The organism is Kitasatospora sp. NPDC001540 (genome assembly GCF_042894345.1).
Taxonomy (GTDB): Bacteria; Actinomycetota; Actinomycetes; order Streptomycetales; family Streptomycetaceae; genus Kitasatospora; species Kitasatospora phosalacinea_C.
In genome coordinates this window covers 1-56760 of record NZ_JBIAVO010000045.1, presented here as the reverse complement: position 1 = coordinate 56760, position 56760 = coordinate 1, and the positions used below count along the sequence as shown (strand labels likewise).

The window sequence follows — 56760 nt, the reverse complement described above, 5'->3', positions numbered from 1 at the left end:
ACCTCGACGGGGGCGGCGCCGGCGAGGTGGTGGCGCAGGGCCGCGGCGAGGTCGGCGCGTTCGGCGGCCGTGATCACCTCGGCGGTGGTGTCGGCCACCATCTCGACGGTGGAGTGCAGGGTGCCGGTCATCAGGTTGATCGGGAAGGGCGCCATGGCCCGGTGGCACTCGGCGACCAGCCGGGCGAGTTCGGGGTTGGCGTCGAGGTCCGGCACGGCGTAGACGTGCAGCGCGCGGGCGCCGCTGCCGGGCCCGCTGCGGTCGGGCCAGTCCTGGCCCTGGAACTTCGGGGTGAACTTCTCCATCTCGCCTCTTCGTGGTGGGAAGGGATGCGCCGCCGGGCGGCGGCACGGAGGTGTCCACCGACCGGCCGCGGCGGGACCGATCGGTGAAGGTGGAACGGGCGCCGGGCCGGGTGCGGCAGGGGTGCGCTGTTCAGCGGTGCGGGTCGAAGGAGAGCAGGGCCACGGCCTTGTCGTCGGAGATCTTGTAGCGCGGGTGCTTGACGCCGTCGGGGTCGTCGGTGTGTTCGTACGCCTGGATGCGCTCGACGGCTCGTTGCGGCCCGAAGCCCGTGTCGGCGCATGCCTCGACGAGGGGCCCCCAGGCCCACAGGCCGTAGGATTCCACGCCGGCCTGGACGCCGTCGGTCGCCACCAGCACGCGCCGTAGCTGCGCCTGCGGCCAGGACCGGACCACCGCGTGGCGGGCGGCGGCCGGAACCGCTTCGGCCACCCAGTACGCGTACGGGTCGCCGTGGCGGTTGATGTGCTGCAACTGGTGCTGGCGCAGCCGCCCGAGCATCTCGCGGTGGGCGGGTGAGGAGAAGCCGTGCCCGGCGCGCAGGTGCTCGCGCAGCCGCTCCATGTCGGGGTGCGGGCGCACCAGGTCCTCCAGCCGGTCGTCGCGCAGGGCTTCCACGCTGCCGTCGTGCTGCTGGGCGAGCACGATCGTGTCGCACAGGACCAGGGCGTCGACCATGCGGTCGTCGGGGCGGTGGCGCACGATCGCGACGGTGGCCGCCGGCGATGCGCCGGGGGTCAGGGCGTGGGTGCCGGACACCGCGGTGAGGGCTTCGTGGAGGGTGTCGCGCAGGTCGAGTCGCGGGGTGCGGCGGTGGGCGGTGAGGATCTCCTCGCCGAGGGTCTGCGCGTACCAGCCGCCGCGGGGCGTGTCGTCGCTGAGGGTGGAGACGTCGTCGAGGACGACCACCAGGTCGCGGTCGTCGCTGACGAGGACGCGGTCCTCGGAGGGGCGGCTGCCGCCGGGGAGTTCACCGGTGATGACGTGCATGGGGTCCTTCCGCGGGTGTCGAAGCTCCGGTGCGAAGGGGGTGCTCCCGGCCGCGGGGAGGGCCAACGCGGCCGGGCAGGGCGGCGGGGTCGACGTCGACGACGACCGGCAGGTGGTCGGAGGCGTTGCGCGCGGCCTCGCTGCGGTGGATGCGGTAGCCGGCCACGGCGCCGACGACGGGCCGGGTCGCCAGCACCAGGTCGATCCTGCGTTCCCCCCACGGGTCCGGGTCGCCTCGGCCGTCCTCCCAGTACCCGACCGTCGCCTCCCAGGGCACGCCCAGGTGCGCGGCGGCGTCCACGGTGAAGCCGCCGCGCAGCAGGACCTCGGTCGGCCTGCGGTCGGCCAGGTTCGTGGTGCCGAGCGTGCCTTCGAGGACCTGGTACTCGAGGTCGTCGTGCGTCTGGTGGGTGTACGGCTCCGCGTCGTAGTAGAGCGCCGGGCCGCCGTCACGGGAGTGGGTGGCGGCGGAGATCGAGTTGGCGTCGCAGCAGACGAATCCAGGCTGCGCTCCGCCGGTGCGGCGCAGCAGGCCCTTGAGCCGCAGCGCCTCGTCGAGGCGGTGGCGGGGCCGGAACGGGTCGCCGTGGTAGGAGCAGATCGTGACCGGCTCCCGCGCACCCAGGTCGAGGCGGACGCTCGTCAGGCCGTGCCAGAAGTCGGGCGCGCCGATGGGCCGGAACCCGCCCGGGACGGGCCCGGCGGCGGTCGGGTTCCACAGCACCGCGGTGAACCAGCCCCGGTGCACGTTGTTGGCCATCGCGACGCCGCCGTAGGTCCGGTCGGAGCGCAGGGTCGAACTGCTCAGTCCGCAGTCGCCCGCGAGGTGCTGGACGACCGTCTCGGCTTCCGCGCGCCAGCGCGCGTCGCGGTCGGAGAAGCTCTCCCCGCTGCGCGGTTCCTCGTCGGCGACGATCTCCTGGAGGCACAGCACGTCCGGGCGGATCTCGCGGATCGTGGCGACCAGGGCGCGCCAGCGGTCCGTGCCCACCAGGTGCGGGCCCAGTTTGTAGGCGTTGAGGTTCGCCACCCGTATCACGGTGCTTCGTTCCTTCCGGTCAGCGGCGGTGCCCAGCGGACAGGCACGCTCCGGCCGGTGTCCGGCCTCGCGGGGTGCCGGGTGCCGCTCATCGGTTGGCCTGCCGGATCCGATCGGCTGGTGCCGCGTCAGGACCGACGGCCTGGAATGCCAGCCGCCCGCCCGGCTTGTCGATGACGGGGCCGGTCGGAAGCCCCGCGTCCGGGGCCGTGGCGGGGTGGACGGTCAGGCGGGGGTAGCCGCGACCGCGCAGGTGCCGGTCCCAGTGGCGGACGGCGGCGGCCAGCCGCCCGGCCAGGGCGGGGCCGCGGGCGCCGACGGCGTGGACGGTCAACTCGGCCCCGTCTTCGGCGGGTTCGGGGACGAGGTAGGCGAGCGAGCCGTCGGCGGTGAGCGCCGGTGCGGTGCGGTCGCCGGGCAGCCGGGTCAGGCCGGAGGGCTCCTGGTCCTGGAACAGGGTGCACCCGCCGTTCCCGTGGAGGGCCGTCAGCAGGTGCAGGTGCAGCGAGTCGTACGGCTCGCCGAGTGCGACCCGTACGCCGGTGCGCCGCTCGTGTCCGGTTCCGCGCAGGGCCTGCGGCAGGCCGTCGGTGGCCGGGACGGGCCCGTCGGCGTGCCACAGCAGGACGTCATCGGCGAGGCGGGTGTGCGGGGTGGGGCCGGCGGTGGTGTCGGGGACGAAACCGCAGCTGATCCAGCGGCCGGTGCTGACCAGGGTGTCGCCGCGGCGCCGCAGGGCGACGGACCAGGTGAAGGTGTGGAGGTCGAGCGGCAGGACCAGGCGGCCGCCGTCGGCGAGCTGTTCCCACCAGGCGGGGGCGAGGTCGCGGGCGGCGTGGGTGACGACGATCGCGTCGAACCCGCCGCGCGGCACCAGGTGGGCGGGCGCCCCGCGGTGGCCGTCGCCCAGCAGGGCGGTGACGCCGGTGGTGCCGGTCTCGGCGAGGGCGCGGCGGGTGCGGCGGACGACCTGCGGGTCGAGGTCGACGGTGACGACGTGGCCGGACGGTCCGGCGAGGTGGGCGAGGTAGGCGGCGTTGCAGCCGCCGCTGCCGATCTCCAGCACCCGCGCGCCGGGGGTGACGGCGGCCTGGTCGAGCATCAGGGCCTGCATGTCGGCTGCCGAGACGGAGCTGGTCGCCTGCCCGTGCGCGCCGCGGCGGGTGACGTACGCGCGGTCGGGGGCGTAGGCGACGTCGAGGCCGGCCTCGGGCAGGAAGCGGTGCCGCTCGACGGTACGCAGCGCGACGAGGACCTCGGCGGGCAGGTGCGGGTGGGCGGCGGCGACCTGTTCGGCCATCGCGGCACGGCGCCGGGCGGCCTCGGGGCTGTCGCCCGGTACGGCCGGGGCCGGGGCGTCGTGCGGGTAGGACGAGACCTCCGGGAGGCGGTTCACGGTGCCGGGCCAGATCGCGTTCAGAGCTTGCGCGGCGGGCGTGAACACCGGTCCGAGGCAGTCCAACGCGTCGAGGTCCATCCACTCCCAGCGCACGAACTTCTCCGGCTCCCGCACCTCCGGGGTGCCGGTGGCGGCAGCGACGCGCACCACCGCGGTGATCCGCGGTACCCGTTGGGCGTGGTCGACCAGGATGGTGACGACCGTGGCGCCGACGGCCAGCAGCCCGCTCTCCTCGGCGAGTTCGCGCACTGCGGCCTCCTCCAGGCTCTCTGCCCGCGTCTCGCCGTCGCCGTCCGCCACCGTGTCGATCTTGCCGCCGGGCAGTTCCCACATGCGCCTGGTCGACCAGCCGAGCAGGACCCGGCCGCGGTCGTCGGTGACCACGGCCAGCGCGCCGGCGACCGCGACGTTGCCGGTGGCCGGCGCGCTGCGCTCGGTCGCGACGGTGTCCCGGCAGGGACCGCGCAGCACCAGCACGGCGAGGTCGCCTGCGTCGAGGCGCCGCACGTCCTCCCAGCCGGAGGTCAGGGCGGCGATCTCGTCCTCGTCGAGGGCGATGCGTCGGTGCCCGGCGGGGGTGGTGGCGGCGAGCGGGGTGGTGATCAGCAGGGTGCCGCCGGGGGCCAGCAGTCGGCCGAGCCGGTGCAGGGTGGTGGTCCGGTCGGCCAGGAAGGCCACGGACAGGCGCACCGTGATCACCAGGTACGGATCGTCGCCGAGGAGTTGCTGCAGGTCGGCGTCCTCGACGTCCGCCTCCAGCCACCGCACCGCGGCCTCCGGGTGGGCGGCGCGGGCGCGCTCCAGGGCGGCCGCGGACAGGTCGAGGGCGTCCACCGCGTAGCCGGAGGCGGCGAGGTGCGCGGCCAGGTCGCCCAGACCGCAGCCCACGTCCAGGGCCCGGCCGCCGCCCTCGGGAGCGGGCGCGTGCTCGGCGAGCGCGGCGACCTCCTGCGGGCGCAGCGCGCTGAAGGCGATGCCGTCGGTGTAGCTCTGGTTCCAGTGTTCGGCGGTGAGAGCGGGTGCGGTCACGTCGGTCCTCGGATCGGATGTGTGCTGGGTGGCGGGGTTCAGGCAGTGCCGTACGCGGGTGGTCAGAACAGGGCGTGCTGCTGCGGCTCGGGGCCGTGGGGAGTGGGGTGCTTGGGCGGCAGTCCGGCGGCAGCGTCCAGGTCCAGCAGGGTGCGCCACCGGTTGGTGGCGCACCCGTCGGTGAGCAGGCGCTCCAGGAGTCGGGCGGTGACGGTGACGTCGGGCATCGCCCGGTGCCGGTCGGCCGGCCGGGCGATCGCGTGGTGGGCCAGGAGGTGGTCCAGGCGGTAGGAGCCGAGGCCGGGCAGGAGCGCCTTGGCGAGGCGGATCGTGTCGAGCAGGGGTGTGGCGGCCAGCCGGGGGCAGTGCGCGGCCTGACGGGCGATCATCCCGGCCTCGGTGGGGGCGTGGTGGGCGACCAGCCGGTAGGGCGGTGCGGTCAGGTGCGCGTCCAGGCGGGCCATGACCACGGCGGCCGGGGCTGCGGCGGCGAGCATCTGCGCGGTGATGCCGCTCAGCCCGGCGCTGCGGGCGGTGACCGGAACGTCGTCGGGAGGCCGGATCAGGGATTCGAACCGGCCGACCTCCACCAGGCGTCCGCGCTCGGGCCGCAGCGCGAGCGCGGCGACCTCGGTCGGCTCCTGCGGCCGACCGGGCGGGGTCAGGCCCTCGAAGTCCACGACGACCAGGGTCAGGGCGGCGAAGCCCGGATCGTCGAACAGGCCCCTCACACCGTGTCCTTCCGCCCGGCTGCCAGCCGGTCGGCTGCGGTGCGGAGCCGGGTGAGGGTGCGCAGGCCGCGTTCCAGGAGTTCGGGATCGCCGCAGGCGGCGCCGTACTGGACGCCGGAGACCGCGTCCAGGGCCTCCAGCACGGCCAGGTACTCGAGTTCGGCGGCGGTGAAGGGGCGGCCGTAGCCGTCGGCCAGCGCCTCCAGCAGGTCCGGGCGGTGCGCCCAGAGGTCGGCGAGGCGGACGAAGTCGCGGAGGGCGGGGCCCGGTTGGGCGCGCTCGAAGTCGATCACGTAGAGCTCGCCCGCCTCGCCGAGCAGCAGGTTCCGCAGTTGCAGGTCGCCGTGGGTGAACACCGGCTCGGGCTGCGGCAGCAGGTCGGCACGGGCGGCCAGGGCGCGGACGGCCTCCTCGTCGCCGGGCGCCAGGTGGGCGCGGGCGCCGTCCAACTGCCGCTCCAGCTTCCCCAGCGCGGCCCGCAGGGTCTCGTCGGGCCCGGCGGCGGGGGCCGGACGGTGGATCGCGGCGGCGAGCGCCCCGATCCGGCGGAAGATCTCGCGCTGCTGCCCGGGCGGGTGGACGGCGCCGTGCAGGGAGGTGCCGGGCAACGCGGTGACGACGACCGCGAGGAGGTCGGCGTCGGCGGCCACCAGGCGGGGCGCGGCCGCCCCGAGTCCGGGCACCCAGGTGCGGTACGCAGCCACCTCCCGGCCGTGGAAGCGCGGGTTCTGATGGATCTTCACGTACCAGCGGCCGCCCCCGGCGCCGTCCACCCGCCACACCCGGCTGCCCGGCCGGGCCCAGGACACGTCGGTCCAGGAGGAGAGGCGGCCGACGGCCCGTTCGGTGAACTCCCGCACCGCCCGGCCCGGACCCTCCTCCCCAGTGCCGGCGGAGGAGAAGGCGCGCAGCCGGTCGGTGTGCGGGTCGTAGGCGACCGTGTCGCCCGGCTCCTGGAAGTGGACGGCGAAGCGGTGCCCCGCGCGGTAGGCGTCCAGGGCGGCCCGGCAGTAGGCCACCATTCCCGCGGGAAGGTCGGCGAGCGGGTACCAGCCCATGGCGTCGCACAGGTCGGGCTCCCTGATGGCCGGCTCCCCGTTCCAGCGGAGCACCTCGAAAACCAGGCCCACCCGTGAGTCGCCGCCCGGTCCCCGGTGGTGGACGGTGACGGCGTGCCGGACGTCGTCCGGGTCGACGACGACACCGGTCTCCTCGCGGGCCTCGCGGATCAGGGCCTGCACGGCGTCCTCGTGGGACCCGTCGATGTGTCCCGACGGCAGGTGCTCGAGTCCGGTGGCGTAGACGGCTCCGGCCCGGCGTGTCAGCAGGACCTCGGGGCCCGCCGCGCCGTCGCGGCGCAGGAGCAGGTGGACGTCGACGGGCTCCCGGTGACGGGCCTGCACCGGCACGGGTCCGGCCGCGGCGGCGGAGGGCCCCGGGGCCGGGGGAAGGGCGAGGACGGCGCGCAGCCGTCCGGCGATCCGGGCCGTCTCCTCGGGCGGCACGTCGAGCAGTCCGGCGCTCTCCCACGCGAGGGCGGCCGTCTGCTGCTGCTCGTAGGGCACGCCGGGCGGGAGGGCGGCCACGTGGACGTGGACGTGGCTGTTGCCGCTGTGGGAGCCGAGGCTCTGCAGGTAGATCCGCTCGGTCGGCACGACCTGCCGCAGTGCGGCCCCGGCACGGTGGACGGTGTGCCACAGCGCGGCGGACCGCGCCGCGGTGAAGTCGCCGATCACGTCCTGCCGGTGCGCGACGGGGGCGACGAGGAGCTTGCCGAGCAGGGTCGGGTACCGGTCCAGGAACACGACGTGCTGCTCGTCCCGGTGGACGATCTCGTGCCGGAACTCCTCGTCGCCGGCCAGCAGGCGGCAGATGAAGCACGGCCCGCTCCGGGACCGCCGCGCGTACGCCTGCTCGTCGAACTCGATCCGCTTCACCACTGCTCCTCCTGGCCGAGTTGACCGGTGATCGACTGTTCCAGGTCCGCCATGGTGGCGGTGAAGGCGGATTCGAGGTCGACGCCGTACAGCCGGGCGATCACGGCGACGGACCACAGGCAGTCCGCCAGTTCGTGGCCGAGGTCGCGCCCTGCGGGCGCGGGGCGGATCCCGTCGGCGGCCTGGGCGAGTTTCGCCAGGTCACCGACGTCCCCGGCGAAGCCGAGGACGAAGTCCTGCCGGGTCCAGGTGCAGCCGCGCTGCGCCGCGTTCAGCCGGTCGTACAGGGCGTGGACGCGCATCGCCCGCTCGGTGATCTCGCCGAGTTCCACCGTTCACTCTCCGATCAGGGGAAGGTAGCGCTGCACGTACGGCGGCACCGCGGCGGTCGACGTGCCGGTCGACGTGCCGGTTTCGGCGGGCGGGACGTGCTGGTCGACCGTGCTTCTGCCGGGTGCGAGGGCCAGGTCGTCGCCGTGGCGCCTCCTGTGCGGGGCCACGGTAGGCGCGAAGCCCGGGCCGGGTTCGGTGCGCACCCGGCCCTCGCGGGCAGGGGTCGGGCTGGTGGCCGCGGTCGTCGGCGTGCTGCTGTTCACGGGCGTCTCCGGGGAGTCGGCGTGTCGCGGTGTCAGGGGCGGCGGGCGAGCAGGACGGTGAACACGGTGTCCTCGGTCAGGGGGCCGTCCGCCGCGTGGCGGCCGAGCAGGTTCAGCGCCTCGGTCTCGAAGGCGGTGTGCCGCTCGCCGAACAGGGCGGGTGCGGCGAAGCTGGTGCTGGCGAGGTAGCCGAGGACCTGCCGCGGTGTCCACTGCCGGGACACGGGCCAGGCGTGCTCCTCGACGCGGGAGAACGGCGAGTCGGCGAGGACCTCCTCGTAGCGGCGGCGCGGCCGGGTGTAGGTGCCCCGCGTGCCGGCGCGGCGCTCCTGGCCGAGGTAGCTCTGGATGAGCGCGCGCAGGGCATCGGTCCAGGGCGAGCGGGCGGTCCACAGGCTGCCGTCGCCCATGACGGCGACGGCCGCGTCCGGTGCGGTGAGCCGGTCGAGCAGCCGCAGGACCTCCTCCTGGTCCATCCAGTGGAACGCTCGGGCGATCGTGACCAGGTGCGCCCGGTAGCCGGGGGAGGGGGCGGTGAACCCCTCGGCCGGGCAGCGGTGCACCCCCAGGGGCTTGTCGCCCAGGAGGGGGCGGAGGACCGCGCTCGCCTCGTCGATCATCTGTTGATCGGGTTCGACGATGTCGATCCGCGCGAACGCCTGGTGCAGGGCGGCCGGGACCTGTCCGGTGCCGGTGCCCAGGTCGAGCAGCACCGGGTGGGGCGTGCCGCGCACGATGTCGGTCAGCAGCGTGACGGCAGCCGCGGGCAGGCCCGGCCGGAAGGTGCGGTAGGCGCCGGCGGCGCCGGGGAAGAGGGACAAGTCGGTGGCTCCAGGTCGGTTCGGGCCGGTCGGCGCGTGCTCCGGTGGGCAGGGTGGACAACTGCGGTGGCGGGCGGCGGGCCACCGCCGGAGCGGCGGCCCGTAGGGCGAAGGCGTGCGCGGGCAGCAGCGCGGCGGCCAGTACCGTCTCGCCGCCGACGATCGCGATCCCCTGCCCCGGGCGGCAGGGGCGGAAGTCCGGCGGCCGCCACCGCGCACCCGGGCGGCCCGGCCCGCGGGCGCGGTCACCGGCCGGCCCGGATCAGGTCGAGGATCTCGGCCGTGGAGCGCACGTCGCCGAAGGAGCGGTACAGGGTCCGCAGGGTCGCGTTGTGGACCTCGTCGCTGCCCGCGGCCGTGCCGTCCGCCGCCACGATCACCCGCAGGCCCAGGGTGAAGGCGTCGCGCGCCGTCCCGGCCACGCACACGTCGGTGACGACCCCGCACACCAGCACGGTGTCGACGCCGCGCTCGGCCAGCAGACCGGGCAGCGGACTCAGGCCGGGGAAGAACGCGGAGGCCGCCTCCTTCTCCACGAGCAGGTCGCGGTCCTCGTCGACGGTGAACTGCGGCCACAGACGCCCCGCGAGCGGACCGCTGCCGCCCGAGGTGCGGAAGAGCTCCGTGACCTCGGGGCCGTAGAACTCCTCGCGGACCGGGCTCGGCCGGCCGGAGCCCGGCATCACCCACGCCACCAGGCCGCCGGCCCGGCGCAGGCCGACGGCCAGCGCCTCGACCTGCGGGATGATCCCGCGCGCGTACGGCCCGTCGAAGAACGGCACCATGTCGACCACCACCAGCGCGGTGCGGGCCGGATCGAGGCGGGTGTAGGCGTGCCGCCGCCCCCGGCGCTGCTCCTGACGGGCGTACTCCCGCTCCGGGATCGTCCAGGCGTGCACCCGGGCCGGCACCTGCGCCGCCGGTGGGGTGCTCACGCGCGCCCCGCCGCGTCCAGGGCCCGGGCGGCCATCAGGACGGACATCACGGCCCCGGACAGCAGGAGCCGGCCGTCCATCGCGGCGGCGACCGCGTCCTCGAGCGGCCACCACTCCACGGTCATGCCCGTCTCGGTGCCGGTCGGCTCCTGCCGACCGAGCGTCAGGTCCCGGGCGAGGAACATGTGCAGGCGGGCGGTGGACCTGGTCATCAACGCGGTCTCACCGAGCGGGCGCCACGAGGCGGCCGTGATGCCGGACTCCTCCTTGAGCTCGCGGCGGGCGCCCTCCAGCGGGTCCTCGCCCGGCTCCAGGCCCCCGCCGGGCGGGGTGAGGACCTCGCCGTGGACGTAGGAGCGGTAGCGGACCATGGCGATCCGGCCCCGGTCGTCCACCGCGACCGTCAGGGCTCCGTCGACGCGGGCCTGGTGGAACTCGAAGGCCCCTTCGGTGCCGTCGGGCCGGGTCACCCTGTCGCGGTGGATCAGGTAGGAGGGGGTGTCCAGCAGGATCGTGCGGTCGTGCTGGTGCCACGGCGCCGGCGCGGCCGGCTGGCGGGTGACGGGCGGTGCGGTGTTCACGGGCGGTGCGGTGTTCACGGGCGGGCTCCTTCGGGCCGGCTGCTGGTGAGCAGCGGGAGGTTGGGCGGGGTGCGGAGGCCGGGACGGGGCGGCACCGTCGAAGGCGCGCCTCTCACCGACACCGGGCGGTCGCCGTCGGCGCGGGTGCAGATCACGGTGACGGGCGGTCAGCGGGTTCCTCCTCCCGGGGCGCTGTCGGCCCGTCCGGGGACGGGGGACGCACCGTCCGGTCAGTGGGTTGGTGCGGCAGTAGGCCGGTGGTGCGGTGCGCGGTGAGCAGGACGGCCGCGAGGGTGCCGGCCTCGGTGATCCGGCCGTCGGCGCACATCGCCACCGCCTCGGCCAGCGGGACCCAGCGCAGTTCCATGTCGGCCTCGCTGGGCTCGCGCTGGTGCTCGCCGACGGTCAGGCCCGTGGCGAGGTAGAGGTGTTCGCGGGTCCGCGCACCGGCGGGCATCCGCCACACCGTGGTGAGCGGTTCGATCCGGGCGGCGCGGATGCCGGCCTCCTCCAGCAGTTCGCGCAGCGCGGCTGCCGCCGGGTCCTCGTCCACTCCGCACCCGCCGCCGGGGCACATCAGCAGCCGCAGGCCGCACACGTAGACGTCCTCCTCCACCAGGGCGACGCGGCCGCGGTCGTCGAGGGCCAGGACGCGCACCCCGTCGACCGCCTCGGTGTACTCGTAGGTGCCCGGGCTGCCGTCGGCCCGCCGGATCTCGTCGCGGCGCACCACCATCCGCGGTCCGCGGTAGACCTCGGTCGAGGATTGCGTGGTCCAGCCTTCGATCATGTCGTCCGCTCCGTCTTCTTCCGGTCGGGTGGCAGGAGTGGGGGGGGGTTGTGCGGGCGGGGGGCACGGGGGCAGCGGTGGCAGCGGTGGCGATGGCGGGTCCAGGCGTTCGAGGTGGCGCTCGCAACGGCCCTCCGGTCGGTGCACGGCCCGGTAGGCGTAGGGGAGGGCGCTGCCGTCGAAGACGACCACGCCCTCCTCCACTTCCACGACGGGCCGTCCGGTGCCGACGGCGGACGGTGACGGCCCGTCACCGTCCGCCTGCCTCTGGGCCGCCCGTCGCGAGGAGCTCCAGCACCCGGTCGGCGACCTGGCGCGGCGTGCGGCCGGTGGTGTCGACCACCTCGGCGTCGGCGGCGAGCCAGGAGGCGAACGCCTGGGTGTAGGAGGGGAGTTGCCGTCGGCGGAACGCGCGGACCTTCGCGCTGCGCGCCTCGTCGCCGGGGTACTCCGTGGCGGCGTCGATGCGGGCGGCGACCGTGTCCGGGTCGGCGTGGAGCAGCAGGTGGCGCAGCGGGATCCCGGCGGCGCGGACGGCGTCGTGGATCTCGGCGGCGTAGCCGCGCCGCAGCAGCGTCATCGGGACGAGTACCGGGCGGCCGTCGTTCTCGCGGTGGCAGTGGACGACGAGTTGGGCGGTCAGGGGGCGCCACGCCGGGTTGTCCTGGAAGTCGCGGTACTTGCCGGGGAAGACCTGGCGCAGGAGGAAGCCGATCTCCTCCGGGTCGGCGACGACGGCGCCGGGCAACTCGTCGCGGAGAGTGGAGGCGAGGGTGGTCTTGCCGCCGCCGAAGGGGCCGTTGATCCAGACGATCACCGCAGGCTCCCTTCGCCGCGGGTAGCAGGGGAGGACGGTTCGGGGCGCGGGCCGGGCAGCCGGGTGGCGGTGGCGTACTGCCGGGCCTGCAGGAGGTGGGCGGCGCGGTAGCTGCCGACACCGGGCCGGCTCCCGTCGAGGTCGGCTTCGGCGGCCATGAGCTCCTCGTGGGTGCCCTGCTCGACGAGGCGGCCGTCCTCGAGGACGTAGATGAGGTCCGCGGAGGCCGAGGCGGCCAGGCGGTGGGTGATCAGCAGCACGGTCGCCCCCTGCTCCGCGAGGCGGCGCAGGTTGTCGAAGGCACGCACCTCCGCGGCCGGATCGAGCGCGCTGGTCGGCTCGTCGGCGACGACCAGGAACGGGCGCCGGCCGTCGGTGCCCGCGGTGGTGGTGCGCAGGTAGGTGCGGGCGGTGCCGATCCGCTGCCACTGGCCGCCGGAGAAGTCGACCCCGCCTTCGAACCCTGCCAGCACCCGCTCGTCGTACGACCCGGGTGTGCCGGGCTCTTGGGCGACGACGGCGGGGAAGGCGGCCAGCGCCTGCCGGGCGAGGTGCCCGGTGTCGGCGGCCGGGCGGCTGGGCGCGCTCACTGGGCATCCCCCCGTGCCGGGTCCGCGAGCGAGGCGGTGTCGGCATGCTCCAGGACTTCGACGGTGCCGTGCTCCAGGGCGCGCAGCGCGGCGGCCAGCCGGACGGCCAGGACGTGCGGCAGCTGGTCGAGGGCTTCGTGCGGTGGCAGCCACCGGGCGGAGCGCACCTCCTTCGGGTCGAGCACCAGCGCGGCGACCTCGTCGGCGCTCAGCGGCGGCAGGTCGAAGACGTGGACGACCAGGGCACGCCCGTAGCTGGTCAGGCGGGCCGGGACGTTGTCGACGACCAGCAGTCGCCCGGGCCGACGGCGCAGTCCGAGCTCCTCGGCGCCCTCGCGCTCAGCGGCCTCGACGGGCACCTCGTCGGCCTCGACCATGCCGCCGACCAGTTCGAGGTGCGCCTTGTAGGTGGGCTCCAGCACCAGGACCCGGCCCTCGTCGTCGCGGACCAGCACGGTGGCGGCCATCATCGGCGAGGGCAGCTGCCGGTAGTAGTCCCGCTTGGACGGCGTCACCAGTTCGCCGTCGTCGAGCAGCGCGGTGTGCGAGCCCTTCTCGGCGCCGAGCGCGGCCCGCAGGCGCGCCGCCGCGGCCGGCCCCAGCAGTTCGAGTGCCCGCGCCTCGCCGACCCAGCGGATGCCTGTGGGTCCCGTCGCCCCCGGGTCCGCAGCGGCGGTGACGTGTGCGGCGAAGAGGAGGTCCAGCAGCGGTCGGCCGCGCCGGTCGGCGGGCGCGGTGTCCACGACCAGCAGCCGTCCGGTTCCAGCCTCGACGCCGACGGCTTCGCGCAGGTGACGGGCGAGCGCGTCAGCGGGCAACTCGTTGCCGGTCGGACCGCCGGGCAGGTCCCAGCCGCCCTCCCTGCCGCGGTCGACGACCAACAGCAGCCCCGCGGCGTCGCGCAGCAGGGCGTGGGCGCCGAGCAGCGGGGCCGCGTGGGCCTCCAGCAGCTCCCGGACCTCGGCGCTCGCGCCGTGCCCGGCCCGCTGCTCGGCGGGTGGGGCGGGGTGTTCGTCGGTGGTGGACACCGGTCTCCTCCTCGAAGGCGGACGGGGTGGTGGAAGTGCCGGCGGTGCGGGTCAGGAGCAGGCGGGTTGGGCGGCCATGCGGCCGAGGGCGAGGTGGCCGCGCTCCTGCAGGTCCGCTCGGCCCTCGCGCAGGCCGGTGCACAGGTAGGAGGCGCCGAGGCGCACCGTCAGCAGCAACAGCAGCCGCTCCTCGGCCGGTTCGAGCGGGCGGCCGTAGCCGGTGAAGAAGGCCTCGCGCAGATCGGGACGCTCGGGCCACAGAGCCCCCAGCAGCCAGACGAACTCCTCGACCACCAGGCCGTAGCGGGCCTGCTCGAAGTCGATCAGGGCGTGCCGACCGGTGGCGGCGTCGATGAGCCAGTTGCGGGTCGCGTAGTCGCCGTGCAGGAACAGCGGCGGCAGCCGGTCGGCCAGGCCGGGGATCTCGACGGCCGCGGCCTCGACGAGGGCGAGCACGTCGCCCGGCACCCGCCCCGCCAAGGCATCCCGGCACTCGGCGGCCTCCCGCGCGTACGCGCCCATCGCCTCGCGAACCTGCGCCCGGTGGGCGGCGGAACCGGTGTCCGAGCGGTCGTGCCAGCGCCACAGCAGCCGCCCGGCGTCCTCGTGCAGCCGCAGCTCCACCCCGTGCGGGAGCGGCAGGCCGCGCACGACGCGGCCGGGCAGCGCCGTGCTGAGCAGCGCGCGCAGCCCCGGCTCGCTCGCCAGCAACCGCGGCACCTGCCGTTCGCGTTCGGGCAGGAAGCGCGCCGTGTAGGCGTAGCCGGCCACCTCGCGGGCGAACGCGCCGTCATCCGGACTGATCTTGACGAAGGCGGCAGCTCCGTCCTCGGGGCCGCCGATGCGCCACACCCGGGAGGTTGCCCTGGGCCAGGAGCAGTCGACCGCCGTGACCGGGCCGGGCAGGTGGGCGGCGGCCCAGGCAAGCAGGTCGGGCGGTGGGGAGTCGGTCATCAGGTCGGGGCTCCGAAGGGGACGGGCCGGGCGCGCGGCGCAGCAGCAGGACGCGGTCGGCCGGGTCGGTGCGCAGGACGCCGGCGGAGGTGCGGTCGACGCCGTCCGCGTGGGCTTGGGCGAGCGGGTCGGAGAGCGGGTGGGCGTCGGTGGTCACGGGGCACTCCAGGCGAGGGGAATCGGCCCGGCCGGGTCCGGGTCGGTGAAGCCGAGATCGCGATAGAGCCGTTCCCCGTCGGGGGACGCGGTCAGGCGGACCTGCCCGCAGCCGACGTCGACGAGCCACTGCCGGGCGGCGGCGACCGCCTGCCGGGCGTGGCCGCGGCGCCGGTGGGCGGGGTCGGTGGCCACGGAGGCGATGACCCCGATGTACGGCGCCCGGCCCGGGCGGGGCAGGCAGTGGTCGTACTGGGCGACCGCGCACGACACCAGCGCGCCCGCGCCGCCGTCGACGACGAACGCCGCGAACCCGCTCCGCCCGGCGAGGCGTTCGCGGAACCAGTCGGCGCAGGTCCGTTCCCAGCCGGGCGGCGCGGTGACGCCCGCGGAGTGCAGCATCACCAGGCGCAGCCGCGCCAGTTCCCCGGCGTCCGATGCGACCGCGCGGCGCACCGAGCCGGCAGTGAGCTGGGCCCGGGGTGCCGGCGGGCGGATGGCGGCGTGGGTGGCGGCGTGCTCCTGGATGAGATGGCGGGTGGAGTCGCGCAGGTTGAGGCGGTGCAGATCCTCTGGGCGGAACCAGTGGAGCAGGACGCCCTCGCGCAGGCCGGCGTCGTCGGGGTGGCCGTCCCAGCGGGTGGTGAAGATCTGGATCGGGACGGCCAGGCCGTTTCGGTCGGTGGTCCACTCGACGGCCAGCGGCTCGACCTCGCCGAGGCGCAGCCCGGGTACCTCCTCGGCGAGTTCACGCCTCAGCGTCGCCTCGATCGTGGCGTCGCCCGCCTCCCGGCCACCGCCCAGCAGACTCCACTCACCAGGCGCCCAGACATGTGCGAAATTGTCGCGAAGATGCAGCAGGTACTCGCCGCGGCCGTTGTGGATGACGGCGGAGGCGTTCACCGGCTCCGGCCGACCGGTCAGGTCCGCCGCCAGGAGCTTGGCGCGCAGCCCGGGCGAGGAGACCTCGGCGAGCGGACGCCACTCCGCCCCGGTGACCTCCGCCCCCTGCAGGGTCACGGGCGGCAGTTGGCCGTCGGCGAGGTAGAAGACGAAACGGAAGTCGTAGTGCCGGTGGGCACCTTCGCCCTTGTCCGGGTTCGGGTCGATGTCGTTGACGTCGATGTCCACGGGCGCGTCCAGCAGTCCCGGCGGCAGGCAGAGCGCCCCGGGCGGAATCCCGGCCTCCTCGGCGACCTCGCGGACCGCGGTCGCCAGCAGGCTCTGGTCACCGGCTTCGCCGTGCCCGCCCGGGCACAGCACCAGCCCCGTGGCCCGGTGGTGGATGTGCAGGACGCGTAGGTCGCGGTCGACGAGGACGCCGCTGCAGGTGACGTGCGCGGGCAGCGTGGCGCGGTCGGTCGGGTCGTCCGCGGTGGCCAACAGGTCCAGCAGCGGCCGGAGCCGGGCGTGTTCGCCGGGATGGCGCGCAAGATGGGCGAGGGTGGTGGCGGCGATCTCTGCGGAGATGGCAGGCAATCAGGGCTCCGTATCCGGTGTCACGGGACGGTCCGGCCGCATGAGTCGGACGACAAGTCTCAACGTTTCAAGGCGTGTTGGGCGCTCGGCGGGAGTGGCCGGAGGTCCGATGTTCGAGGATCGGGCGGCCGTCGTTCAAGTGGGTCGCCTCCGGGCGCGCCTGGGTCGAACGGGGCGTTTTCGAGCACCCGGGCGGCGCCGCCCACCGTGACATCCAGCTGCTTGCGGGCGCTCTCGGGGAGGCTTCCGCCGCCCAGCGCGCAGGCGGCGAGCTCCTGTTCGAGGGAGGCTCTTTGATCTTGGTCCAGGAGGCGGTCGATGGCGGGATGGGCGGGGAGGTCACGCAGGGCGTAGCCGTCGCCGGATTCACCCGTTCGAGTGACGGCGGACCGGGCGAGGTCTCGGGCGGCCGGGGTGCCGGGTCGGTGGCGTCGAGGACGGCCAGGGCGAGGCGGGCGGCCGGTTCGAGGGCGGTCCACAGGTCTGCGGCGTGTGCGGCGGCTTGCTGCTCGCCGGGGCGGCACAAGGCGGTGAGGGCGGCGGTGACCGTCTCCTCCCACGGGTCGCCGGGCTCGGTCTCCTGCAGGAGGGCGAGGGCGGTGGGGTGGCCGCCGGTGGTGGCGGCGGCGAGGAGGGCGGTCTGGCGGCCGTCGAAGGTGCGGCGGTCGATGCCGCGGTGTTGCTCGATGTGGCGCAGGGCATCGCGCCAGCGGTCGAGGACGGTGAAGGCGCGGGTGCCGTCGGCGATGACGACTCGCCACAACCACTGGCGGAGTTCGGCGCGCTGCTGGTCGGTTGCGGTGAGGCGGGCGGGGACGGTGATGCCGTCGATCCTCTGGCGTTCGTCGTGGATGAGGCGGGTCGCAGGTGAGGTAGAGGGCGGCGTGGCGGTGGCACAGGGCGCGGGCATCGTTGGGCAGGTTGAGGTCGGAGGCGAGCAGGGCGTTCTGCCGATACGGGCGTTCAGGGGCAGGTAGGCGGGCCGGATCCTGGGCACCAGCGGGAAGCGCTGGGCGGTGGGTCCGGTCGGGTGCACGGTGGTTGCTCCCAGGTGACGGTGATCGGGTGGCGGGGGCGGTGGAGGACGAAGCGGTCGGCGGCCGGGTCGGCGGTGTCGGGGCCGTGGCCGATCACGTCGGTCTCGTAGGTCTTGCGGCCGTCGGGGGTGTTGAGGATGCCGGAGGGCAGGGCGGCGTCGGCGTTCTGGTCCTGGTGGACCTGGAGGGTGACGTTGCCGTCCCTGGTGAGGTCGAGGGCGCGGCGGGCGTCGTCCATGCTCCCGCGTAGCGGCATGAAGACGGCGAGTTGGTCGTCGACGGACCCCCAGGCGTCGGTGGCGCGTTCGAGGGCGATGGTGCGGGAGGCGGTGCCGCGCAGGCGCAGCGGCACCACGATCCGGCCGCCCGGTTTGACTTGCTGAAGCCAGGGGGGTGGGCATCTCGCTGGTGCTGACGGTGGCGATGATCCGGTCGTAGGGCGCCTTGCCCGGGTGGCCGAGGGCGCCGTCGCCCAGCAGCGCTTCGACGTTGGTGATGTCGGCGTCGGCGAGGTGCTTGCGGGCGTCGTCGACCAGGTCCTCGTCGACGTCGACGGTGGTGACGTGGCCGTCGGGGCCGACGATGTGGCCGAGGTAGGCGGCGTTGACGCCGGTACCGGCGCCGGCTTCGAGGATGTGCTCGCCGGGGCGGGCGGCGAGTTGTTCGAGCATCAGGGCGATGGTGGCGGGTTGGGAGGTGGCGCTGATCTGAGTGCCGGAGCCGTCGGTCTTGGTGTAGACGGGATTGTCGGCGTAGGCGGCCTCCAGGGGGAAGCCGGGCAGGAAGTGCTCGCGGGCGACGGCGCGGAAGGCGTCCTCCACCGGGGGGGTGCGGATGGCGTTCTGGTCGAGCAGACGGTCGGTGAGGGCGTCGCGCAGCTGGTCGGCGGAGCAGGCTTCGTCACTCAGGGCAGTCATGTGGGTGACCTTAGGGGTTGGGGTGCTGGCGGTGGTCGAGGGTACGGCGCCCTTGTCGGAGTGGAAGACGGAGCCCAACGCCCTTGCGATGAAGGATGCTTGGTGGCCGACCGGCAGCCCGGCGCGGTTGGCGTGGAAGAGCAGGTGGTGCGCGAGGACGCCACGCAGTCCGCAGCCCAGGCGGCCTTCGCGGGCGAGGTCCTGTCCGGCCTGCTCGAAGGCGTCGACCCACGCGGTGTGGCCGTCTGGGGGGTTCGCCGGATCGGGTGAGCTGACGGGTGTCGAGGGTCATCAGGCGGCGCATCGCGCCGGTCAGGGCGGCGGCCCGCTCGGGGGCCAGGTCGGCCGGTTCGGGCCGCAGCTCGGCGGCCTTGGCCCAGACGTCGCCCTGTTCGTACTGGTCGAGGCTGGCGGTGCGGAGCATCGCGGAGACCAGCACGGGGATGGTCTCGGCCCACCCGAGGGCGGGCGGCCCGGCCCATGCGTCGATCCGGGCCGCGGACACGGTCGAGCACTCCAGCGCGAGCGCGCCCGGACCAAGTCCGGCCAGCGCCCCGTGCGCACCGTCCCACACCGCGGCCGCTGCCTCCTCGTCGTCGCCGACCAGGGATAGCACCACGTCGGCGCCCACAGCGGCCTCCCGCGCCGAGGCGCACACCGCATCCGCCGGAGCGACCGGTATTCGGGAGGCGGTGCGGTTGAAACAGCGCAACCGGAAGGAGCGGCGCAGGTGCGGGGCGAGCTCCCGCGCCATCACCCCGGCCCCCAGCAAGGCCACCGTCTGTCCGCTCACCGCCCGCACCCCGTGCCGCCGGCACGCGCGGTTCCACCAGCTCGTCGCCCCGGGTGTAGAGGTACCACACCATCACCGGCGCCACCTCCCGCATGACGACCAGGCCCGTTGACGCAACGACGTCGGCAGAGCCGATGCACGCCTCCACCTCGCCCTGGTCGGCCAGCTCCACCGCCAGCGGCTTCGCCGACACGTACCGCTGCTCGGCGCCGGGCAGCCACCGCTCGGCCAGCGCCCGCGTCGCCGGGTGCAGCGCGACCGTCTTCGGGGACGGTTCCACGTACCCGGCGCAGATCAGCGCGGCCGCGTGCTGCTCGCACGCGAGGTTCATCGCGGCCGGGAACGACTCGACGAGCCGCATCTCCTGGAAGTGGCGGCCGACATGCGAGGCGTCCGTGCCATCGGGACCGAGCGTGAAGACCGTCGGGAAGTCCTCCATGTGCAGCCCTACCGGGACGCCGCCGGTGTCCGCACCGTGGAGGCTGCTGCTGTCCGCCGTCCGCGCGAGTACTCGGAACATCAAGGTCTCCCTCCTGCTGGAACGGTCCAGGGGTGTGCGGCAGGGAACTGCGAAGTGTCCTGGCCCCGGGCGCAGGCGGTGGGCGCGGCATGCGAGACCGCCGCCCTGCCCCGGCAGGACGAGGCGGCCGAGGCCGAGCACCGAGCTGCCGCCGACGCCGGCCTGGCCTTCGCGGTGGGGCCGGCCCGTTCGGACGCCGCCGTCGCCGGAAGGCACGCCGCCGTGCAAAGCGGCTCGGCGAGCGGTACGACGCGCCGTGGGGCGTCGGACATTAGTCCTCCTGGTCGTGGAACGATGCCTGGACCCCGATGAGGGTGCGGCGGGACAGGAACCGGGAAAGCTGTGCACGATTCCGGCGACCGCGCTGGTCAGCGGCTCGCGGCCGGGGAGCGCACCGGGCGTTTTGGGCCCAAGCGGCCTCGGAGTGTCCTGAAGCAAGCACACACCGCGAGCATGCCGGGAACAATGGAGCGGGCCGATCCAACCGCGATCCCAATTTCCGAGGAGCGCCATCGTGTCCGAGCGGCTGCGCCACGATATGAGAGCAGCACGCCGAAACTCCGGCATGCCGTGGACGGCCTTCGCCCGCGCGGCCGGCTTCGGCGAGGCGTACCTGCGCAACGTCGAAAACGGCAACCGGCCGGTGACGGCGTCTGTTGCCGCCGTCTACGACCTGGTACTCAGGACTGATGGGGCGTTCGCACGTGCATTCAGGGACGCCCCGGCAGTCATCACCGAGCACACGCCGTGGGCCGAGGCGACCTTGGCTGTCCTTACCGAGCTGGTGGACGGGAGAAGAGTGGACCGCAGGAGCTTCATCGCAGCAGGGGTGGCCCTGTCGGCCTCCGCGAGCAACTGGTCCAGGGCCGCCGCAGCCTCTACGGACCGCCACCAGAGCACGGCCTACAGCGCCCCGCAGCTGCTGGTGCACATCGAGGACCGGCTCGACTACCTGCGCCGTGTCGACGACGAGCTCGGCAGCGGCGAGGTCCACAAGCAGGCGAGCAACGAACTGTCCCTGGCCGTACGGCTGATCAAGGCAGGTCGGCACACCGACAACGACCTGCGCCGCCTGTACGCGCTCGCCGCCGAGGCGGCCCGCCAGGTCGCCTGGACGGCGTTCGACCAGAGCAGATTCGGGATCGCCCAGCGCTACTTCGATGCGGCCCTGCGCGCCTCCGTTCAAGCGGACGACACGCTCACCGGTGCGTACGCGCTGTCCTTCGCCGCCATCCAGTGTTATTCAACCGGTCAGGCCGGCCGCGCGGTCGCGCTCCTGGACACCGCCCGGACCCAGGTCAAGGGGAAGGCAACTCCACGGATGGAGGCCATGCTGGCGGCCCGCACCGCCCGCGCCCTGTCCAAGACCGGCGCGAAGTCGGACACCGCGCACTATCTGCACCTCGCCCGGACCGCCCTGGACAAGGGCCGGCACGACGACGACCCGAGGTCCCTCTACTGGGTCGACTACGGCGAGGTCGAGATGATCGCGGGCTCCTCGGCCCTCGACCTCGGCGACCCGGCCGAGGCACTGCGGCGCTTCGACGCCGGTATGAAGGCGTACCCGGGCGACGACGAGTACCCCCGCACCCACGCGATCTACCTGGCCCGGGCGGCCGAGGCCCACCTCGCACTCGACGACCTCGACGGGGCTGTGGCCGCGGCCCGACATGCGGCCGTCTGCCTCAGCACCGTGGACTCCGTCCGCTCCGCCTCCCAACTCAAGGGCGTGCGGGACAAGTTGCTCCCGCACGTCCACTACCGGCCGGTCGCCGAGTTCCTACAGGGCGGGTAGCCGCAGCAGGGCGCGCAACTGCCGGGCCACCACCTGCTCGTCCAGCCCCAGCAGCGCGGTGAACCCCAGGCGTGCCGCGGCTTCGACGTTCACCTCGGAGTCGTCGACGAACACGCACTCGTCGGCCGACAGGCTCAGACGGTCCAGTACGACCTTGAACAGCGCCGCATCCGGCTTGCGCAGGCCGTGGTCGCTGGAGAGCACTACGGCGTCGAAGGTGCCTTCGAGGCCGAACCCGGCACAGGGGTCGTAGGGCGTCCTGCCGAGCGAGTTCGACAGCACCGCGGTCCGGATCCCCGCCGACCTGGCCTGCCGGGCCACCGACAGCACCGGGTAGGCGGGCCATGCGTCATGCAGGTAACGCGCCATCAGGCCCTTCGGCTCCACGCCCATCAGGGCACCGAAGCCGGCGTTCCAGTCCTCCTGGCCGATCGCGCCGAGCTCCGGTCGCCGGAACAGCTCCTGGCCGCGCGGATCGGCCCACGCCGCCAAGAACGCCCCCCTGCCTGATGCCCTCCCGCTGCTCGAAGTACCCGATCGTCTCGACCATGTTCGCGGTGAGCACGCCGAAGAATCCGCCAGCTATCCCCACAGCGTACGAGGCGGCAGCGCCGACAGGGGCCGCTTCCGGTATGCCGCACACGCGTAGAGGGGGGTGCCCAATGATTGGTGTGTCTGATGTTGTGTGAGTTACCGGCGACCGATGGAGAGTCGGCCGTCGAAGGTGATGTCGAATGCCTGGAAGGCGGGCTTCCCTCGTATGGTCCAGCGTTTGCGTCCCTGGCCTGTGGGGTCGGGGCTCATGACGGCCCTGTGGGCGCACTTCAAGGCCGCTTGCTCGTTCGGGAAGTGCCCGTGGGCCCGTACGGCCTTGCGGATGCGGGCGTTGACCGACTCGATCGCGTTCGTCGTGCAGACGACACGGCGGATCTCGACGTCGAACTGCAGGAAGGGCACGAAATCGGCCCAGGCGTTCTCCCGCGGCCGCACGATCGCCGGGTGCTTCGTCCCCCAGGCCTCCTGGAACTCCAGGAACCGCTCCTCGGCGGCATCCTGGGTCGGGGCGGTGCAGACGGGCTTGAGCGCCTTCGAGATCTCGTCCCAGTCCTGGCGGGCCGCGTAGCGGGAGCTGGCGCGCATCAGGTGCACGACGCAGGTCCGCGTGATCGCCTGCGGCCGGAGCGTGCCGATGGCGTCGAGCAGGCCCTCCAGTCCGTCGCAGACGACCATGCACACGTCCTCGACGCCGCGGTTCTTGATCTCGGTGAGGACCTGGAGCCAGTACTTGGCGCCCTCTCCTCCGACGCGTTCCTGTCCACTCCCGCGTCCCGCTCCCGTTCCAGTCCCGTGCCTGCCACTTTCCTTGGGAAACAGACCTGTTTGCCGCGGCCCGGGCACGTCCAGTCTCACCTCGTGGCAGTGTCCATACGGTAAACGATCTTCCCGTCGAACTCCGCGAACCCCAAAGACTTGTAGAAGGCTCGCGCGCCCGGGTTGTCGCGGTCCGTCATCCATTCGACCCGGCTGCATCCGGGACGCGAGGCTGCCAGTGCCCGGAGTTCAGCCATGAGGCGGGCTCCGGCACCCTGGCGACGGACGGCGTCGCGAACGTAAAGCTCTTTGAGGAACAGGGAGTGTGAGGAGCCTGCGGCCGGCCAGAGGAACGAGTAGGCGGCCAACCCAACGAGAGCCCCGGTCTCGTCCTCGGCCAGGAGCGCAGACGCCAGCGGCGGCGAACCGAAGAGCGCCTCCTCCACCTGGTAGTAGCGCTCTTCGATCGGCTGAATCTCGGTCGATCCGTAGAACCGCTCGATCTCCTCGATCAGTACGGCCACGGCCATGGTGTCGCGCCTGTCGGCATGGCGGATCGTCACGGTCATCGGCATCTCCTCCTGTCGGTCCTTCATCTTTTCCCTTGCTCTTCCAACGCGTGATCCGGACGTGACGGCACGGCTCATGGCTGCGGAGGTGTCGTCGCGCGCGGATCCCAGCCATGTCGGCGCAAGGAGTCCTGAACATGGCGGATGAGGTATTCCAGATCCGCGCAGTAGACGGAGGGATTGCGGTAACCGTGGTCAGCGCTATAGCCGCCGCCACACACCTCCACCAGAGGACATCTCTGACACTGGTCGGCGAGCGCGGCCTTCCCGTACTGCCGGTGCAGGAGTTTCGGATGACGCAGAACCTCGTCGAAAGAGTGGCCGAAGGCGTCGAACCCCAGCCATGAGGCGCCCTCTTCGACGGACCGCAGGGTGTTTACGCCCTCGATCGTGCCGTCGGACTCGATCACAACGCTCGTCGGTGGGGCCAGGCCGAGGGATTCCACCGAACCACGCACTCCGGAGACCAGCGCCACCATGTCCTCCAGTATTCGCACGCGGTGCCGGTGCTGGGGCTGCGCAAGCCATGCATCGTAGACGCGGCTCATCCACATCCGGTATTCGGGTGCATCCGGACGGCTGCCATATGGGGGCTCGTCGTGTGTTCCGTGCGGCAGCCCGGAGTCGATCACCGGTGGATCGAACGACGCAAGGTAGTCGTGGACCTCGACCGGATCGTTGGCCGGGTCCACAACAGCGAGCAGCCCCGCGAACAGGTGTGGCCGGGACCGCAGGACCTCTGTGCCGCGTACGGCGGAGGCGGAACTCGACCTCAAGGCATGGGTCGTTCGGTGCCGGTCGTTAGCGACCGGCGGTCCATCGAGACTGACGCCCACGACCACCTCGTACCGCTCGAAAAGGTCCAGCCACGACTCGGTGAGAAGCGTCCCGTTGGCCTGGAGCTCGAGGTGGACCTGGAGATCGGCCGGAACTCCCATCCGTACGCTGCCGAGTACGTCGGCCATGTGTCGAGGGCCGGAGAGTAGCGGCTCACCACCGTGCAGAACGACGTGCACGCCCTGCAAGCCGTGCGTCGCTGCCTGCTCGCCGATCCGCCTTTTCGCTGCCCGGGCAACCTCCACGCGCATGCGGGCGGGCAGGTGTCGCCATGCCTGGTCAGCGGAGTTGAAGACGTAGCAATGGTCGCAATCGATGTTGCAGCGGTTGGCGACCTTGAGCACGAACGATCGAAAGGGGGTGAGGTCCCTGAGTGGTGTCATCAACCGAAAGGACTCACAGAAGCGCCAGCCGGATCAGAGAAGCCTGATGGCCGCCTTCGCCGGTCCGGTCCGACGCGGTCTGTTCGGCCGCCAGTCGCTTCTGGATGCGAACGGCGAGACGGTCAAGGACGACGGACGTGGGCGCATGTTCTGCGGTGACATGCTCGGAGCCGTACGGCGCGGGCAAGGGAGAATGTGACGGCGTTCAACGCTCCTCGAGGAAGGACGGCGGTTGGATGCAACAGATCCGCTCGTAACGTAGCAATCTCATCTCTTCGGCGGCACGAAGAATTCGACCAGGCATGCGGCAATCACTCCGTGCTCGGCTCGGGCAGCCGCTCGACGGCATCGGCTGCCCCGACCATGCCCAGTCGCCGGTACACAGTGAGTGCTCCGCGCAGCGTCTCCTCGGCACGCGCCCGTTCGTCGGTCAACCAGCCGCCTCCTCAGAGCAGGGGCGTTTCAAAGTCCTGGTGAGCAGGTGAGTCCGCAGGTCACGGCGATGCAGGTGTCCGGATCAGACCGTCACGAACGCATCGAAGCTCCGGTTGGACGGAGTGACCTTCCCAAGTCGCCCACTCTGGACAGCGTGGCGGGATCGTCGCTGGTGGAGCGGCTGCGGTTGCTGCCGGATCCGCGTCGACGCCGTGGGGTGCGTCACCGGTTCGTGGCGGTACTGCTGGTCGCCGTCTCGGCGGTGGTCGCCGGCGCGCGCTCGTACACGGCCATCGGCCAGTGGTCCGCGAACGCTCCACAGCACGCGCTGGCCCGTCTGGGCGCGCGGGTCGCGGGAGCGCTGGGCGTGCGCGTCGCACCGAGCACCGCCACAATCCGGCGGGTCATCGCTCTGGCCTGCCCCGGCGGCCTGGCCGACCTGACCGGCGCCGACCCCGCAGGCTCGGGCTCGATCGCTGTGGACGGCAAGGCCGCCCGCGGCTCCCGGCACGGCACCTCGCCCGCCGCCCACCTGCTGGCCGCGATGAGCGGCGACGGCCGCACCGTCACCCAGCTGCGGGTTCCCGACAAGACCAACGAAATCACCTGCTTCGCCGCCCTGCTGGCCCCCTACGATCTGACCGGAGTCACCGTCACTGCCGATGCCCTGCACACCCAGCACGCCCACGCCCGCTTCCTGGTCGAGGAGAAGAACGCCCACTACCTCTTGGCGGTCAAGGCCAATCAGCCCGAACTGCACCGCCGGCTTCGGTCACTGCCGTGGAAAGAGGTCACCGCCCGCCGCATCCTCCCCGCGTGAGCGGAAGTCCGCTGGTTAACGCGTTCTTCTGCTGCACCCAGTGGAAAACGCGCATCGGCCCTGCTGGTGCTGCTGTCCTCAGGCTCGGCTGAGATGGAAGTCGGTAGCAGCGACTGCTGGATCGTGAATCTTGTACTGGAAGCACCTGGATCCGGTGGATTCCGCTGCCGCCGATGATGGAGGAGACCATCGAGTGCTGTGCTGCTGACGTCGCCCTTGGCTGCGGGGACGGGGTGACGGGCCGTCAGGCAAGGTCAGTAAAAGTCAGGATCAGTCCGAGTGCACCGTGGTCCACCTGCTCGTACCCGGGAATCGAGGCCCCTGCGGCTGTCTGGTGTCGACTGTGCGGTGAAGCTGGCCGTCCTGAGGGAGGGCTATCGGTGTGCTGCCGCGTCGATCTTCGCCTGAGCGTCGATTTTCGCAGGTCAGAGACGTGGCAGATGGATTGCCCGCGCTGGCGTGGGCAGCGTGGAGGATCTCTGAATCCCTTCGCTCGCCCGGCCTGGAGCCGCTATGCTCTCGACACCGGATTGGTTGCGTAGAGCCTGCGGAAAGACAGCCGGGGGAGTGCCGGCCGACCACCGAGGGGGATTCCCGAGCCATGTCGTACCTGCGCACCTTCCTGCCCTGGATCATCTTCGCGGTGGTCCCCGCGTCCCAGTGGCAGTGGGCCGCACTGGCCGGTCTGGCGGCGGCCGTCGCCGTCATCGCCCAGCAGCGCCGGGCGGGCGCCGGGTGGGACGCGCTGATCATCGAGGCCGGCTCCGCGCTGTACTTCGCCGTCCTCGCCGCGATCGCCTTCGCCGACCCGCACTCCGGCGTCCGCACCTACTCCGCGGCGCTGTCCTCCGCGGTCCTCGCGGTGATCGCCGGGGGTTCGCTGCTGATCGGCAGGCCGTTCACGCTCGGCATCGCCAAGCGCACCACCCCGCAGGAGTTCTGGACGCTCAAGCCGTTCATCCGGGTCAACACGGTCATCACCGCGGTGTGGACCGCGGCCTTCGCGGTCACCGCCGCCGTCCTCGCCGCCCTCGCCCACGGCGGCAGCGGGCACTCCACCGCCTCCCTGATCGTCCAGGTCGCGGGCTTCGTCGTCCCGATGGTCTTCACCGTCCGCTACGTCGCCGCCGTCCGGGCCCGCGCGCCCCAGCACTGAGGGGGCGCCCGCACCAAGGTGGCCCGCCGCCCGCCCCGGGTGAGGAGCGCATCCACTGCGAGGCGTACGGGTTCGTCGACGAGCAGGGGCAGGCGCTGCTCCCTCTCGAACGGGCGATCGAGAAGGATCTTGGGCGAACCGTTGCCCGGGGGAGACCTACGGGCCGGGGGCGTGACGTGCGGGAACGGGGGGCGGCGAGGGTCGGGCGCGCCCCGAGCGGGTCGGCGGGAGGGTGGGGCGAGGGTGTCGGGAGGTTCGGACGGTGGACAGGATGGGCAGGTCCCTGCCAAGCCTGTCCGCTGCTCGACCCGCACCTGTCCGCTGCTCGATCCGCTCCCCACCACGGAGGCCGTCGAATGAAGCGCACGACCCGGAGTGCCGGGCTGACCGTCCTGGCCACGGTCTCGCTCGCCCTGACCACCACCACCGGCCCGGCGTCCGCCGCCACCCCCACGGCCGGGTCCGCGGCCGCCGCGTGCACCTACACCGCGGCCGTCCCCGCCGACAACTTCAAGGGCATCCCGGTCTTCGACGCGGCGAAGGCCGCCAAGCCCTACAGCGCCACCCTCCGCACCAGTCAGGGCGCCGTCACCTTCCGGGCGCTCACCGACCAGGCCCCCTGCACCACCTACTCGTTCCGCTTCCTCGCCGAACGCGACTACTTCGACCGCACCCACTGCCACCGCCTCACCACCCAACGGATCTACGTCCTGCAGTGCGGCGACCCCACCGGCACCGGCAGCGGCGGCCCCGGCTACTCCTTCCCCGACGAGAACCTGGAGGGCGCCACCTACCCCGCGGGCACCGTCGCGATGGCCAACGCCGGGCCGAACACCAACGGCAGCCAGTTCTTCATCGTCTGGAAGGACACCAAGCTCTCCCCGGCCTACACCCCCTTCGGCCGGGTCACCTCCGGGCTCGACGCCCTGCAGAAGATCGCCGCGGGCGGCGAGGACGACCAGAACGGCCCCGGCGACGGCTTCCCGACGCTGCCCGTCACCATCCGCAACGTCGGGATCTCCAAGCGCTGAGCCACCGGACCCGGCGGGCCGCCACGTCCCGGGGCCACGTTCCGGGGCCACGCCCCGGTGAGCCGCTACGCCCCGGCGGTGAACTCCTCCGCGGAGCCGGCCGCCGCCGGGGCGAGCACCCCGCACAGGTGGTTGCCCGGCTCCGCCGGGTCCGCGCTGATCCAGAACTGCGCCCACAGCTCGATGAACTCCTCCCGGGAGAGGAAGCCGTCGCCGTCCAGGTCGACCAGCTCGAACACGCCGGTGGTGTCGGTCGGTCGACCGTTCCACACGTCGACCAGGCGACGGTGCTCCTCCCGCGAGATCCGGCCGTCGCCGTTCTCGTCGACCGCCTCGAAGACGGTGTCGGCCGTCGCCGTCACGGCCTCCCGCATCCCGGGCAGCCGGTCCACCATGGCCAGGACCTCGTCCAGGTCCACCAGCCCGTCGCCGTTGGTGTCCGCCGCCTCGTACAGCGCGTCCCACCAGCCGAGCATCACCCGCTCCACCCGGGCCGCCAGCTCCCGGCTCGCCGCCACCCGCGGCAGCCGCCCCCAGCGGTCCGCCAGCGCCCGGAAGTCCTCCTCGTCGAGGTACCCGTTCCCGTCGGTGTCGAGCGCGTGGAACACGCTGGTCAACTTGTAGCGCTGGAACTCGCTCGCCATGGCCGTGCCTCTCCCTGGAACCTCTCCCGGACGTGCGAAGCTGATCCTTTCCACCCCCGCCCGCCCTACGGCAGCGCGCGGTCGCACACCCCGTCCCCGCCCGCACGCCGGGGGAGCGCACCCCCGCCCGCGCGCCGGTCGACACATGACGTCCGTCACGCCCGAGCCGTGCAACGGGCCCCTCGCGCCCGGTTCCTGACGAACCCTAAGGTTGCCGACATGACGAACACGGGGAACACCGAGGACGACGACCGCACCGACATCCGGATCAGCCTGATCGGCGGCACCCGCCTGGAGGGCGAGGAGATCCACAGCCGCACCCTCACCGCCTCCCTCGTCGGCGGTGCCGACATCGACCTCGGCGACGTCGACATCCCGGACGGCGCCGAACTGCGCATCACCAAGCTCAGCCTGATCGGCGGCGTCTCGCTGCGGGTCCGCCCCGAGGTGCGGGTGGTCGTCACGGGCATCCGGCTCGGCGGCGTCAGCGACGACGGCCCCACCCACGAGGGCGGCCCCACCGTCCACGTCGCCGCCTGGGGCCTGCTCGGCGGCGTCAGCGTCCGTCGCGACTGACGCCCCGTCCGCCCGGAGACCACCGCCCGGGCCGAGGCACGAAACGGGCGAACGACAGTTGGCGGTCGGCCGCATCCCGCCCGGCTGTCAGCCGACGCGGGCGTCGTAGGCCCCGCAGTCGGCCAGCACGTCGTCCCTGTGCGTCCCGGCCCGGCTCCTGACGCCGCGCGGCACGGCGTACGGCGACAGACCGCGACCGGTGCGGACGACCGGTACCCGCTCCGAGGACGCTCAGGGGACCATGTCGGTGTCAGCGGCCCGTCGTCTCCGTCACCCCGTCCACCGGGACCGGCCTGTCGGTGCGCCCGGAACTGCGGCTATTGTGGCCCGCGCGCCGAAACACGGCGTCAAGACCGGTATGACAGTAAGAAGAGGGGCGGGTCCGATGGCGGACATCGAAGCGGCACGGGCGGCATTCGCGCGACTGGACGTCGACGGCGACGGGCGGATCACCGCGCGTGAGTACAAGACGGTCATGGCCCAGCTCGGCGACTTCCACGTCACCGAGACGGTCGCGCAGGCGATCATCAACGCCAAGGACGCCAACGGCGACGGCAAGCTCTCCTTCGAGGAGTTCTGGGCCTCCGTCCAGGGCTGACCCCGACAACCCGCCCCTCCGGCCGGTACGGCACCGCCCCCGGCCGGAGGGCCCGGGCGGGTGAGGCGCACCGCGGCCACAGCCGTACCGACCGGCCCGGCCGCGCCCCGACGCCGACCACCGGCCCTGGCCACCCGGCCCCGCGCGGCGTACAACTGACGGATGCCGTCGAACGATCTGCACCGGCGCTACCTCGCCGCCTGCGCCGCCGCGCCCAACTACCCCGAGGTCGGCGCCACCGCGGACGCCGCCCTGCCCCCCGGCTACTCCTGGCTGCGCCGCCGCATCCACCTCGGCCACGGCCGGGACGTCCTGGAGCGCGCGGGCGGGTACGTCCTGGGCTGGGGCGCCCAGCTCGGCTCCGGCTTCGCCGTCCACCCGGTGGCGGTCCGCGCCGTCCCCGGAGCCACCGTCCTGCTCAGGCTGCGCCTGCCCGGGCTGCGCCTGCCCCGGCTGGTCATCCCCTGCCGGGTGGTCTGGGCAGTCGAGACCCCCGACCGGATCGGCTTCGCCTACGGCACCCTGCCCGGGCACCCCGAGTGCGGCGAGGAGTCCTTCGTGGTGAGCGCGGACGCGGACGGCGAGGTGTGGTTCGAGGTCACCGCCTTCTCCCGGCTCGCCGCCTGGTACGCCCGGCTCGGCCGCCCCGTCGCGCTCGCCCTGCAGCACCTGGCGATCGAACGCTACCTGCGGGCGGTCGCCCGCGCGGCCACGGCGCCCTGAGCCCTGGGTCCTGAGCGCCCTGGGCCCTGAGCGCCCTGGGTCCTGGGTCCTGAGCCCTGGGCCCTGAGCGGGACGGCCCCGCTACCGGCCGTCGGCCGCGAAGGACCGCACCGCTGCCGACGCCACCGACTCGACCAGCGCGATGCCCGCCTCCTCGCTCGCCGAACCGTCGCTCAGCACCGACACCAGCAGGCTCCGGCCGCCGTACTCGACCCGGCCGATGCTGTTGACCACCCACAGTCCGGTGCTGTCCCGGGACAGCCAACCGTTCTTCAGCTCCACCGCGCCACCCTGGTCCGCCGCCGAGACGCCCCAGTCCTGGTCGTCCGCGACCAGGCCCATCAGCTTCGCCAGGTAGGCGCGGGAGGCGGAGCCCAGCGGCGAGTCCTCGGTGAACACCACCCGCAGCAACTGCGCCTGGTCGGCGGCGGTGGTCTCGGTCAGCCCCCAGAAGCCGTCCGTCCCGGCGACCGTCGCGCTCAGCCCGAAGACCGCGTTGGCCGCGTCCAGCCCCGCCGCACCGCCCACCGCGTCGAACAGCGTGGTGGCCGCCGTGTTGTCGCTCTGCTCGATCATCGCTGCGGCCGCGGCCTGCTGACTGCCGGTCAGCACGCCGTCGTTCTGCAGCAGCAGCGCGGCCAGGATGTCGACCTTGACGATCGAGGCGGTGACGAAGGAGTCGTCGCCCCAGGACGCGGACGCCCCGGAGGCGGGATCGGCCACCGTGACGGCGAAGTGCCCGTCGAGGGCGCCGACCGCCGCCGCGAGCGCGGTGTCCGCAGCGCTCTCCGCCCCCTCCGCCCCCTGCTCACCGTCCGCCGTCGTACCGTCCGTGGCCCCACCGTCCGCACCGCCTGTCGGGACCGTCGCCGAGGCCGCCGCGCTCACCGGGGCGCCGCTCGTCGAGCGGGAGACCACCCACCACGAGCCCAGCGCCGAGAGCAGCACCACCACGACCACCGCCCGCCTGATCCGCCGGGTGCGCCCGGTGCGCCGGGTTCGACGCCCCTGCTTGCGGGCGGAGGTCCGTGATTCGGGTGGTGCTGTCATGCGGACGATGCTCGGCCGCCCCTCTTGACCTGCGATGAGTCCCGGCTGAGCCCACGCTGAGAAGGAACTGCCACCATGGGGCCGCTCGACGATCGGGTGACACCCCCGCGCCCCTCCACCGTCCGTCGGGCGCCCCCGCCGCCCACAGCTCCGACCCGGCGGCCGGGCACCAGATCACCGTCAGGTCGCCGGAGTCGACCACGGCCTCCATCCCGGGCCGGTGCGTCTGCAGGGCGAACGCCTCCAGCGAGGCCTTGCCCGACTCCACCAGGACCTGCGGCTCGCGGTCGGCGACGTGGCGGTGGACCTGCAGGTGGGGGCCTCGGTGCGGTGCCCCTCGGGCAGGCGGCGGGAGGTTCGGGTGGTCGTGTGCCGCTGCTTGCGCGGTGCGTCCAGGGTCGGCCCGCAGGATCCCGTCGACCGGACCACCGCCTTGTACGGGTCGGGTCCAGCGCGGTCGCGTGCGCTGGGGGGCTTCTTCCGTGGCGTCGGCCAGGCCGAGTCCACGGCCTTCCTGAGGGTCCGCCACGACGCGTCGTGCTCGCGCTCGTTCCCCCACAGCTTCACGCCCTCCCGGTGGTCTCGCCGGATCGCGACCTCCCGTGCCCCGCCGCCCGGGTCGGTCCTCACGCCCCGTACGGTGCCTGTCCGTCCGCCACGACCGGGGCGGCTCCGGCCTGTCGGGCCTCTCCCGGCCACCGGTGCGGATCCGTCAGGCACGCGTACAGCAGGAACAGGCCCAGCAGCAGGAAGAACGCGGCCGCCGTCCAGCCCAGCACCCCCGGCAGCCGCCCTGACCCCGGGCGGGCGCGGAAACCCGCCGCCAGCAGCACCGACCCCGCCGGGGACAGCAGGAACAGCCCGAACGGCGCCCCGAGCACCCCCGCCCCCGCCAGCAGCCAGCCCACCGCCCAGCAGCAGTCCGCGAACCCCTCCTCGGTGCGGGCCCGCCACGGCAACAGGACCAGCAGCGACGGTGCCGCCAGCAGGACGGGGAGCAGCACCTCCCCGTCCTCCACGACCGGCCACAGCAGCCACAGCACCGCGCACGGCACCGCCGCCGCGGCCAGCGCCCGTGCGTCGCCCTTGCGCGCCATCGCGCCCCCCAAGTCATTTGAACGCGTTCAATACCACTCGAGGGGGACTCTAGCGGGGCGCGAAGGGGATGGGTCGTGGACAGACCAGTTGCGCGCGGGACCTGGACGTGCGTCAGCGGCCGGGTGTGGGCGTGGCCGTGGCGTGGGGAGTGCGGCGCGGCCCGATTCACCGCGGGCGGGGGAGGAGCGGGGTGACGGCGCGTCAGTGGTCCGCGACGTGCAGGTGCGGGGCGCTGCCCGCGGGCCGGTGCCAGGAGGTGCGGAGCCCGCAGACGGCCAGGGCGGTACCGACCGCGTGGTGCATGGCCTCCCGGACGGCCGTCGCCACGGACGGCGTGCCGGGCAGGTGCGGGGAGGGCTGCCAGGCGACGTCGACCACCGCGGCCGCCTGTCCATCCACCGCTTCCGCCGTCCCGTCCGTCGCAGCTGCCGCGTCCGCCGCAGGCCTGCAGGCCGCGTACGCGACACCGGCCGTGCGGGGGCCCCGGGCGAGCGGGAGGCCCGCGAGGGCAGCGCCGCGGCGGACGGCGGCGGCGACGGCGGGATCGGCCTCGGGCCCGGCCGCGTCCTCCGCGTTCGGGGCCGGGGAACTGTCCGCCGCGGTCCTCGCGGGGGCGTCGCAGTCGCCGGGTCCGACCAGGGTCGGCCCGTCCGCGGTGGCGCGGGTCGCGTTCAGTCCGAGGGCGGGCAGCAGTTCGGCGAGCGCGGTCTCCATGCTGTCCGCGACCACCTGCCGCGTCCGCGGCCACGGGCTACGGGCGTCGGCCGCCGCAGCCGCGCCCTCCAGTCGGGGGGAGCAGATCCACCGCAGGGTCACCGGCCAGCGGTCGGCGTCAAAGCCGCCGAGGCCGTCGGAGCCGTCGAGGCCGTCGGTGGCGAGCAGGTGGACGCCGGGACCGTGGCCGCCGTGCGCGACGGGCAGGCCGACGAGCAGCAGCGCCTCGACGACCCGGTCGGCCAGCAGCGGATCGACCCGCCCCTCCCGCGCACCGGCCGTCGCCGCTCCGTGGACTCCCATCCCGACACCCCTCTCACGCGCGGGGCGCCCCCGCGCGTGAGACTATCCATGAACACGTAAAGCCCGTCAACAGCCCGGGAGCGCCCCGGTCGTGAACGTCCGTCAGCCACCCGCAGGGGTGGTCAGGCGGTCGGCCCGCCCTCGGCCTGCGGGGCCTGCGCCGGAGCGTTGGCCTGCACCGGGGGCTGCGGCTGCTGCTGGAACGGGGCCTGACCCGGGTACGGGACCTGGGCCTGCGGGGGGACCGGCGCGGCCGTCCGGTTGCGGTTCGACAGCGCCTTGAAGAAGTTGACGACCAGGACGATCGGCACGATGAACGCCTGGAAGAAGATCCGGTAGCTGCCGCCCTCGAAGAAGAAGCCGAGGTAGACGCCGTAGCCGAAGAACGCGACACCCGCGATCACGGTGATGATCCGCCAGCCGGCGCTGAGCGCGGAGACCGGCACGAGGCCGATGCAGATCGTCGCCAGGCCGCTGAACATCAGCAGGATGACGTACCAGGAGAAAGCGGGGTCGAGACTGAAATCGATGTTCACGGGTATCCCAAATTGGACATAAGGTATGCATAAATAGCCGGTTGGCTGGCGTACCGTATCGGAACACCGAGCCCGGGGTCACCCCGTTTCCCGTTTTCGTTCCCGCCGCCACCGCCCCGTCTCCGGCGCGGGCAGCTCCTCGCGCCGCCCTCCCTCGGGGTCCACGGCCGCAGCTGCTCGTCGAAGCCGACCGTGAACCTCCGCGCGCCGTAGTCGACGACCGCGGTCCCGGCCCCGTCCAGCCCGAAGTCCGGCACCGGCCGGTCGGCCAACTGCTCACCTTTCAGCCCCAGTTCGGAGGCCACCTCGGCGATCCGCTCCCGGCCCGCGCCTGCAACGCCTTGAACGGGACGGGCTGGGCGATCCGGCGCAGGTGCAGCAGCGCCGGATCGCTGCCGATCGCCGCCAGCACCTTCAGCCCCTCCACCGCCCGGTGGTGAGCGCCCTCGCCCGGCCGGGCCCGCACCAGCGGCGCCAGGCGGCGCACCGCCGTGTCGTCCCCCAGCAGCCCTCTTGCCGGGCGCGGCTCATCGGCAACGCAGACGGCTCCTGGGGGTCGAATCCCTCCTCAGCCCCGGACTTTCTCGCCCGGTACGAACGATGGCTCGACCACATGGCTGCCGGCCAGGACAACCGGGCCCTGGAGCTCACCTCGCCCAAGTTCCCAGCCCGTCCCGTCCGACCGCGGGTCGCTCACTCGGCGGGGTCGCGCCACAGGAGTTGAGCCAGAACCACCTCAGGTGGACGAAGCCCGTCAGCCCGCCCCGCTCTCTCGGCCCTTCCCGCCTGCCCGCGGTCCCAGTGCGGCGAGCACCTGGTGCAGGCGCTCCGCTGTCGCGCGCGGGCGGAAGGCGTAGCCGTTGTGCCCGCCGGGGAAGGTCTCGCAGGCCGTCCCCAACTTCGCGGCCAGCAGTTGCCCGCACCGGTGCGGCCAGAAGCGGCCGGAGTTCTCGCCGGTGCCGGGCACGATCCGGACGCCCGAGTCCTGCAGCGCGGTCAGGTCGAGCAGGTGGCCCCGGAGGGACGGGACGTCGTAGCGGAGCAGGAACTCGGCGTTGCGCACCTGTTCGGGGCCCTGGGCCCGCGGCGGGGCGTCCGGCTCGCGGTCGGTCGGGTCGATCCCGACGAACCGCGCGAACCGGTGCAGCGCTGCCTCGACGCCTTCGGTGGTGAACGCCTCCTGGGCTCCGAGGAGGTCTTGTGCGGCTGCGGCCCGTTCGGGCTCCGGCAGGAGTTGGACGGCTGCCGGTTCGTGCGCGACGACCGCGGCGGCCTGCCCGGGGTGGCGGACGGCGAACTCCAGCGCGATCGCTGCTCCGAGGCTGCTGCCGAAGACGAGGGCGGGCTGCGCCGTGACGGAGGACAGCAGCCGGGCCAGGTCGTCCGCGTGCACCGCCACCGTCGTCCGCCCGGGTTCGTCGACCGGGCTGCCGGACAGGCCGCGGCGGTCGTAGGTGACGACGGTGTACCGGTCGGCGAGCCGGGCGGCCAGCGCGTCGGTCACCCCGGCGTCCCCGTGCCCGCCGGCGACCAGCGCCAGCACGGGCCCCGTTCCCGTCCCGCGGACGAAGTGGCGCAGCCGCGCACCGGGCACCTCCAGCACGGACTCCCGCACGGACTCCCGCACGGACTCCCGCACGGACTCCCGCACGGCTTCCTGCACGGACTCCTTCATCGGACGCTCCCTCCAACTCCCGGCCACCGGCCCTCCGGTGGCCCGTTCCGACTATGGCCGCACCGCCGCCGCCCGTGGAGCGGAGAGCCTGCCCTAGGAGCGGCACTCCCAGGCAGCCCGCCCGCCCCCCGACCTTCGCCCGTCCCTCAGTCCTCCTCGTCGCCACCGCCGTCGGCACCGCCACCGCCGTCGGCGCCGTCGGCGTCGACGTCCACCGCGGCCCGGATCCGGCCGAGCAGGGTGCGCAGTTGCTCGCGCTCGGTGTCGCTCAGCGCGCCGGTGGCGACGGCCAGGGCGGCCCGGTCGTACTCCTCGGCCTCGCGGTGGCAGCGGGCGCCCTGTGCGGTGAGGGTGAGCAGGAACGCGCGCCGGTCGGTGGGGTGCCGGACGCGTTCGACCAGGCCGTCGCGTTCCAGGCTGTCGACGATCGTGGTGGTGGTGCGGGCGGCGTTGCCGACGTATTCGGCGAGGTCGCGCATGCGCAGTGGTTCGCCCGCGCGGGCGAGGACGCGCAGGGTCCGCAGTCGGGCGACCGAGGCGCCGTGTTCGCGCAGTCTGCCGTCCACGAAGGCGCGCAGTCTCTGGGTGGTGGCGAAGAGTTCGTCGATCAGGACGTCGCTGCTGCCGAACCGTTGCCGCGTTGCCGGTTCCTGTGCCATGCCGTGCCTTCCCCATCCTCTTCGCAAGGCCCGTCGGGTTCCGTTTCGGTGTCCTCCGCAGGCCCGCAGGCTTTCTGAGCATCATCATAGTGAGTATGCTCAGCTTCTATGAGCACCCGCTTGAGCCAGCGCCGTGTCGTGCCCATCATGGCTGTCCTGACCACTTTCATCTGCATCGTCGACGGTGCGATCACCACCGTCGCGCTCCCCAGCATCGCCCGGCAGTTCGACCTCACCCCGGCGGCCCTCACCGGCGTCGTCGTGGTCTACCCGGTCTGCCTGGGCATGGTGATCCCCGCTTCCGCCTGGCTGGTGGAGCGCCACGGCGGGCGGCGCGTGCTGCTGTTGTCGCTGGCGGCCTTCACCGCCGCCGGTGGCCTGTGCGGTGCGGCCCCGAACCTTCCGCTCCTCATCGCCGCGCGCGCCCTGCAGGGCCTGGCCGCCGGTCTGCTCATGCCCACCTCGCAGACGCTGCTCTTCCGTACCTTCACCCAGGCCGAACAGGTCCGGCTCTCCCGCCTGATGATCATCCCGCAGCAGATGGCCCCGGCCATCGCCCCGCTGCTGGGCGGTCTGCTGGTCACCAGCCTGTCCTGGCGCTGGGTGTTCTACGTCAACGTGCCCTTCGGCACGGCGGCCGTGCTGTTCGGGGCGCTGTTCCTCGCCGAGCACCGCGACCGCGTCGCCGCACGTCTCGACCTGCCCGGCCTGCTGCTGTGCGCCGCCGCCACCGCGACCCTGATGTACGGCATCTGCGCGGGGCCCGACCTCGGCTGGGAGCGCCCGCAGGTGCTCGGCTCCCTCGTGGCCGGCGCCGTCCTGCTCACCGTCGCCGTCCGCCACCAACTCCGCTCGCCCGAGCCGGTGCTGAGGCTGCGGCTGTTCCGCGACCGGCTGTTCCGCGACACCAACCTGATCAGCCTGGTCGGCTACGTGCCGATGCTGGGCGCGATGTTCCTGGGACCGATCTTCATCCAGGAGGCCCGCGGCGGCTCGGCCATGGACAGCGGCAGCACCACTTTCACGGAGGCGTTCGGCGTCCTGATCACCATGCAGGTGGTCAGCGCGCTCTACCACCGCGTCGGTCCGCGGCTGATCATCGGGACCGGCCTGCTCGGCGTCGCGGGGGTGATGCTGCTGTTCGCCACCGCCGACGCGGGCACCGGCCTGTGGACCCTGCGCGGCTACATGTTCCTGCTGGGCCTGGCGATGGGCGCGATCTTCATCCCCACCACCATCGCCTCCTTCAGCACCGTCGACCGCGCCGACGTCGCCCACGCCGCCACCTTGAACACCGTCGTGCGCCAGACCGGCAGTGCACTGGCCCCGGCCGTGGTCACCTCCGTCCTGGTCCTCGGCGCCAGCGGCGCCGAGCGCGCCCACCCGCCGCTGGCCTCCTACCAGCTCAGCTACTTCGTCCTGGCCGCGATCGCCGTCGCCGCCGCCCTGTTCGCCTTCACCGTCCCCGACGGCCCCGCCCGCAGCGCGGCCCCGGCGGGCCGCGCCACCGGCGGCGCCGCAGGGCGGGTCGCTGGTCGGGTCGCTGGTCGGGCCGCTGGTCGGGCCGCAGGGCGGGCCCGTTCCGGACAGAAGGTGGGGTGAACGCTGCGGGTGGGTGGTTCCGGCCCGGGTGGTGGTGCGTAGAGTGGCCGCCCACCCGTCAGCAAAGGACGACGACGTGTCCGAGCGCCCCCGCATCCTGTTCGTCACCGACCTCGCGTACCCGGCGCGCGGGCGCCGTTACTGTGACGAGGACATCTTCCTCACCTCACGCCTGCGCGAGGACTTCGACCTGGCGTTGTGCCACCCGCGGGACGCGGCCGCGCTGATGGACGGCTTCGACGCGGTCGTGGTCCGCAACAGCGGGCCCGTCCTGCACCACCGCGAGCAGTACGAGGCCTTCCGTCGCCGGGCCGTCGAGCGCGGCACCCCGGTCTACAACCCGCTCACCGGCCGCGGCGACATGGCCGGGAAGGACTACCTGCCCGCTCTGACGGCCGCGGGCTTCCCGGTCATCCCCACCGTCGACCGCCGTGCCGACCTCGCCCTGCTGCCGCCCGCGGAGCGCTACGTCGCCAAGCCGAAGGACGGCGCGGACTCGATCGGCCTGAGGGTCGTGGACCGCGCCGACCTGCCCGGCCTGGTCCGGGACGGGCTGCTCCTGCAGCCCCTGGTCGACTTCCGCTACGAGGTGTCCTTCTACTTCGTCGACGACGCCTTCCAGTACGCGCTGCATGCCCCCGATCCGGCCCGCCGCTGGGAGCTGGCGCCCTACCGGCCGTCCCCGGCCGACCTGGCCTTCGCGCGCCGCTTCGTCGAGTGGAACACCCTCGAGCACGGCATCCAGCGCGTGGACGCCTGCCGCACCGCGGCGGGGGAGCTGCTGCTGGTCGAACTGGAGGACCTCAACCCCTACCTCTCACTGGACGCCGTCACCCCCCGGCAGCGCGAGGACTTCGTCGCCGCCACCACGGCCTCCCTCCACCGCTTCCTGGCCGCAGCCACAGCCACAGCCACAGCCACTGGCACGGCTGCGGGCACGATCGCGGGCGCCGGGCACCTGCCCGCGTAGTGCGGGGTTCACCGGCCCGCCGTCCGTCCGCCGCCGTCCGCCGTTTGTCCGTTCGCGGTCCGTCCGTCCGCCCGCCGTTCGTCGGTCTGCGGTTCGTTCGCCCGCTGGGCCGGTGGGCAGCAGTGCGGCGGGTACTGCGGTCCGTCCGACCGGCGGCACGGTCACGGCCGCCCCCGCCGAAGACGTGCTGCGTCGGCATCTGAGCACGGCCCTGTCGAGTGCGGTGGTCGGGCCGTCCGAGTGGGTCGACCTCCTCCGTGGGGTGAATCCGGGCTTGGTCACTCGTTCGAGTGACGCTGATCATTTCGAGTCCGATCGGACGGGGTGCTGTCCTAGCGTCACCGGCGGGGCTGACGGCCCGACAGGGCGATCCGACAGTGCGAGGGGTGGAGCATGGCCGGGCAGGGTGCGGCGGAGCGGGGTTCGGACGGGCTGAGCAGGAGGCGGCTGCTCGCCGCTTCGGCGGCCGGCGGGGCGGTCTGGCTGCTGCGCAGCACGGTGGGGCCGGGGAGCGCCCAGGCCGTCGGCACGGCGCCGGTACTGCCCGGCGGGCTGGTGCCGTACCAGCGGGTGTACGAGAACTGGGCGGGCGAGATCCGCACCAGTCCGCTCTGGGTCTGCGCCCCGGCCTCCCCGCAGCAGGTGGCCGACCTGGCCGACTGGGCGGCGGCCAACGGGTGGCGGCTGCGCGCGCAGGGGCAGCGGCACGGCTGGGCGCCGTTCACGGTGGCAGCGGGCACGCCCGCCGACACCAAGGTGTTGCTGGTGGACACCACCCACTCGCTCACCGCACTGAGCCTGGCGAGCGGCTTCGGCGGGGCCGGCGGCCGGGCCGTCCGGGCGCAGACCGGCGCCTCGTTGGAGGACTTGCTCGCCTTCCTGGCCGACCAGGGCCTGGGAGTGGCCGCCTGCCCGGCGCCGGGCGACCTCACGGTCGGCGGTGCGCTGGCCATCGGCGGCCACGGCACGGCCGTCCCGGCCGTGGGCGAGACGCCCCAGCCCGGCCAGGGCTTCGGCAGCTTGAGCAACCAGGTGCTCTCGCTCACCGCCGTGGTGTACGACGCCCCCGCCGGCCGGTACGTGTTGCGCACGTTCGACCGGTCGGAGGCCGATGCGGCGGCCTTCCTGGTGCACGTGGGCCGGGCCTTCCTGACCGAGGTGGTGCTGCGGGCCGCGCCCGACACCCGGCTGCGCTGCCTCAGCCGGGTCGACGTGCCCGCCACCGAGCTGTTCGCCGCCCCGGGCACCCCGGCCGCGGGCGGCGGACGGACGTTCGCGGACTTCCTGGCGAGCACCGGCCGGGTCGAGGCGATCTGGTTCGCCTTCACCGACCACCCCTGGCTCAAGACCTGGCAGCCCGCTCCGGGCAAGCCGCTCTTCGCACACGAGGTCTCCGCGCCCTACAACTACCCGTTCTCGGACAACCTCCCGCAGCCGGTGGCCGATCTCGCCGGACAACTCGTCAGCGGCTCCGAACAGTTGGCCCCGATCTTCGGCCAACTCCAGTTCCTGATCACCAAGATCGGCCTCACCGGCGACGTGACCGACCTGCTGCTCGCCCCCGGCCTGGTGCGCAGCCTGCTCAGCGGCGACACCCTCACCCACCTGCTCGCCGGCGGCCTCCGCTCCGACCTGTGGGGCGCCTCCCGCCACCTGCTCCAGTACGTCCGCCCGACCACCTTGCGCGTCACCGCCAACGGGTACGCGATCCACTGCCGCCGCTCGGACGTGCAGTGGGTGATCTCCCAGTTCGCTTCGTCCTACCAGCAGTTGCTCGCCACCCACCAGGCGCGCGGCGAGTACCCGATGAACGGCGCGGCGGAGATCCGGGTCACCGGCCTGGACGATCCGGCCGCCTGCGGGGTGCCGGGGGCGCAGCCGCCGCTGCTGTCCGCACTGCGCCCGCACGCCGACCACCCGGAGTGGGACACCGTCGTCTGGCTGGACCTCCTGTCCCTGCCGGGCACCCCCGGCCTGCACGCCTTCTACCGGGAGATCGAGCAGTACCTGCTCGGCCTGTTCGACGGCACCCGGGCCGGGCTGCGGGTGGAGTGGTCCAAGGGCTGGGCCTACACCACCGATGCCGCCTGGGCCGATCCGGCCGTGCTCGGCCGCACCATCCCGGCCACGTTCCGGGCGCCGGGCGCACCCGGCTGGGACGAGGCGGTGGCCACCCTGGACAGGTACGACCCGGCCCGGGTCTTCGGCAACCCGTTCCTGGACACCCTGCTGCGCTGATCCTCTGCCCGGGTGGTGCTGTCTCCTCGGGCCCTGAGGGGTGGTCCTCTCCCGTCACCGCACGACCGAGGCCAGAACGAGCAGGGCCAGCCGCCCTGGGTTCGGCCGAACTGCGCCGCCGTTGAGCCGTGTTGACCACCGCCTACCTGACCGGTACGCGCCTGCGGGCCGAGGTGGCGGTGCGCTGCGCAGCCGCGCCGGGCGCTGTCGGGGGCGGCGGTGCAGGCGAGGTGGGCGGCGCGCTTCGGGGAGGACGGCGTTCGTGTTCGCGCTTCTCGCTGCCGTTCCGCTCCTCCTCGCCGCTGTCCTGCCCCGGGCTGCGTCCCGGCGGGCCTGCTCGAAGGGACACGGCAACGAGGAGGACGCGAGGGGGGAGGGGCTGGTCCGTCTCGCGGTGTCAGCCGTTCCGTGCCAGGTCGGGTCCGGTGCCCGGGGGGACCTGTCGTCCATGAGGGGCGGCGGAGCGTTCCGGTTGCTGCGGGGCGGTGCCGCGCGGTGTCCGGCCCCGTCGTACCACCCGGACGAGTCGGCGTCCCAGGAGGAGGTAGCCGAGGACGGCGCCGCCGGTGTTGAGGATGATGTCGTCGACGTCGAAGGCCCGGCCGGTGACGAGCGCGCCCTGGACCAGCTCGACCAGCAGCATCAGCAGCGTGGTCGCCAGCAGCACCCGGAACCGGCCGCGGGCCTTCGGCCAGATCACCGGCAACAGGAGTCCGAACGGCACGCCGAGCAGGACGTTCCCGCCCACCTGCCGGACGGCGTCCAGCAAGGTGGAGTGCAGCAGGTAGTGGCGCAGCGAGTTACCGGGCCGCAGGTTGTCGTGGACGTGGCCGACCGCCCCGGGCACGGGCACCAGTGTGACCCGGGCCAGCGCGGCCGCGAAGGCGACCGAGGCCAGGAGGGCGGCGACCAGGACGAGCCATCGGGTCGCGACAGCGACCCACCGCCGCCTCCCTGTCGTTCCGCGGCCGACCGAAGCCGCGACCTGTCCGTCCGCGGCGGCCCGGCCCGCCGCACGGGGCTCCGCCGTGCCCGGAACCACCGCCTCACGCTCCCGGCCGGTCACCTGCTCGCCCGCCCCGGCGTACCCGGTCGTCTCCTGCCCCGCGCCGGTGATCCTCGCTGCCACGCCTTCCCCTCTTGCCTGTCTGCCTGTCTGCCTGTCTGCGCAGTTGTGCGTGGCTCTCTCCGGACACGCCTGTGGGGCCCCATCCGGCGGCCGGGTGGGACCCCACAGCGTGACCGCTGGGGGCGGTCAGCCCTTGAAGGCGTCCTTGACGTGTTCGCCGGCCTGCTTGAGGTCGCCCTCGGTCTTGTCGGCCCTGCCCTCGGCTTGGAGGCGCTCGTTGCCGACCACCTTGCCGACGGTCTCCTCGACGGCGCCCTTGACCTTCTCGCCCAGGTTCTCGATCTTGTCGCCCGTGCTCATCGCGTCCTCCTCGTTGCCGTGTCCCTGCCCCGGTGCCCCCACCGCGGTGTCGGGATCGGCGCATGCCCGGTCCGGCCGCGCTGATGCATGTGAATATTCGGCCAGTTCAGGGGCATGCGGCGCACCGACACCGACTGCGTGGAGGTCCCCATGGTTCCCCTTCTTCTCGTCCTGCTGCTGGCCCTGCTGCTGTTCGGCGCGGGATTCGCGGTGAAGATCCTCTGGTGGGTGGCGGTCGTCGTACTGGTGGTGTGGCTGGTGGGCTTCGTCGCCCGCGGCACCAACGCCGGTGGCACCCGCGGCCGCTGGTACCGCTGGTAGTCGACGCCACGTCGGCACCGGCCGATCAGGCACGAGGCGGGGCCCGCGCATCGGCGCGGGCCCCGCTTCCGTGCGCCCGCCCCCGCCGCTGCGACCGGCAGCCGAACGAGCAGGCCCTGCGCTGACCGGCGGAGCGGGGGCTTGCAGGTGTGAGACGGCGGTTCGCGGGTCAGACGCCTTCACAGCGGGGTCGGGCAGTCTCCGCGTCCTGAACCAACGCGTCCTCCATGCCCCACCCCGCACCTCACCGCCCGCACGAGTTCAGCGGTCGGCCGCCGCCGGACCGGATCGCCGTGGCGGACCTCGCCAAGAGCTACGGGAGGACGAGGACCGGGCGCATCGTCCAGGTCGACATCCCGGACACCGACCGCCGACGCCTTCGCCTCCCGGCACAACGGCTTCGCCCCGATCCCGGTCTTCGTGGACGCCACCGGCGGCTTCCGGGTGGACGCCGAGTGCGTGGACGGCCCGCACGGGAACGCGGAGAGCCCCGGCCCGCCCGCTCAGTCCGCCCAGCCCCGCCGGTGGGCCTGCCAGCCGAGCTGGATCCGGGTGTCGGCACGGGCCAGTGACATCAGTCGGCTGATCCGGCGCTGCACGGTGCGCAGTCCGAGGCTGAGCTGTTTGGCGACGGCCGGGTCGGTGGCGCCGGAGAGCAGCAGGGCGAGGATGCGCCGGTCGGTCTCGTCTGGTTCCCCGGCCGGGACGGGGCCGACGGCCAGGTCGGAGCCGGTGCGGCCGAGCGGGTGCGCCCACTCCCAGGTCTGTTCGAACAGCGTGGTGAGTACGGTGACCAGGGCGGGGGCCCGGATCACCAGCGCCACGGGGTCGGTGGTGGAGGTGGTGAGCGGGACCAGGGCCAGCGAGCGGTCCGCGACGATCAGCTTGGTCGGCACGTTCTCCACGACCCGGACCTGTTGCTGCCGGTCCAGCGCCTCGAACAGCGGCCGTGCCGCGCCGGGTTCGTCCAGCGAACGACGCTCCAGCACCACCCGGTAGGTGACGCCGCGGGCCACTGCCGCGGTCTCCGCGCCGGTCTCGTCGGCGGCCACCACCTGGTGGCGCCCGGTCACCAGGGCCAGCAGTTCCTGTTCGGCGCCCGCCTGGAGCTGGGCGACCCGGTGGCTGATGGCGGCCCGCCCGGCCACCACTTCGATCAGGTCCCGGTGGGGCCGGTCGTTCCCGGCGGCCGCGCTGCGGTAAGCCTCGGTGAGTTTGGAGGCGGTCAGCTCGGCCTCCTGGAGGGCATGCCGCTGCCCGGTGAGCAGCGCCTCCAGGGCGACGGCCGGGGGAGCGGCGGTGAAGCGGAGGGCGGCGTCGGGGGCGACCAGGCCGCTGGCCTGGAGGAGTTCGAGCACGCCGGGGGGCAACGGGCCGCAGCGGGTGGCCAGTTCGGCCCGGGTCGCCGGGCCGTGGGCCACCAGGTGGGTGTAGACCCGCTCGGCGTGCTCGTCCAGACCTATCGCCGCCAGCACCCGCACTCCGTTCGCCGTACCGAGAACCATCCCTGCCCGGCCGCGTCCCCACCGGCCCACCGGTGTCCCGTCAGCCGGGCCCGAACCCCCGTCAGGGACTCGTCCCGCACCGTCGGTTCGCACCGGACGCACCCGGTGGCGGGTTGCCGCCGGGCGGTGATCCGCCAGCGCACATCATGACCGGTCAGCCGGGTTTTCTGCCAGGCTCACCGGCCATAGACCGACTCCTGGAGGCGTCCATGACACTGCCTGCGCGCATACGCGGCGCGATGGCACTGACGGTGGCGGGCATCCTCGCCACCGGCGCGCTCAGCACCACCGGCCAGGCGTCCGCGGCCACCCCGGCGGCGGCCTCCGCCGGACCGGCAGCTCCCGCGAGCACCCTGACCGGCCGTCAGTCCACCGCCCCGCGCACCGTCACCCTGGTCACCGGCGACCGGGTGCAGGTCACCACCGCCCCCGACGGCCGCACCGGCGTCACCGTCCTGCCGGACGAGCACGGCAACGTTCCGCTCACCTTCACCCAGCAGGAGAACGGCGACCAGTACGTCCTCCCGCAGCGCGCCTCCGCCGCCCTCGCCGCCGGCACCGTCGACCGCTCCCTGTTCAACGTCAGCTCGCTGCTGCGCCAGGGCTACGACGACCGGGGGAGCGGGACCCTCCCGCTGATCGCCGTCTACCGGGACGCCCGGGCCGCCGACGCCAGCCCGCAACTGCGCGCCCGCGCCGCCGGGACCAGGCAGCTCAAGGCCGTCGACGGCGTCGCCTTCGCCCCCGCCAAGGACACCGCCGCCCGCACCTGGGACCAGCTCGTCGGCCCGGACGGCAAGGGCCGCGACGGCCTGGCCAAGCTCTGGCTGGACCGCAAGGTCAAGACCGCGGGCGGCGCCGAGACCCGGCAGATCGGTGCCCCCGCCGCCTGGGCGGCCGGCCTCGGCGGCGACGGCGTCAAGGTCGCCGTCCTGGACACCGGCATCGACGACCAGCACCCCGACCTGGCCGGACAGGTCGACGCCCGCCGCAACTTCACCGCCGAGACGCCCGACGAGGACGTGCACGACGCCGTCGGCCACGGCACCTTCGTCGCCTCCGAGATCGCCGGCACCGGCGCCGCCTCCGGCGGCAAGGAGCGCGGCGTCGCCGACCGGGCCCGGCTGCTGGTCGGCAAGGTCCTCGACGACGGCGGCTCCGGCACCGACTCGCAGATCATCTCCGGCATGCAGTGGGCCGCCGACTCCGGCGCCGACGTCGTCTCGATGTCGCTGGGCAGCCAGGAGCCCAGCGACTGCACCGACCCGATGTCGGTGGCCGCCCAGAAGATCGCCCAGCAGTCCAAGGCGCTGTTCGTGGTCGCCGCCGGAAACCTCGGCAGCTACCAGTCCGTCAGCTCTCCGGGCTGCGCGCCCACCGTGCTCACCGTCGGCGCCGTCGACGGCAAGGACGCCACCGCGGACTTCTCCAGCCACGGCTCGGTCACCGGAACCCACACCCTCAAGCCCGAGATCGCCGCCCCCGGCGTCGACGTCAAGGGCGCCGCCGCCGGCGGCCGCGGCGTGTACGCCTACACCGCGATGTCCGGCACCTCGATGGCCACCCCGCTGGTCGCCGGCACCGCCGCCCTGGTCAAGCAGCGCCACCCCGACTGGGACGCCGCCCGGATCAAGGCCGCCCTGGTCTCCGCCGCGCTCGCCACCGTCCCCGGCGACGTCCAGCAGGTCGGCGCGGGCCGACTGCGCGCCGACGCCGCCACCACCCAGCGCGTGCTCGGCGCCCCCGCTGTCGGCTTCGGCGACTTCGCCCACCCGCAGCAGAAGTCCGACACCCGGACCGTCCGCCTCCCCTACACCAACACCGGCGACCGGCCCGTCACGCTCCGGCTCGCCGTCCAGCGCACCGACGGCGACGACGACTCCCCGGTCAAGGCCAAGGCCGTCAAGCTCGGCACCGACAAGGTCACGATCCCCGCCGGCGCCACCGTCGAAGTGCCGCTGACCCTCGACCCGACCGTCGAACTGGCCGGCGGCCAGTACGGCGACCTCACCGGCCGGGTACTGGCCACCGCCGCGGACGGCACCACCGTCTCCACCCCGTTCAACGCCTACGTCGAACCCGACACCTTCGCCGTCCGGGTCAAACTGATCGACCGCGACGGCGACCCCGCCGCCCCCGACGCCGGCAGCAGCATCACCATGGTCGACCTCGGCCAGGCCACCGGCACCCGCCAGGCCCCCGACGCCAACGGCGAGATCGTCTACCGGCTGCGCCCCGGCAGCTACTCGCTCAGCGGCTACGTGGTCACCCCGGACCGGCGCGACACCACCGGCGAAGCCTCCCCCAAGGGCGTCACCGCGCTCGCCATGCCCGAACTCCAGCTGGGCAAGGACACCGTCCTCACCCTCGACGCCCGCAGGGCCGACAAGATCGAGGTCAAGGCCGACCGGGACACCCGGGTCCGCAGCGCGGTGCTCGAACTCGGCCGCTGGTGGGGCGACAAGTGGGTCGACTCCACCGGAGTGCGCACCGGCCCGCTGCCCGTCGAACTCTCCGCCTGGGGCTCCGGCAAGGCCCGCACCGGCGGCTTCGAGTTCGGCAGCTACCTGCGCCTGGCCGCCCCCGAGGTGGTACTGCGCGGCGCCGGACTCACCCTGGAGCCGCACTACGCCCAGTACGCGGACGAGGCCCACCTGCCGGCCACCGGCAGCGCCGCCCTGACCGCCGTCGCCAGCCCCGCCGACCTGGCCGGCGCCGACCTCAAGGGCCGCCTCGCCCTCGTCCCCGACGACGGCACCTCCCAGCGCACCGTCTCCGCCGACGCCGAGAAGGCCGGCGCGGTCGGCGTCCTGACCTACCGCCAGACCCCCGGCGTCTTCGCCAAGAACGACATCAGCCTCGACGTCCCCGTCCTCCCCGTCACCGCCGACCAGGCCGCCGCCCTGCGCACCGCCCTCGGCACGGGCACCACCACCCTCACCTGGACCTCCACCCCCGACAGCCCCCACGTCTACAACCTGGCCTTCCACGACAGCGGCTCCATCGCGGGCAAGCAGGACCACACCGTCCACGACCGCGACCTCGCCACCGTCACCGAGGACTGGCACACCCTCGGCACCCCCGTCCGGATGACCGACTACACCAGCGTCGAACGCCCCTGGAACCCGTACGCGGCCCAGGCCGTCGCCCAGGGACTGGTCGCCACCCCGTCCGTCCGCGCCGCCCACTACACCGCCGACGACACCACCTGGCTGCACGACGCCCAGAGCAGCTGGCCGTTCAACGAGTTCATGCAGGACCTGCCGCGCCGCTACCAGGCCGGACAGCAGCGCACCGAACAGTGGTACCGCGGCGTGCTGCGCCCCAACGCCGGACGCGACACCGACGGCTCCCCGCTGCTGGTCGGCGAACGCCAGGCCGACCTGATCGGCGTCGACTTCACCCGTTCGCTGTGGGGCGACGGCAACGCCGACCACACCGGCTCGATGGCCTACTTCGGCGACGGCGCCGCCGTCGAACTGTTCAGCGGCGGCGAATCGCTCGGCCGTTCCTGGTTCGGCCCCTCCAACGTCTGGGAGATCCCGGCCGAGGCCCGCGACTACACCCTCGTCCTCGAACAGCAGCGGTTCTACCACCGCGACCTGTGGCAGCGCTCCACCGCCGTCCGGACCGAGTTCGGCTTCCGCTCGGCCGGCGATCCCGCCGCCTACTCGCAGTCCCTGCCGCTGCTCTTCCCCGACTACCGGCTCGACCTGGACGGCGACAACACCGCCCCCGCCGCCCCGGTCCGGATCACCCTCACCGCCACCGGCCAGCACGGCCACACCCCCGCCCCGCTGACCGGCGCCCGGCTCTCCTACTCCTACGACGGCGGCACCACCTGGACCGACGCCCCCGTCGGCCCCGACCGCACCGCCACCCTCGACCACACCGGCGCCACCGGGAAGACCGTCACCCTGCGCACCACCCTGACCGCGGCCGACGGCGCCACCGTGACCCAGACCGTCACCGACGCGTACGCCGTGCGCTGACACGCCGACACCGATGCGCGGGCACGCCGCGCGCTGACGCGCCGTCACCCCGCAGATCCGGGCGGGCCGCCAGGAGGGGCACCCCCCGGCGGCCCGCCCCGCTGCGCGGCCCGCCCGCCCCACGCTGCGCCGTTCCGCCGAGCGGCCCGGTCAGGCGGCCGGCCACCGTGCGAACCGCTCGGCCACCAGCGCGACCCACCACCGGCGCGTCGCGGGTGCCGCCCACCTCGACCACCGCGACGCCCGGTCGGCCAGGTCTTCGCCGTCGGCGCCACCGACCGGCCCGGCCTGCCGCGCGCGGTCGCCTGGAGAGTGCTCGCCCGCGCCGTCCTGCTCCTCTTCCGCCGGCCCCGCCTCGGACGCCGCCGCGGGCAAGGCTTCTGGCCCCGCCTCGGACGCCGCCGCGGGCAAGGCTTCTGGCTCCGCTTCGGAAACGGCTGGTGGTGCTGTGCTGCCGGTGGTGGTGAACGGACCGGTGGAGGGGGTGTACCTGGATCCGAGCAGGGCCGGGGACGCGCTGTCGGTGGAGCGGCCTGCCAAGGACGCCCCGCTGGAGGAGCAGATCGGTGCCAAGCTGCGCGAGGACCTCCTGCAGCGGGCCCTGGTACCCGGCAGGACCAGTGCCTCCTGCCCGAGCGGGATCAAGGTGGAGGCCGGGGTGACCAGCCTGTGCACCGTCGTCTACGAGGGCGTGGAGGTGCCGTACGGCGTGCAGATCAGCGACTCGTACGACGCGAAGCAGGGGCTGATCTCCTACACCATGAGCCCGATGAAGAACCTGCTGGTCGCCAAGGCCGTCCAGGCCAAGCTGTACCAGAACTACGGCCCGGACTCCGGCCGCTCGGACACCAGCAAGCTGGCCTGCCAGGAGATGCCCGCGGTCGCGGCCTACGACTCCGGGGTGGACACCGACTTCACCTGCCAGTACTGGAGCCCGCACGCCGCGAACGGCAAGCCCGGCTACACCACGCTGAAGGTGGTCATGCGCGGGAGCGGCTTCCAGTTCAAGCCGGTCAGCTGATCCGCCCGCCCGCGCCGGTGGACCCTGCGCAGAGGGTCCACCGGCGCGGCGGGGCGTCACTCGGCGTGCGGGCGGGCGGGTTGTGCAGGTGCTGGCGGCGACGTCGGACGCTGCCAGGACGGCATGAGGACCGGATCGGGGCGCTCGACCTGGTCCTCAACCCGCTCGTGCTGTTCAACTTTCGCCGGGCAGCCGGCGAACGTAACCGACCCGGCGGCAGGCTGATGCCATGGGCGATGGCGTGTTCGAAGCCTGCCGGGTCAGGTACTGAGTGGGTGTCCGGTTGTCGAGTCGACGTGCTCCGGGATCTCGTCGTGGCGATCGCCTACGGACGGTGTCCCGGTGGGCTCGAACATGAGGATGGCGGCGCCGGACGGAGCGTGCGGCTTGTGCTCCGTGCCTCGGGGGACGGTGAAGACCGCCCCCTGCGGGAGCAGGACCGTGCGCTCCCCGTCGGGCTCGCGCAGGGAGATGCGCAGCTCGCCGTCGAGTACCAGGAAGAACTCGTCGGTGTCGTCGTGCACGTGCCAGATGTGTTCGCCCTCGACCTTGGCGATGCGGACGTCATAGTTGTTGACGCGCGTGACGATGCGGGGGCTCCACAAGGCGTCGAAGGAGGCCAGGGCCTTGCCGAGGGGAATGGGTTCGCTGCTCATGGGCTCATCCTGAGCCGTTTCGCACGGCCGCCGTGAGTGCTAGGAATCGCACATGGCGAAAGAATCCTCGCACACAGCTCGCGCGGCGGGCATCCACCGGGTCGTCGTGATCGTGGACGAGAACTCGAACCCCTTCGAGCTGGGCTGCGCGATCGAGGTCTTCGGTCTGCGCCGACCGGAGATCGGCCGTGATCTCTACGACTTCAGGCTCTGTTCGCCCGAGCCCAGCACCCTGATGCGAGACGGATTCTTCACGCTCACGGGGGTCGTCGACCTGGAAGCGGCCGACGCGGCGGACACCTTGATCGTCCCCAACCGGCCGGACATCGAAGTGCCCCGCCGTCCCGCCGTGCTCGATGCCGTCCGCCGGGCACACGCCCGCGGTGCGCGCCTGGTCGGCTTCTGCAGCGGCGCCTTCACACTGGCCGAGGCCGGGGTCCTCGACGGGCGCCGGGCCGCCGTGCACTGGCAATGGGCGGATTCCTTCCGGACCCGTTACCCCTCTGTCCAGCTCGAAGCAGACGTGCTGTTCGTGGATGACGATGACATCCTCACCGCGGCAGGCAGTGCAGCCGCGCTCGATCTCGGGCTGCATGTGGTCCGTCGCGACCACGGCGCCGAGGTCGCCAACTCCGTGAGCCGGCGGCTGGTCTTCGCGGCGCACCGGGACGGTGGGCAACGGCAGTTCGTGAAGCGTCCCATGCCCGACCTACCGGACGAATCCTTGGCACCCGTCCTGGCCTGGGCTCAGGAACGGCTGGACTCACCGCTCACCGTGTCCGGCCTCGCGGCGCGTGCGGCGGTCAGTCCGGCGACGCTGCACCGCCGCTTCCAGGCACAACTGGGCACGACGCCGCTGGCATGGCTGACGGGGGAACGGCTCGCTCTGGCGTGCCGGTTGATCGAGCGAGGCGAATCCCGGTTCGAAGTGGTCGCACGGCGCAGCGGACTCGGCACAGCTGCCAATCTGCGCACGCTGATGCGCCGGGAGACCGGCATCACACCGTCCGCGTACAAGCGCCGGTTCGGGCCGGAGGCGAACTGACGGCGGGCCTTCCCTCTGCTACCGCGCCAACTCGTCGGCGAAGGGGAGCTGTTTGCCCTTCTCCCGCCGCACCGGGGCCAGCTCGGCCGCCCACTCGACCCCGGCCCGGCCCAGCAGATGGAGCTGCTCCACGCTGAGTTTCGCCCGCCGGGTCTTCTGGTTGGACAGCCACGCACCCAAGCCCAACAGCACCGTCTCCACCGCGCCGTCCTCGGTCCCCGAGGGCACCTCCAGCGGCTCCTTGCGGGCCCGGGGCACCCGCAACGTGCCCCTCGCGCTCCGCGAAGGTGCGCAGGGCCTCCAGGTGCTGGGCGAAGCGGTCCGCCCGCCCCTTCACCGGCCGGGTTGCCCGCTCCGCTCGCCGCCGCCTCGGCGGCCAACTCCTGGTCCTCCTCGATCCCCAGCGCCAGCAGCAGCTCCCGCTGCTCCTCGGCCAGGCCCGCCCAACCGCCGCGCTGCGCCCGCACCCAGCGCCCGATCGCCTCGCCCTCGAAGCCGGACAATCTCGCCGAACTCGCCCGGCTCTGCGCCCAACTGCCACTGGCCCTGCGCATCGCCGCCGAGCCCGCCGCCAGCTTCCCCACAGGGGACTGGACGACCTGATCGCCGACCTACGGGACGAGTCCGTCCTGTGGGACGCCCTGAGCGTGGGAGACGACGAGGAATCCGACGCCGTCCGCACGGTGTTCGCCTGGTCCTACCGGGCCCTGCCCGACCAGGTCGCCCGCCTCTTCCGCTTCCTGGGTCTGCACCCCGGCCCCGAGTTCGGGCTCCACGCCGCCGCCCTCGCCCAACTGACCACCAGCCGCACTCGCCAACTCCTGGACTCCCTGGTCGGCGCCCACCTCGTCGAACAGACGACACCAGACCGCTACCAGTTCCACGACCTCCTGCGCGCGTACGCCACCGACCAGGCCCAGCACGAAGAACCACCCAACGAACGGCAGGCCGCGCTGCGCCGTCTGCTGGACTGGTACTTGCACACCGCCGACGCCGCCCAGAACCGGATCAGCCCCACCGAAGCCCACCTGCCGCTTGCACCGCCGGCGGATACAGTCAGCCCAGCCCCACGGTGTCCTGGCACCCGAGCTGTGCGGGAGGCCCCACTTTCATGCCCAGCCGACCAGAGGACCACCCAACCGAGGCGGCAGACTCGAACTCACGATCACCACGCTCGATTGAGCAACGGCTAACTTGATCTTTAACCTGTGCGGCGTGGGCGAGGGCGCTCTTCCGTCGACGATCCCGTGTCGGCCGAAGGCTTCTGCCCCCAACTCGAGCGGCCTTTCCAGTGGAACGCGTCGGCAATTGACGTCAAAACACGCGCAAGGCGCTCCCGCAGTCGTTCCGGACGCCACGCCCGGCTGAGTCCGGGGCGTCCCGGTCGCCCCCGGACCGACGTGCTCCCGGACCTCCCGTCGCCCACCGGGGCCCGGTCACACCCGCAGCTCCAGGAACTGGCCGGGCCAGGGGCGGCCGGCCTGGTCGACCGTGAAGCCATCGGTGGGGGTGAAGCCGAGGCGTTCGTACTGGCCGACCAAGCGGCGGTCGTCGCCCGCGTAACAGTCCACCCGCAGCACGGCGCGGCCCTGGCGGCGGGTCTCCTCGACCGCGTCGGCGACCAACGCGGCACCGACGCCGGAGCCGGAGTGCTCGCGGGAGGTGACCAGCAGACGCAGGTACAGCTCCGGTTCGGCGATCGGGGTGGCGTACGCGGGGACGAGCTCGGAGAGCACGCAGGCGCCGAGCAGGGTGCCGTCCGCGCTCTCGGCGAGCCGGGGCAGGAAGCCCTCGGTGAAGTAGTTGCGCACGTGCTCGACCCGTCCGGGAACCGAGCTGAACGGCCGGTCGCCCCACTGGCCGGTGCGGCCGAGCGAGGAGAGCCAGGCCACGGCCTCGTCGAGCAGGCGGATGACTTCGGGGACGTCGTCGGCGGTACCGGTGCGGATCTTCATGCCCCCGGTCTACCAGGTCACCGAGGAAGGCACGAGGCCTTTCGCACCCGAACCCACCCGGCCCAGTGAGCCCCCAGGACACCGCGCCCGGCCCGCACCGCGCCCTCCAGGGCACCGCTTCCGGCAGGGCCCGCCGCCCCCGGCCGGATGGCATGGCCGCAGGCCGCACCGACACCCCGACGGCAGTGCCGTGACCCACCGCCGACCGCGTCACCGCCACCCCTGACGGAGTCGAGGTCCACGCCCCACGGCCCGCCCCGAACTACGCGTGGACACCTGCGGTGACGCTTCGACCTCCCGCGCCCGGTAGGGCCGCCCGAACCGCTGCTGTCGAAGCTCGGTCACACGCGATCACCCCAGAGCCTCCTCAACCGTGGATCCCGGTTGAGGAGGCAGCCCTCGCCCGATCGGCGCGTGGCGCCGGACCGGGCCACTTGACCTGGGATCAGTTGGTGATGTGGTACCGGCTCTGCCCGATGACGGTTTGGCGCAGGCGGGTGGTGAAGTCGGCGCTGCGGGCGATGCGGTCGACGCCGCCGGCTTTGTTCTGCCGCAACGCCGCTTTGAAGACGCCGTCAAGGGTGGCGGCCATGCGTTCCATCAGTTCGTTGTCGAGGTGGGCCAGGTCGATGTTGAGCAGATCGCGGGTGGTGGGTTGGCGTAGCCGGGTGAGGGTGTGGGCGGACATGCAGGCCATCGGGTACAGCCAGTTCTCGACCGTCTCGCCCAGCAGCGGCCGGTCTTGGGCGTAGTCGGTGAGGAAACGGCGCAGCGTGGTGTGAACGTCCAGGCTCAGCCGGTAGAGGTCCAGGTCGAGCCTGGCTGAAAAGATCTTGGTGTAGTGGGCGTCTTCCAGGAGTAGGGCCTCGGAGTGCTTGAGCGCGGTGTGGGGCTCGCGCAGCGCGAAGGCGGTGAACTCGCGGGCGAGGCGGGCCATGCTGACGACCTGGTCGAGCGGGAAACCGAGGTTGCGGTAGTAGCCGGCGCGCCGCTCGTAGTAGTAGCCGCCGTCGTGGATGAGGCTCTCCTCGATGTCCTTTTGGATCGGTTCGGTCGCCCTCAGTGCTCCGGCGGGCAGCTGGGTCTGGCTGTTGGTGGCCCGGATGATGCGGTCGCGTGCGGTACCGGACCCTGGCGCGACGACGATCTTGACCAACAGGGAGCGGTCGCGGTGCTGCCCGCCGGACTCGATGTAGCTGTAGACCTCGTGGCTGGTCTGCAGGCCGTTGACGATCTGCGGCTCCCTGACGACGATCTTCTTGCCCACGATCTGGGCGGCGTCCGCGACGACCGTAACCCCGTTGTTGAACCACCAGAAGTCCTCGCCTGTACCGGACTTCAGCGTTTCGGAGATCGCCTTGTTGACCGCGGTGGAGCCTGCGTAGTCGCGCACGTTCGACTCGAACAGCTCCAGGCGCAGGGCCTGGTTCTTCGTCGTGATGAAGCGGTAGTACTCGTCCAGTCGGGCCAGGCACACGTACCCCTCGCCCAGCGAGGTGCCCATCGGTGCCTCCGAGAAGACCAACTCGGCCACCGCCTTCGCGCCGCGCGCGGTACGCTCGCGCAGGTCGGCGGCGTTCAGGTACTCGATCGCCGCGGAGGCGCCCGACGTGATCTTCGCGAGTTCTCCGCGGAGCCGGTCACCCTTCGACTTCACGTTCGGGTGTGGGCCCTCGGCAGCCGTGCATGCGTAGATCACCCGCACCGACAGCTCCGGGAAGGACGACGCCGACTCCTCCAGCACGTGCAGGAACCGGCGGGTGCGCTCCAGGAGCTTCGCATTGGTGTGGGCTGTCATCTCCTCCTCCACCCGGCCCATATCCAGCAGCGTCGGCAGGTGGAAGTGAAGCTTCTCGAAGACCGTCTCCTGGTAACCCGGGGAGGTCTTCGCCTGCAGGATGACCAGGTCGATCCTGCTCGCACGTGCGGTCAGGTACTGATAGGCGTCAGCCGTCACGTACCGGCCGTCGACGAACGACCAGATGCCGTCCACCCCGCAGTCGTGGGCGCCGTCGACGATCCCGTCCATGATCTCGTCGTTGTCGAGGTCCCATTCCTGCAGGGCCTTGTCGGCGGTGAAGAAGGTGAAGAAGTCCTCCCGGCTCTTGTGCGGCGCCAGTCGCCGGTGCTGGTCATCGAGAATGCGGTCCAGCAGGCGCTGGTCGTTGCTCTGCACGGGTGCCACGTGCCCCCCTGGTCGGTACATGTGCGAGAAGCGTTCATCGTCCCAGCACAGATACCCGCTCACCACCCGCACGTCAGGAACGCCCTTTCAGCCATGGTGATTTGAGGCCTTTGCGTGGAGCGGTGGCGGAGCCGCGAGCGCGCCGGTGCGTGCTGGGAGCGCAGCACTACGGCGTGCGCGCTCCCGGCGCGCACGCCCCGTGAGCCTGGCACCGGTGGCCGTCTCGCAGGGCGCGCCATCAACGTCTTCCCCACGGCGCGGTGGCGAAGGAACCGGATGCACAGCCGAGGCGATCGCCGCATCACCCACTGCGGTGGCCAGTCCGCGTCGCCGCGGCGACGACCACCTGGAGGGTCCGGGAACGCCAGTCTCTCCCCCCAGACAGGGAGCCCACCACGGGTCGGGGCCACGGCTGTCAATTCCGCATCGAACACGGGAGGACCAGGACGTTTCCGCCAGGGAAGACTGACTTGACGTCAGATATTCGTGATCAGCCGCTGGGAGCCGGGCGGGGTTGTCCATGGACGCGTTGTGGAACGACCTCGAGGCGCGACTTCTGCCGCTCTTCAGGGACTATCGGAGCCGGCTGGCCGACTTGCCGGTCGAGGTCAAGGCGGACCGTACGTTGCTTACCGAGGCTGACATCGCAGTGCAGTCGCTGATCATCCAGCAGATCCGCAGCTACGAGCCTGATGCCGTGATCATCGCGGAGGAGGATGAACGGACGACGGTTCGTGAGGAGGTGGCTCAGTCGAACGGACGGGTCTGGGTGATCGATCCGATCGACGGTACAGCGGAGTTCGTACGCCAGGGACACAAGGAGTTCTGCTCGGTCGTCTGCCTGCTGGAGGACTGGCAGCCCTCCGCAGCCTTCATCCTGGCTCCGGAGCTCGGGGCCGGCGGAACCCCGTTGCTTGTCACTGCCGATGTCTCCTCGCGATCGGTGAGGTTGAATGGCCACCCAGTACCGCCACCGACGGCCACCGGGCACTGGATCTCCGCGACTCGAAGCGCAGGAAGTCCGGTACGCGAGTTCGACTCTGCTGCCGAGCAGTCCGGCTATCGGCTCAAGGTGCGTACGACCTCGCAGAGCGTGGACATGTTGCGCACGGCCGTCGACCTCAGCGGTGTCACTGATCCGGTGCTGCCACCATTCGACCTCTTTTGGCGGCGGAGTCAGAAGCTGTGGGACGGCGTTGCGGGAATCGCGATCGGTACTGCCCTCGGACTGCGAAGCGCAGATGAGGAGGGCAAGCCGCTGCCGCTCGGGCCAGGCTTCCTGAGTGCGCCGACACCGACCTTTGGATCCACGGTCATAGGGCACCCGGAGGCGGTGGCGTGGTTCCTGGACGTGGTGCGCGCAAGAGGCAGAACAGCACCCACGTCCTCTCAGCTTGGCGTTTATCCTCGTCGGCTTTGATGTTCCTTGATCGAGTCGGCTCGTTTGGCCGTCTTGCCGACGTTGTGGCGTGGGGCCCGTTGCTTG

At 73.0% G+C, this 56760-nt stretch carries 54 protein-coding genes and 5 pseudogenes (1 of these 59 only partly in view); 17 read left to right on the top strand and 42 right to left on the bottom strand.

The window, feature by feature from the left end; genetic code table 11:
- The 21 genes and pseudogenes from ACFY00_RS34070 to ACFY00_RS33970 all read right to left on the bottom strand — a co-directional run.
- Positions 1-305, bottom strand: the beginning of a protein-coding gene (locus tag ACFY00_RS34070) for a 2'-5' RNA ligase family protein (RefSeq protein ID WP_388037025.1). Its footprint begins 361 nt before the window's first position; the window shows 305 of its 666 coding nt (coding positions 1-305); the start codon lies at positions 303-305; the stop codon falls past the left edge of the window.
- A 130-nt stretch (positions 306-435) separates the two neighbouring features.
- On the bottom strand, positions 436-1293 hold the full coding sequence (locus ACFY00_RS34065; RefSeq protein ID WP_388037023.1) for a protein phosphatase 2C domain-containing protein: 858 nt from the start codon (positions 1291-1293) through the stop codon (positions 436-438).
- Positions 1274-2323 carry an endonuclease/exonuclease/phosphatase family protein gene (locus ACFY00_RS34060; protein ID WP_388037021.1) on the bottom strand — a complete coding sequence of 350 codons (1050 nt, stop codon included), beginning with the start codon at positions 2321-2323 and terminating at the stop codon, positions 1274-1276. Before ACFY00_RS34060 ends, ACFY00_RS34065 begins: the two co-directional genes overlap by 20 nt.
- Positions 2324-2420: 97 nt before the next feature.
- Positions 2421-4760, bottom strand: coding sequence for a methyltransferase, FxLD system (gene fxlM, locus ACFY00_RS34055; RefSeq protein WP_388037018.1), 2340 nt, complete (start codon positions 4758-4760; stop codon positions 2421-2423).
- Positions 4761-4822: 62 nt separating this feature from the next.
- The gene (locus tag ACFY00_RS34050) at positions 4823-5491 is read right to left on the bottom strand and encodes a PolC-type DNA polymerase III (RefSeq protein ID WP_388037015.1); all 669 of its coding nucleotides are present in this window, start codon (positions 5489-5491) and stop codon (positions 4823-4825) included.
- The gene (locus tag ACFY00_RS34045; protein WP_388037013.1) at positions 5488-7428 is read right to left on the bottom strand and encodes a phosphotransferase; all 1941 of its coding nucleotides are present in this window, start codon (positions 7426-7428) and stop codon (positions 5488-5490) included. Before ACFY00_RS34045 ends, ACFY00_RS34050 begins: the two co-directional genes overlap by 4 nt.
- The gene (locus ACFY00_RS34040) at positions 7425-7760 is read right to left on the bottom strand and encodes a nucleotide pyrophosphohydrolase (RefSeq protein WP_388037010.1); all 336 of its coding nucleotides are present in this window, start codon (positions 7758-7760) and stop codon (positions 7425-7427) included. Before ACFY00_RS34040 ends, ACFY00_RS34045 begins: the two co-directional genes overlap by 4 nt.
- Before the next feature lie 3 nt (positions 7761-7763).
- Complete coding sequence (locus tag ACFY00_RS34035) at positions 7764-8024, bottom strand: hypothetical protein (protein ID WP_388037007.1); 261 nt, start codon at positions 8022-8024, stop codon at positions 7764-7766.
- Between the two features lie 32 nt (positions 8025-8056).
- The gene (locus tag ACFY00_RS34030) at positions 8057-8845 is read right to left on the bottom strand and encodes a class I SAM-dependent methyltransferase (RefSeq protein WP_388037004.1); all 789 of its coding nucleotides are present in this window, start codon (positions 8843-8845) and stop codon (positions 8057-8059) included.
- Positions 8846-9090: 245 nt separating this feature from the next.
- Positions 9091-9780: an isochorismatase family protein gene (locus ACFY00_RS34025; RefSeq protein WP_388037003.1), complete on the bottom strand. Its 690-nt coding sequence runs from the start codon at positions 9778-9780 to the stop codon at positions 9091-9093.
- Positions 9777-10379 (bottom strand): NUDIX domain-containing protein, encoded by a 603-nt coding sequence (locus ACFY00_RS34020; RefSeq protein WP_388037001.1) that lies wholly within the window; start codon positions 10377-10379, stop codon positions 9777-9779. The genes ACFY00_RS34025 and ACFY00_RS34020 overlap by 4 nt, the downstream gene beginning before the upstream one ends.
- A 133-nt stretch (positions 10380-10512) precedes the next feature.
- On the bottom strand, positions 10513-11151 hold the full coding sequence (locus tag ACFY00_RS34015; protein ID WP_388036999.1) for an NUDIX domain-containing protein: 639 nt from the start codon (positions 11149-11151) through the stop codon (positions 10513-10515).
- A gap of 250 nt (positions 11152-11401) precedes the next feature.
- Positions 11402-11968 carry an AAA family ATPase gene (locus tag ACFY00_RS34010; RefSeq protein ID WP_388036998.1) on the bottom strand — a complete coding sequence of 189 codons (567 nt, stop codon included), beginning with the start codon at positions 11966-11968 and terminating at the stop codon, positions 11402-11404.
- A complete protein-coding gene (locus tag ACFY00_RS34005; protein ID WP_388036995.1) occupies positions 11965-12558 on the bottom strand; it encodes a hypothetical protein in 594 nt (197 codons plus the stop codon). The genes ACFY00_RS34010 and ACFY00_RS34005 overlap by 4 nt, the downstream gene beginning before the upstream one ends.
- Positions 12555-13586: an NUDIX domain-containing protein gene (locus tag ACFY00_RS34000; RefSeq protein ID WP_388036992.1), complete on the bottom strand. Its 1032-nt coding sequence runs from the start codon at positions 13584-13586 to the stop codon at positions 12555-12557. Before ACFY00_RS34000 ends, ACFY00_RS34005 begins: the two co-directional genes overlap by 4 nt.
- Positions 13587-13637: 51 nt before the next feature.
- A complete protein-coding gene (locus ACFY00_RS33995) occupies positions 13638-14540 on the bottom strand; it encodes an aminoglycoside phosphotransferase family protein (RefSeq protein ID WP_388036989.1) in 903 nt (300 codons plus the stop codon).
- Between the two features lie 153 nt (positions 14541-14693).
- Positions 14694-16175, bottom strand: a complete 1482-nt coding sequence (locus ACFY00_RS33990; protein ID WP_388036986.1) for a GNAT family N-acetyltransferase — start codon at positions 16173-16175, stop codon at positions 14694-14696.
- Positions 16176-16242: 67 nt separating this feature from the next.
- Positions 16243-17085, bottom strand: coding sequence for a hypothetical protein (locus tag ACFY00_RS33985; RefSeq protein ID WP_388037038.1), 843 nt, complete (start codon positions 17083-17085; stop codon positions 16243-16245).
- A 53-nt stretch (positions 17086-17138) separates the two neighbouring features.
- Complete coding sequence (locus ACFY00_RS33980) at positions 17139-17567, bottom strand: hypothetical protein (protein ID WP_388037036.1); 429 nt, start codon at positions 17565-17567, stop codon at positions 17139-17141.
- A gap of 85 nt (positions 17568-17652) precedes the next feature.
- A pseudogene (locus ACFY00_RS33975) lies at positions 17653-18129 on the bottom strand (methyltransferase domain-containing protein); the annotation flags it as partial.
- A gap of 10 nt (positions 18130-18139) precedes the next feature.
- Positions 18140-18907 (bottom strand): NAD(P)-binding domain-containing protein, encoded by a 768-nt coding sequence (locus ACFY00_RS33970; protein WP_388037030.1) that lies wholly within the window; start codon positions 18905-18907, stop codon positions 18140-18142.
- Positions 18908-20241: 1334 nt separating this feature from the next.
- On the opposite strand from ACFY00_RS33970, the gene ACFY00_RS33965 reads away from it, so the two are divergent.
- Entirely contained in the window at positions 20242-21237 is a 996-nt protein-coding gene (locus ACFY00_RS33965) for a hypothetical protein (protein ID WP_388036983.1), read from the top strand.
- Here ACFY00_RS33965 and ACFY00_RS33960 read toward each other — a convergent pair.
- The 6 genes and pseudogenes from ACFY00_RS33960 to ACFY00_RS33935 all read right to left on the bottom strand — a co-directional run bounded on the left by ACFY00_RS33960 (position 21223) and on the right by ACFY00_RS33935 (position 24771).
- Entirely contained in the window at positions 21223-21729 is a 507-nt protein-coding gene (locus tag ACFY00_RS33960) for an HAD-IA family hydrolase (protein WP_388036980.1), read from the bottom strand. The genes ACFY00_RS33965 and ACFY00_RS33960 overlap by 15 nt on opposite strands.
- A gap of 198 nt (positions 21730-21927) precedes the next feature.
- Positions 21928-22539 (bottom strand): annotated as a pseudogene (locus ACFY00_RS33955) (transposase); the annotation flags it as partial.
- 104 nt (positions 22540-22643) lie between these two features.
- Positions 22644-23117: a cyclophane-containing RiPP N-acetyltransferase HaaN gene (gene haaN / locus ACFY00_RS33950; RefSeq protein WP_388036977.1), complete on the bottom strand. Its 474-nt coding sequence runs from the start codon at positions 23115-23117 to the stop codon at positions 22644-22646.
- A gap of 74 nt (positions 23118-23191) precedes the next feature.
- On the bottom strand, positions 23192-24298 hold the full coding sequence (locus tag ACFY00_RS33945; RefSeq protein WP_388036974.1) for an FxsB family cyclophane-forming radical SAM/SPASM peptide maturase: 1107 nt from the start codon (positions 24296-24298) through the stop codon (positions 23192-23194).
- Positions 24299-24350: 52 nt separating this feature from the next.
- Positions 24351-24527, bottom strand: a pseudogene (gene haaA, locus ACFY00_RS33940) (HaaA family cyclophane-containing RiPP peptide); the annotation flags it as partial.
- Positions 24528-24648: 121 nt separating this feature from the next.
- A complete protein-coding gene (locus ACFY00_RS33935) occupies positions 24649-24771 on the bottom strand; it encodes a hypothetical protein (protein ID WP_388036972.1) in 123 nt (40 codons plus the stop codon).
- Positions 24772-24818: 47 nt separating this feature from the next.
- Between ACFY00_RS33935 and ACFY00_RS33930 the strand changes: the two genes are divergently transcribed.
- From ACFY00_RS33930 to ACFY00_RS33920, 3 genes are all read left to right on the top strand, one after another.
- Positions 24819-25592 carry an ISAs1 family transposase gene (locus ACFY00_RS33930; protein ID WP_388036969.1) on the top strand — a complete coding sequence of 258 codons (774 nt, stop codon included), beginning with the start codon at positions 24819-24821 and terminating at the stop codon, positions 25590-25592.
- A gap of 601 nt (positions 25593-26193) precedes the next feature.
- Complete coding sequence (locus tag ACFY00_RS33925; RefSeq protein ID WP_388036967.1) at positions 26194-26748, top strand: hypothetical protein; 555 nt, start codon at positions 26194-26196, stop codon at positions 26746-26748.
- A gap of 356 nt (positions 26749-27104) precedes the next feature.
- Complete coding sequence (locus ACFY00_RS33920; RefSeq protein ID WP_388036965.1) at positions 27105-27779, top strand: peptidylprolyl isomerase; 675 nt, start codon at positions 27105-27107, stop codon at positions 27777-27779.
- A gap of 65 nt (positions 27780-27844) precedes the next feature.
- Here ACFY00_RS33920 and ACFY00_RS33915 read toward each other — a convergent pair whose 3' ends face one another.
- Positions 27845-28423: an EF-hand domain-containing protein gene (locus ACFY00_RS33915; protein ID WP_388036962.1), complete on the bottom strand. Its 579-nt coding sequence runs from the start codon at positions 28421-28423 to the stop codon at positions 27845-27847.
- Positions 28424-28642: 219 nt separating this feature from the next.
- Between ACFY00_RS33915 and ACFY00_RS33910 the strand changes: the two genes are divergently transcribed.
- The 3 genes from ACFY00_RS33910 to ACFY00_RS33900 all read left to right on the top strand — a co-directional run bounded on the left by ACFY00_RS33910 (position 28643) and on the right by ACFY00_RS33900 (position 30320).
- Positions 28643-28999, top strand: coding sequence for a hypothetical protein (locus ACFY00_RS33910; RefSeq protein WP_388036960.1), 357 nt, complete (start codon positions 28643-28645; stop codon positions 28997-28999).
- A gap of 385 nt (positions 29000-29384) precedes the next feature.
- On the top strand, positions 29385-29597 hold the full coding sequence (locus tag ACFY00_RS33905) for an EF-hand domain-containing protein (protein WP_388036957.1): 213 nt from the start codon (positions 29385-29387) through the stop codon (positions 29595-29597).
- 162 nt (positions 29598-29759) lie between these two features.
- Positions 29760-30320: a DUF1990 family protein gene (locus ACFY00_RS33900; protein WP_388036954.1), complete on the top strand. Its 561-nt coding sequence runs from the start codon at positions 29760-29762 to the stop codon at positions 30318-30320.
- 81 nt (positions 30321-30401) lie between these two features.
- Here the strand turns inward: ACFY00_RS33900 and ACFY00_RS33895 are convergent, their stop codons facing one another.
- The 5 genes from ACFY00_RS33895 to ACFY00_RS33875 all read right to left on the bottom strand — a co-directional run bounded on the left by ACFY00_RS33895 (position 30402) and on the right by ACFY00_RS33875 (position 34508).
- Positions 30402-31370 (bottom strand): serine hydrolase, encoded by a 969-nt coding sequence (locus ACFY00_RS33895; protein ID WP_388036952.1) that lies wholly within the window; start codon positions 31368-31370, stop codon positions 30402-30404.
- A gap of 626 nt (positions 31371-31996) precedes the next feature.
- A complete protein-coding gene (locus tag ACFY00_RS33890; protein WP_388036949.1) occupies positions 31997-32467 on the bottom strand; it encodes a hypothetical protein in 471 nt (156 codons plus the stop codon).
- Between the two features lie 202 nt (positions 32468-32669).
- Positions 32670-33485 carry a hypothetical protein gene (locus ACFY00_RS33885; protein ID WP_388036947.1) on the bottom strand — a complete coding sequence of 272 codons (816 nt, stop codon included), beginning with the start codon at positions 33483-33485 and terminating at the stop codon, positions 32670-32672.
- 122 nt (positions 33486-33607) lie between these two features.
- Positions 33608-34021 (bottom strand): hypothetical protein, encoded by a 414-nt coding sequence (locus ACFY00_RS33880; RefSeq protein ID WP_388036944.1) that lies wholly within the window; start codon positions 34019-34021, stop codon positions 33608-33610.
- 283 nt (positions 34022-34304) lie between these two features.
- The gene (locus tag ACFY00_RS33875) at positions 34305-34508 is read right to left on the bottom strand and encodes a hypothetical protein (protein WP_388037033.1); all 204 of its coding nucleotides are present in this window, start codon (positions 34506-34508) and stop codon (positions 34305-34307) included.
- Positions 34509-34547: 39 nt separating this feature from the next.
- Here ACFY00_RS33875 and ACFY00_RS33870 point away from each other — a divergent pair.
- A pseudogene (locus tag ACFY00_RS33870) lies at positions 34548-34745 on the top strand (SMI1/KNR4 family protein); the annotation flags it as partial.
- 30 nt (positions 34746-34775) lie between these two features.
- Here ACFY00_RS33870 and ACFY00_RS33865 read toward each other — a convergent pair.
- The gene (locus ACFY00_RS33865; protein WP_388036942.1) at positions 34776-35696 is read right to left on the bottom strand and encodes an alpha/beta fold hydrolase; all 921 of its coding nucleotides are present in this window, start codon (positions 35694-35696) and stop codon (positions 34776-34778) included.
- Positions 35697-35842: 146 nt separating this feature from the next.
- Positions 35843-36355, bottom strand: a complete 513-nt coding sequence (locus tag ACFY00_RS33860; protein WP_388036939.1) for a MarR family winged helix-turn-helix transcriptional regulator — start codon at positions 36353-36355, stop codon at positions 35843-35845.
- 147 nt (positions 36356-36502) lie between these two features.
- Here ACFY00_RS33860 and ACFY00_RS33855 point away from each other — a divergent pair, with 147 nt between their 5' ends.
- The 3 genes from ACFY00_RS33855 to ACFY00_RS33845 all read left to right on the top strand — a co-directional run bounded on the left by ACFY00_RS33855 (position 36503) and on the right by ACFY00_RS33845 (position 41165).
- Positions 36503-37957 carry a DHA2 family efflux MFS transporter permease subunit gene (locus tag ACFY00_RS33855; RefSeq protein WP_388036936.1) on the top strand — a complete coding sequence of 485 codons (1455 nt, stop codon included), beginning with the start codon at positions 36503-36505 and terminating at the stop codon, positions 37955-37957.
- Positions 37958-38033: 76 nt separating this feature from the next.
- Positions 38034-38927: a hypothetical protein gene (locus tag ACFY00_RS33850; protein WP_388036933.1), complete on the top strand. Its 894-nt coding sequence runs from the start codon at positions 38034-38036 to the stop codon at positions 38925-38927.
- 393 nt (positions 38928-39320) lie between these two features.
- The gene (locus ACFY00_RS33845; protein WP_388036930.1) at positions 39321-41165 is read left to right on the top strand and encodes a cholesterol oxidase substrate-binding domain-containing protein; all 1845 of its coding nucleotides are present in this window, start codon (positions 39321-39323) and stop codon (positions 41163-41165) included.
- A 397-nt stretch (positions 41166-41562) separates the two neighbouring features.
- Here ACFY00_RS33845 and ACFY00_RS33840 read toward each other — a convergent pair whose 3' ends face one another.
- On the bottom strand, positions 41563-42294 hold the full coding sequence (locus ACFY00_RS33840; protein ID WP_388036928.1) for a VanZ family protein: 732 nt from the start codon (positions 42292-42294) through the stop codon (positions 41563-41565).
- 126 nt (positions 42295-42420) lie between these two features.
- Complete coding sequence (locus ACFY00_RS33835) at positions 42421-42594, bottom strand: CsbD family protein (RefSeq protein WP_388036925.1); 174 nt, start codon at positions 42592-42594, stop codon at positions 42421-42423.
- Between the two features lie 150 nt (positions 42595-42744).
- Between ACFY00_RS33835 and ACFY00_RS33830 the strand changes: the two genes are divergently transcribed.
- Entirely contained in the window at positions 42745-42915 is a 171-nt protein-coding gene (locus tag ACFY00_RS33830) for a hydrophobic protein (protein ID WP_388036923.1), read from the top strand.
- Between the two features lie 503 nt (positions 42916-43418).
- Here ACFY00_RS33830 and ACFY00_RS33825 read toward each other — a convergent pair.
- Entirely contained in the window at positions 43419-44390 is a 972-nt protein-coding gene (locus ACFY00_RS33825) for a helix-turn-helix transcriptional regulator (protein ID WP_388036920.1), read from the bottom strand.
- 239 nt (positions 44391-44629) lie between these two features.
- Here ACFY00_RS33825 and ACFY00_RS33820 point away from each other — a divergent pair, with 239 nt between their 5' ends.
- Together ACFY00_RS33820 and ACFY00_RS33815 are read left to right on the top strand one after the other, a co-directional pair.
- Complete coding sequence (locus tag ACFY00_RS33820) at positions 44630-48412, top strand: S8 family serine peptidase (protein WP_388036918.1); 3783 nt, start codon at positions 44630-44632, stop codon at positions 48410-48412.
- A 460-nt stretch (positions 48413-48872) separates the two neighbouring features.
- Positions 48873-49433 (top strand): hypothetical protein, encoded by a 561-nt coding sequence (locus ACFY00_RS33815; protein ID WP_388036915.1) that lies wholly within the window; start codon positions 48873-48875, stop codon positions 49431-49433.
- Positions 49434-49693: 260 nt separating this feature from the next.
- Here the strand turns inward: ACFY00_RS33815 and ACFY00_RS33810 are convergent, their stop codons facing one another.
- The gene (locus ACFY00_RS33810) at positions 49694-50089 is read right to left on the bottom strand and encodes a cupin domain-containing protein (protein WP_388036913.1); all 396 of its coding nucleotides are present in this window, start codon (positions 50087-50089) and stop codon (positions 49694-49696) included.
- Between the two features lie 52 nt (positions 50090-50141).
- Between ACFY00_RS33810 and ACFY00_RS33805 the strand changes: the two genes are divergently transcribed.
- A complete protein-coding gene (locus ACFY00_RS33805; protein ID WP_388036910.1) occupies positions 50142-51134 on the top strand; it encodes a GlxA family transcriptional regulator in 993 nt (330 codons plus the stop codon).
- 18 nt (positions 51135-51152) lie between these two features.
- Here ACFY00_RS33805 and ACFY00_RS33800 read toward each other — a convergent pair whose 3' ends face one another.
- The gene (locus ACFY00_RS33800; protein WP_388036907.1) at positions 51153-51362 is read right to left on the bottom strand and encodes a hypothetical protein; all 210 of its coding nucleotides are present in this window, start codon (positions 51360-51362) and stop codon (positions 51153-51155) included.
- Positions 51363-51629: 267 nt separating this feature from the next.
- Here ACFY00_RS33800 and ACFY00_RS33795 point away from each other — a divergent pair.
- Positions 51630-52198, top strand: a pseudogene (locus ACFY00_RS33795) (tetratricopeptide repeat protein); the annotation flags it as partial.
- Between the two features lie 372 nt (positions 52199-52570).
- Here the strand turns inward: ACFY00_RS33795 and ACFY00_RS33790 are convergent.
- Both ACFY00_RS33790 and ACFY00_RS33785 read right to left on the bottom strand, forming a co-directional pair.
- Positions 52571-53089, bottom strand: coding sequence for a GNAT family N-acetyltransferase (locus tag ACFY00_RS33790; RefSeq protein WP_388036904.1), 519 nt, complete (start codon positions 53087-53089; stop codon positions 52571-52573).
- Between the two features lie 445 nt (positions 53090-53534).
- Complete coding sequence (locus ACFY00_RS33785) at positions 53535-55265, bottom strand: AIPR family protein (protein ID WP_388036902.1); 1731 nt, start codon at positions 55263-55265, stop codon at positions 53535-53537.
- Positions 55266-55794: 529 nt separating this feature from the next.
- On the opposite strand from ACFY00_RS33785, the gene ACFY00_RS33780 reads away from it, so the two are divergent.
- The gene (locus ACFY00_RS33780; protein ID WP_388036899.1) at positions 55795-56694 is read left to right on the top strand and encodes an inositol monophosphatase family protein; all 900 of its coding nucleotides are present in this window, start codon (positions 55795-55797) and stop codon (positions 56692-56694) included.
- The last annotated feature ends 66 nt before the right edge of the window (positions 56695-56760 follow it).

Bases quoted from the DNA above. Each gene is read 5' to 3' on its own strand.
- ACFY00_RS33790 (WP_388036904.1), bottom strand. From the start codon at position 53,089: ATGAAGATCCGCACCGGTACCGCCGACGACGTCCCCGAAGTCATCCGC.
- haaN (WP_388036977.1), bottom strand. From the start codon at position 23,117: ATGACCGTGACGATCCGCCATGCCGACAGGCGCGACACCATGGCCGTG.
- ACFY00_RS33925 (WP_388036967.1), top strand. From the start codon at position 26,194: ATGTCGTACCTGCGCACCTTCCTGCCCTGGATCATCTTCGCGGTGGTC.
- ACFY00_RS33810 (WP_388036913.1), bottom strand. From the start codon at position 50,089: ATGAGCAGCGAACCCATTCCCCTCGGCAAGGCCCTGGCCTCCTTCGAC.
- ACFY00_RS33780 (WP_388036899.1), top strand. From the start codon at position 55,795: ATGGACGCGTTGTGGAACGACCTCGAGGCGCGACTTCTGCCGCTCTTC.
- ACFY00_RS33895 (WP_388036952.1), bottom strand. From the start codon at position 31,370: ATGACAGCACCACCCGAATCACGGACCTCCGCCCGCAAGCAGGGGCGT.
- ACFY00_RS33900 (WP_388036954.1), top strand. From the start codon at position 29,760: ATGCCGTCGAACGATCTGCACCGGCGCTACCTCGCCGCCTGCGCCGCC.
- ACFY00_RS33805 (WP_388036910.1), top strand. From the start codon at position 50,142: ATGGCGAAAGAATCCTCGCACACAGCTCGCGCGGCGGGCATCCACCGG.
- ACFY00_RS33920 (WP_388036965.1), top strand. From the start codon at position 27,105: ATGAAGCGCACGACCCGGAGTGCCGGGCTGACCGTCCTGGCCACGGTC.
- ACFY00_RS33820 (WP_388036918.1), top strand. From the start codon at position 44,630: ATGACACTGCCTGCGCGCATACGCGGCGCGATGGCACTGACGGTGGCG.
- ACFY00_RS33910 (WP_388036960.1), top strand. From the start codon at position 28,643: ATGACGAACACGGGGAACACCGAGGACGACGACCGCACCGACATCCGG.
- ACFY00_RS33845 (WP_388036930.1), top strand. From the start codon at position 39,321: ATGGCCGGGCAGGGTGCGGCGGAGCGGGGTTCGGACGGGCTGAGCAGG.
- ACFY00_RS33885 (WP_388036947.1), bottom strand. From the start codon at position 33,485: ATGGGAGTCCACGGAGCGGCGACGGCCGGTGCGCGGGAGGGGCGGGTC.
- ACFY00_RS33865 (WP_388036942.1), bottom strand. From the start codon at position 35,696: ATGAAGGAGTCCGTGCAGGAAGCCGTGCGGGAGTCCGTGCGGGAGTCC.
- ACFY00_RS34065 (WP_388037023.1), bottom strand. From the start codon at position 1,293: ATGCACGTCATCACCGGTGAACTCCCCGGCGGCAGCCGCCCCTCCGAG.
- ACFY00_RS34015 (WP_388036999.1), bottom strand. From the start codon at position 11,151: ATGATCGAAGGCTGGACCACGCAATCCTCGACCGAGGTCTACCGCGGA.
- ACFY00_RS33835 (WP_388036925.1), bottom strand. From the start codon at position 42,594: ATGAGCACGGGCGACAAGATCGAGAACCTGGGCGAGAAGGTCAAGGGC.
- ACFY00_RS33995 (WP_388036989.1), bottom strand. From the start codon at position 14,540: ATGACCGACTCCCCACCGCCCGACCTGCTTGCCTGGGCCGCCGCCCAC.
- ACFY00_RS33905 (WP_388036957.1), top strand. From the start codon at position 29,385: ATGGCGGACATCGAAGCGGCACGGGCGGCATTCGCGCGACTGGACGTC.
- ACFY00_RS33855 (WP_388036936.1), top strand. From the start codon at position 36,503: ATGGCTGTCCTGACCACTTTCATCTGCATCGTCGACGGTGCGATCACC.
- ACFY00_RS33985 (WP_388037038.1), bottom strand. From the start codon at position 17,085: ATGCCCGCGCCCTGTGCCACCGCCACGCCGCCCTCTACCTCACCTGCG.
- ACFY00_RS33830 (WP_388036923.1), top strand. From the start codon at position 42,745: ATGGTTCCCCTTCTTCTCGTCCTGCTGCTGGCCCTGCTGCTGTTCGGC.
- ACFY00_RS33860 (WP_388036939.1), bottom strand. From the start codon at position 36,355: ATGGCACAGGAACCGGCAACGCGGCAACGGTTCGGCAGCAGCGACGTC.
- ACFY00_RS33915 (WP_388036962.1), bottom strand. From the start codon at position 28,423: ATGGCGAGCGAGTTCCAGCGCTACAAGTTGACCAGCGTGTTCCACGCG.
- ACFY00_RS33890 (WP_388036949.1), bottom strand. From the start codon at position 32,467: ATGGCGCGCAAGGGCGACGCACGGGCGCTGGCCGCGGCGGCGGTGCCG.